This is a genomic window from Janthinobacterium sp. PLB04, assembly GCF_021165895.1.
Taxonomy (GTDB): Bacteria; Pseudomonadota; Gammaproteobacteria; order Burkholderiales; family Burkholderiaceae_D; genus Janthinobacterium; species Janthinobacterium lividum.
Genome location: NZ_CP088968.1, coordinates 3751574 through 3807174 on the forward strand (window position 1 = coordinate 3751574; position 55601 = coordinate 3807174).

Here is a 55601-nt window from a genome sequence, read left to right on the forward strand (position 1 = left end):
TCCAGCGTTCCCACATCAAGGCCTTCTGCCTCTCGGTGTAATAAATGCGTGGTTTCTGTTTCATCTTCAACACTCCTGTAACCTGGGCGTTTAGGTTAGAGTGTTGCGACCACCGATTGAATCCGCACCCCAAAGCGGACGGCTGAGTTCTACTTCAGCCGAAGCGCTGCACACTTTTCACGATGTGCTGACGAAAAAATTCGCTGCAATGTCAACGCTAAACGGCTCGTCGAATTCAACGACAATCTTTTTTTTGAATATGCCTTCCTTCTTCACCCGATAAGGCACATAGACGTAACGAGCATAACCGGAGCTTTCTAGCTGTACTCGAAGACCGTCTGGAGCAGTGGGAGAATATTGAGCAGGAATGTTTACGTTGGCTGCAAGCGCCACTCCTGCAAATTGCCCATTTAGCGCGCCCGCCACAAAGGCGTCGCTCAAGAGTTTATATATCTCTCTTGGATTTGGCCTCTCCTCGCCATTGTATCCACCGATTGCGGCGACAACGCCGTCGGGCGCTAGAGTAGCTCCGAAGGGATAAAAATCCCCGCCATTTTCAAGCATCGTTCGAGCAAAACCCATACAATAGGAGAACATTTCGTGAATTTGTTCAGGTGTTGCGCCCATCTTTATCCTTTAAAACAGAGTATCTCGTGATTTGGCACGAACGGCCGCTGTTGGCCGATTGCCGACTCTTTTAGTCGAAATTCCGATTAGCATTGGTATCGGTCTTTGATGTGCTCATTGTAGTAAATATCCTTGGAGTAGGCACGCATGAACGCAGCATGCACATTTGGAGGTACTCGGCAAAAATCATAACTATGCCCCTGCTGGAATTGGATACGCATGCGAGCTGTTTGCTCGTCGTAACCAATTGCAACAATGGCGCTGGAATTTACCCGGACCATTTGCATGGCAGCTCCCGAAAGTGTTAAGACTCAAAATGGTAAAGGCTGTTCGATTAGGAGCGGCGACTTCTGACCATTCGTAAACAATTCCGCAACTGTAGCGTATTTTGCAACATGATATCGAAAAAGAAGCCGCGATGCACCAGTCATGTCAGCAACTACCTCGTTAAATCTCCTCGGCTTACCAATCTGCCAGCGACTGCCAGCCTCAGGCATATTAGAATACCGTCCCATGACCTCCCCCGCCTCGACCTCCGCCCTCCCAGACAGCATCCTGCTCCCTTCCTTGGCCGTCTTGGGAGGGCAGATTTCCGTCAATCTGGGGGCGGCGATTGCGAAGAATCTGTTTCCTGTCATCGGGGTCGAGGGGATTACGGCGTACCGGGTCGGGTTTTCTGCGCTGATCCTGCTGGCCATCTTCCGGCCGTGGCGCTATCGGCTGACGCGCAAGGATGTGCTGAACTTGCTGGTCTATGGTTCCGTGCTGGGGTTGATGAACTTGCTGATTTACCGGGCGTTTGCGCTGATACCGATCGGTATCGCCGTCGCCATCGAGGTGACGGGGCCGCTGGCGGTGGCCATGCTGTCATCGCGCCGTCCGCGCGATTTGCTGGCGGTGGCGTGCGCCGTGTTTGGCTTGTATCTGCTGCTGCCCCTGCAAGGCAGTCCGGGCAGCCTGGATCCTGTCGGCGTGGCGTATGCGCTGGGAGCGGCGTTGTGCTGGGCGCTGTATATCATCTTCGGCAAGCGCGCCTCCACCTTGCAAGGCGGCCAGGCTGTGGCTTGGGGCATGACGGTGGCGGCCATGGTGACGGTGCCTATCGGCGTCGCATATTCGGGCACGGCCTTGCTGGCGCCATCGATTGCGCTGATGGGCCTGGCAATTGCCATGCTGTCCAGCGCCCTGCCGTATTCGCTGGAAATCTTTGCCCTTCGCCGTTTGCCGCAAGGCGTGTTCGGCATGTTCAGCAGCGCGGCACCCGCCGTCAGCGCGCTGGCCGCCATGGCCGTGCTGGGAGAACTGCTGAGCCTGACCCAGTGGCTGGCCATCGCCTGCATCGTGTTTGCGTCGGCCATGGCGGCGCTCGGCGCACAGGGTGGCAAGCGCTAGCGCCATTCAGGCCATCCGGCATTGATTCCTGCGCGCTTCCTGCAGCCATTCCTGCGCCGCTGACGGACAGATTTTGATGCCCGCCTGTAAAATACGTCATTGCTTGCCATATCGTCCACTTCCGCCTCACCGATGACCTATCCATTTCTTTTTCGCTGGTTCTCCTCTCTTGCCGCCGCAGCCATGCTGCTGGCGCCAGTCGTCACCGCACAGGCGGCCGCTCCTGCCGCACTCACGGGCAACGCCGAAGCGGGCAAGGCGGCCTTTCGCAAGTGCGCCTCTTGCCACCAGGTGGGACCATCGGCGCGCGGCGGCTTCGGCCCCAAGCTGACGGGCGTGATCGGCCGCAAGGCCGGCTCCACCACCGACTATAAATACTCGGCGGCCATGAAAAACACGAATATCGTCTGGACCGAGCAAAACCTGGCCGGCTTCCTGAAAGCACCGAGCGACTTCATTCCCGGCAATAACATGCGCTTCTGGGGTATCGGTAATGCGCAGCAAGTAGCCGACTTGCTGGCCTATCTGCGTACGCAGTAAGCGCATGCAATAAGCTAACGTCAGCGTCCAAGCTGGCCGAGTGCCAACCTGCACGCAGGCTGGAACATGGACGCGCACAAGGCGGCATCAAGCCCTTGCGCTTCTTGTGCGCCGCCTCATAGTCGCGCAGACGACTCTAGGGCTTGGCTGGCAGCTTGCGCACGCACAGATAGATGGAATACAGCGCCGCCAGCCCCACCAGCACGTACACGCCGCGCGACGCCGTCGACATGGCACCGAGGATGCGGGCCACGATATCGATATCGAACAAGCCCACCAGCGCCCAGTTCAAGCCGCCCACGATCAGCAGGATCATCGAGATCCAGTCCACCACGTTCAGGCGCTTGGCCGTCATTTCCTCATTTGCCGCACCGTCCGATCCTGCCTGGATATTCGCCATGTCAGCCTCCTGTGAATATAAGAAGAGAAAGACCCGCCGCCGGGTCCGTGCAAGGAACAGTGTAGGCGCGGCACCGCCATGCGCCAGTCGGACGATGCCGGGTATGGAGGTAGGATGCGTCTGCAATACGGCGGGTGATTTTATCTGGCAACATGCCATGCCACTGTTGCTAAACAGGCAGTGACTAATTCCAATATGGAAATATTTGTAGATTACCTAGTACCGCGCTGCTACACTCATTTCACCCCGGCAACTTCAGGGGGCAAGCGCCGCGTCATGCCGCAGGCATGGGAACTGACCACCATGGGACAACAGCTGAGGGGACATGAATATTTCAAACATACGTATCGGTGTGCGCCTGACCACAGGCTTTTTGCTCACTTCGCTGTTACTGGCCGCGGTGGTGGTCATCAGCACATGGCAGCTGTCGGCGGTAAGCGGGGAAATCGATAGCAGCGTGAACCAGCGCTATGCGCGCATCGCGCAATTGCAGGCCACGCGCAACAGCACGCAGGAACAGCCTGCCCTGCGCGAACTCGACCAGCAGATCGCCACGCAATCGGTGCAGATGCGCACGGCGGCCGAGGCGGCCATGGCCCGCGCGCACGATACCAGCGTGCTGATCATTGCGCTGGGCCTGGTCGGCGGCGTGTTGAGCCTGGCGACGGCCTGGTTCATCAGCAGCGGCATCGTGCGTCCCTTGCGACATGCCGTCAAAGTGGCGCGCAAGGTGGCTGGCGGCGACTTGAGCGAACATATCCGCGTCGATTCCCGCGATGAAGTGGGGCAACTGCTGCAGGCCCTGAAAGACATGAATGCCAGCTTGATCACGATCGTGGGCGAGGTGCGCGGCGGCACGCACGAGATCGCGGGCGCCTCGGGAGAGATTGCCGCCGGCAACCTGGACTTGTCGCAGCGTACCCAAGCGCAAGCCAGCTCGCTGGAGCGCACGGCCGCGTCGATGGAAGAACTGACGGGCACCGTCAAGCAAAATGTCGATAACGCACGGCAAGCCAATCAGCTGGCACAATCGGCCGCCGCCGTGGCAGGCAAAGGGGGGACGGTGGTGGCGCAAGTGGTCGATACCATGAGCTCGATCAACGCTTCCTCAAAAAAGATCGTTGACATCATCGGGGTCATCGACGCCATCGCCTTCCAGACGAATATCCTGGCCCTGAATGCCGCCGTGGAGGCGGCGCGGGCCGGAGAACAGGGGCGCGGTTTTGCCGTCGTGGCCGCTGAAGTGCGCACCCTGGCCCAGCGTTCTGCCGGCGCGGCAAAAGAAATCAAGCAACTGATCGGCGACTCCGTCGAGCGGGTCGACGCAGGCGCGCGCCTGGTCGACACGGCCGGCGCCACCATGCGCGAGATCGTAGCCAGCGTGCACCGCGTTACAGACATCATGGGCGAGATCAGCATGGCCAGCGGCGAGCAATTGTCCGGCATCGAACAAGTCAATGCCGCCATCGTGCAGATGGAACAGGTGACGCAGCAAAATGCGGCCCTGGTGGAGCAGGCATCGACGGCGGCGGCCAGCATGCAGCAGCGCGCCACGCTACTGTCAGGCACGGTGGGCATCTTCAAGCTGAGCCGTGACCAGGTGTCAGCCCAGGCCGCGCACGGCATCAGCCTGGTAGCCGGACAGGCTGCGCACGCCATTTCCGCGCCGGCAAACCTGTCTGCCACAAGCATTAGAGCGCGGCTGAAAGCCTGAGTTCCCCCGTCATCGCAGCGCCGCCATAGAATCGCTACAGCTGCTTGTACATGATGGTGGTGGGGTCCAGCCTGTCGCCGGCCGGCGCCAGCGCATAGCCGGGAATGCTGCCGGCCACCACATAGCCGAGCGACAAGTACAGCGGTTCCGCGTGGTCGCTGCTGCGCGTGTCCAGGGTCAGCAGGCTGCGCGGCAAGAGGCGCGCCTGTTCTTCCAGCGCCTGCATCAGCTGGCGCGCAAGGCCGCGCCGGCGGAAAGCGGGCGCGACCAGCAGCTTGCGCACTTCGGCCCGGTGTGCCTGGTTGGGATTGGTGTCCCAGTCCAGCTGCACGGCGCCCGCCACCTGCCCTTCCACCTCGGCCACCAGCAGCAGGCGCACGCCGCGCGTGACGGCCGGCAAGACGTTATCCGTCCAGAACGCCTGGCTGGCCGCCGTGTCGAAGGGCAAGATAAAACCGATGCTGGCGCCGTCGTGCACGCAGTTTTGCAGCAAGGCCCCCAGTTCCCGCAAGCGGTCACGTATATCGGTGGATGAAAAATGGCGTAGCGATACGGACATGGTGGCCTCAGACAAGAAAGAGAAAATAGCGGGCGCCGCTGTCCGGCAGCGTTGTGAACGCGCTGGGGCCATGCAGCTGGTAGCGCAGGCAGTCGCCGGCCAGTAAATCGTGGGAGCGGCCGTCGACGGTCACGTTCAGCTTGCCTTGCTGCAGCAACAGATGGTGTTCCATGCCAGGCCGGGGCGAGGCCGCGTAGGCGATCGTCACGCCAGCGCCCAGCTCGCATTCGAGCGCTTCGCCAGCCAGCGCGCGCGACGGGGGCGAAACGGAGCGGCGGATAAAGCCCGTGTCCGGGTCGCTCCACACGCTTTGCTCGGCCCGCCGCAGCATGGGGGGAAAGTCGTCTTCCACCATGCGCAGCAGGCGCGACATGGCCAAGCCATATGCGGCGCACAGCTTGCCCAGCACGCTCGTAGTCGGGCTGACCTCGCCATTTTCCAGGCGCGATAATGTCGCGCGGCTGACCTGGCTGGCACTGGCCAGCTGGTCCAGCGACCAACCCCGCTCCACGCGCAACTGCTTTAAACGGGCCGCCAGCCGCTGTTCCGTATCGTTCTCTATGAGTGCCGAATTTTTCATATATGGGAATTTATCCCTCATATGAAAAACAGTCAAGCTGTTTGAGCGCGCTAGCCCGCCATGCGTGTGGCGTGGCGGCACAATTCCAGGAAACCCGTCAAACGGGGCGAAAGGATCTTTTTGGACTGGCGAATCAGATAAAAGTTGCGCTCCAGCGGCGGCAGCATGGTTTCCAACTCCACCAGTTGCCCGCTGGCCAGCAAATCGGCCACGACGACGCGCGACAGGCAGGCGATGCCCAGTCCCGCCGCCGCCCCATATTTGATGGCTTCCGAGTTGCTGAACTCGCCCGCGGCACGCAGATAGTGCAGATACGGCACCAGCGCCTGCTCCACGGCTTCGCGCGTCCCCGAGCCTGCTTCGCGCAGCAGCCAGCCTGCCTGGTTCAGCTCCGTAAAACTGAGCAGATGGCGCAGCTGCGCCAGCGGATGCGTGGGCGCGGCCACGATCAGCATCTGGTCCGTCAGCCACGGTTCCACCAGCAAGCCCGCTTCGTGGCACGGCCCTTCGATCAGGCCGATATCGACACGGAACTCCGCCACGGCGGCGGCGATGTCGGCCGTATTGGCAATCGTCACTTGCGGAATGCTGCGCCCGTATTGCTGCGCCGCCAGCGCCAGTATCTGCGGCAGCAAATAGATGCCGATAGTGGTGCTGGCACCGATCTGCAGGCTGACGGGCACGGACGGGTCCGCACCCGCGAACTGGCGCTCGATGCTGGCGGCTCCGTCGCGCATCTGCCGCGCCTGCGGCAACAGCAGGCGGCCATTGTCGTTGAGCAGCAAACGCTTGCCCACACGGTCGAACAGTTGCGCCCCCAACAAGGCTTCCAGTTCATTCAGTGCCGCGCTGGTGGCCGATTGCGACAGCGCAATCAACTCACCGGCCGCACTGGTGCTGCCCGTATCCGCCACGGCGAGGAAAATCTGCAGTTGCCGCAAGGTCAACGCCATTTTATCTACCTATCCAATCGGTTAAAGATACAAAAACAATCCGTTTTACCATTTAATCAGCAAACTGTACAGTCATGCCATACGAACCAGGAACCACGGAGTACGGTATGTCATCCCTCTCAACAAGCAACACAACAAATTTCAGCGACCGCTATGGCCGCCTTCTCCCCGGCCTGCTGCTCAGCGGCGTGATCGCCTGGGGCGCCATTCAACTGGGCAAGCTGGAATGGATGCAAAGCCACGGCATGAGCGCCCTGACCCTGGCCATCATGCTGGGCATTGTGCTCGGCAATAGCGTGTATGGCCACCTGGCGCCCACGTGCGGCGCAGGCGTGGCGTTTTCCAAACAGACATTATTACGACTCGGCATCATCCTGTATGGCTTTCGTTTGACCTTCCAGGATATCGGGCAGGTGGGCCTGGCCGGCATCGCCATCGACGCGCTGGTGCTGGCGTCCACGTTTGGCCTGGCCATGTTTCTCGGCACCAAGGTATTCAAGCTGGAACGCAACAGCGCCATCCTGATCGGCGCGGGCAGCTCGATCTGCGGCGCGGCGGCCGTGATGGCGACCGAGCCCGTCGTCAAGGGACGCAGCGAAGATGTCACCGTGGCCGTCTCGACCGTCGTGGTCTTCGGCACCATCGCCATCTTTTTGTATCCATTGCTGTACCAGCTGAATCAAGGCTGGCATGTGCTGGCGGCAACACCATCCGCCTTTGGCGTGTACATCGGCTCGACCGTACATGAAGTGGCGCAGGTGGTAGCGGCCGGCAAGTCGATCGGGCAGGAAGCGGCGAATGCGGCCGTGATCGCCAAGATGGTGCGCGTGATGATGCTGGCCCCCTTCCTCGTCATCCTGTCGGCGGTGCTGGCGCGCGGCAAGGCCAAAGGTGGCAACAGCGGCCACGACAAGGCGGCCAAGCTGGCCATCCCCTGGTTCGCCTTCATCTTTATCGGCGTGGTGGCATTCAATTCGCTGGGCCTGCTGCCAGCGGGAACAGTCGCCACCATCACCGAGCTCGACACAGTCTTGCTGGCCATGGCCATGGCTGCCCTGGGCTTAACGACGCACATGTCGGCCATCCGCCGCGCCGGCATCAAGCCCCTGCTGCTGGCCGGCCTGCTGTTCTGCTGGCTCATCGCCGGTGGCGCCGCCATTAACCATGTTGTCGCCAGCCTGTTTGCTTAAGGCGCAGCTTGATACAAGCCGGGGCCGCTGACGCGGGAGTCGAAAACTTCGTACAATATACGTGTTTTGACTCTCAATCCGGCTTAGGCCCCACCCAGGAACACCCATGCATCTCTCGAACTGGCTGCTTTTCTGCAGCGTCGCCCTGCTCGTCACGTTTTCTCCCGGCCCGGCCGTCTTGCTGGCCATCTCGAACGCCATCGCCGTCGGCCCGCGCCGCGCAATGATCAGCAGCATGGGCAATGGTTTTGGCTTGTTCATCATTTCTGGCGTGGCCATGGCTGGCATGGGCGTCGTGCTGGCCACCTCGGCCACGGCCTTCATGCTGCTGAAACTGGCTGGCGCCCTGTATCTGGTGTACTTGGGCATCAAGCAATGGCGCAGCAAGACCAGCGTCGTGGCCGATGCGCCCGTGGTGACCGGCACGGCGAATCCTAACTCGTTCTGGAAACTCTTCCGCCAGGGCTTGACGGTCGCGCTGACCAATCCGAAAGCGATCCTGTTCTTCTCGGCACTGTTCCCGCAATTCATCACGCCGGGCGAACCGGTGGCCATCCAGTTCACCGTGCTGACGACTTCGTTTGTCGCCTGCGCCATGCTGGCCCACCTGTTCTACGCCAACCTGGCGCGCCTGCTGAAAACCCAGCTAGCCACACCGGGCCGCGCCAAGCTGTTCAACCGCATCACGGGCGGCGCTTTCGTCTTGCTGGGCCTGAGCCTGCTGCGCCTGCGCGCCAAGGCGGCGTAACTAGTTCTTTTCCGTCAAAAACGCCTCGATGCTGGCCGCCAGGGCCAGCGGTGTTTCATTCATCGGATAGTGTCCCGCATTGCCCAGCACCTCCAGCCGGGCTTGCGGGTACCACGCCAGATACGTGCGGCGCATCAGGGCCGCATCGAAACGGGGATCATGCTCCCCCACCAGCGCCAGCAACGGCAGCGCCACGCGCGCCGCCTTGATTTCTTCACTGAAATCCGTCTCGCTCCACGCGAGGAAATACGCGGCAAACGCGGCTGGATCCGAACTTTCCCACGAATACTGTGCCTTCCAGTCCAGCCAGGTGGCTGGCAAGCGCCCGCCCGTGCTGCGGTCGATGATGGCGCGCCGCGCCGCCACGCTATCGGCGGCCGCGAGAAACGTGGCGCGGGCGGCCGCATCGAAGGCCACGCCGCAGCAGGGCACGGGCGCCACGGCCACCAGTTTGCGCAGGCGCAAGGGGGCCAGCAAGGCCAGCCGTTCCAGCGCCATGCCCCCCATGGAGTGGCCTACCACGCTGAAAGTGGCAAAGCCGAGCGCATCGGCCAGCGCCAGCGCGTCGCGGGCGACCTCGTCCATCGAATACTCACCTTCTGCGCCACGCATGCCGCCATAGCCGCGATTGTCCATGAAGACATAGCTGAAAGCGCCGCCGTCGAGACCCGCTTCTATCGGGGAAAAAGCGTTGGCGTCGCCAAACCAGCCGTGCAGGACGATGACGGCGTGGGGACCATGGCCCACGCGATGACAGGTATTGTGCATGTTCACTCCGGAAAAAGAGTGTGATGGTAAGCGGCCGGCAAGCGGCCCGCTTTCGATGCCAGGTCAACTACTGTAGAGTATGGGCCATGGATGATTTTTATACGGAAGTACCGCGCCCATTGATCGCCACGGCACGCGACTATGTTTCTGGCGCAATGTTTCCCAGCCACAGCCATGCGCGTGGGCAATTTGCGTATGCGGCACGCGGTGTCATCAGCGTGCACACGCCGCAAGGCAACTGGCTGGTGCCGCCGCAACGCGCTTGCTGGGTACCTGCCCAGCTATCCCACGGCATGCGCATGCATGGCGCCGTGACCATGCACAACGTGTTTATCGACGCACCGGCCATTGCAGGGATGGGCTTGCCGTCACACTGCCAGGTACTGGACGCTTCGCCGCTGCTGCGCCAACTGCTGGCCGAGGCCGTGACGGTCAATGGCTTGTATGCGGAACAATCGCGGGCCGGACGACTGATGGCCTTGCTGCTCGATGAAATTGCCGCTGCCAGGCCACTGCCCCTGAGCGCGCCCCTGCCACAGGAACCCCGGCTGTCGCGGCTGTGCATGGACATGCTGCGGCAACCGAGCCTGGACAGTAGCCTGGATGCGATGGCGGCGCAAGCCGGCATGAGCCGGCGCACCTTTACGCGCCAGTTCCGGGCCCAGACGGGGCTGGCCTTTGCCCAGTGGCGCCAGCAAGCGTGCCTGCTGGCGGCCATCACGCGGCTGGCGGACGGGCAAGCCGTCACCCGCGTGGCGCTCGACCTCGGCTATGCCAGCCCCAGCGCCTTCACGGCCGCCTTCCGCCGCGTGCTGGGCCAGGCACCCAGCGATTATTTAGCCTAGGAAATGATGGCGGCGATGCGCTGCGCCAACGCCTGCGCCAGTTTCTGCACATGGTAGCCATCGACAAAACCATGGTGGGCTTGCGCGGAAAACGGCACCCGCATGCGGCCGTCCTCTTGCGCGGGGCCGAACTTGCCCCAGGTAAAGGTCGGTATGTCGGCGTTGCGGTGACGGTGGATCGGGTGTTCGATGGCCGCCAGCTCCAGCCACGGCAGGCAAGTGATGAAGATATTGTTGCGCTGCTCGCGCTCGCTTTCGCCCTCGCCCGTATTGATCAGCGCGGAACTGGCTTCGGCAATGCGCTTGGCTTCCAGGCTGCGCACGATGAACAGGTCGAGCTGGTCCGTCATCGCGAAGCGCGTGTAATTGAGGTTTTCATCGCCGTTGATGACGGTATAGGAAGCGGGGAAATCGTCGATCCGTATCACCTCTCCCTGGTAGATGCGGTACATGAAGTTGTCGATGTCCCTGACCGTATTGAGCAGGCAAAACAGGAAAAAGTGAAACACGGGAATTTTCCGTTCCCTGCACCAGGGTCGGAAATCCGGCACGTCGAGCTGGAAATTGATGTTGACGAGGGGATTGTCAAACGCCCGGAACAAGTCATAGCGGTCGCGCCGCTTTTCAAAATTTTTCATGCGGCGAGTGTAGACGATGGGAGTGCTAGCGGGCAAGTCATGCCATAGGCGCATGAAATGTTTTTTTAATATTCGTCATTCGACAGTAAATGTGTTTTCATTTTTTATCTGAATTCGGCCGCCGACCGGGATAAGCCGGTCGCAAGCCTCCCCGTATCAGGAGGCTTATTTCCGCCGGAATTACTGCGCTTGATTAATCTCGTCGTCTATCATATTGGCGAACAGGTCGAAACTCAGGATACCCGTGCCGATGCATGAAAATACTGTCGTACCCGCCGCATCCTTGATCGTCAATCTCTCGGTCCAGTCATTCTGATTCATGCACTTGAGGCTGGCGCCAGGCCAGGTGACGCCGTCCACATGCAAGCCCTGCGCCGACAAGGCCAGTTCCTGTGTCTTGACATTCAGGAAATTACCGAACAAGCGCTTCTTGTACACGTCGCCGCTGCTGATATAGCGGAAAGTCACGCGCTCGCCGTCCGCCAGCTTTTGCTGCAAGACGGGCATGCGGTATTCCAGGTAACGGGAGCGAAATTCGTCCATGAACTCGTCAAAGCGCTTGAGTTCTCCGGTAGCCCATATCCAGGGCTGGTCGGCGCCCGTGCGGTAGGCCAGGTTATTGATCATGCCGGTCATGGCGGTGGAACCGCCGGCAAACAGATACAGGTCTTCGATATCGGCAAAGGCGGCGTAGCTGCGAATGCCGTTCAATTCATGCACCACACCGTCATCATGCAATTCAAAACGGCTTTTCCGCCGCTTGAGCATTACCGCGCGCATGACCAGCACCAGCACGGCGAGCAGCAATAGAAAAGCCGCCGTGCCATACAGAATAGTCAAATTGCTGTGCGTGCCCAGCTTGGCGCCATTACGCAAGGTCATGGCCTGCGTATCGGTCAGTGTTTTCTGAGGTATGGTCGTGCTCAGGTACAACACAAAACCTGCCACTGCCGCCAGGATCGCCGTAAATACCGCAAACAGCATAGGCACCGTCTTGCCATGAAAATACACGGCGAGTGCTTTATTGGTTTGCGGGATACTAAAAATGCCCATGTAATCTTCCTGTTAAATGATAGGGAGGGTTTTACAACCCGGAGGTCGAAATTTATTCGGCCCGGATTGTCTCCTATCTATTACAGGAATGGCCACACGCACGCACTCTCAATACTGATTTCTTACAATAATGACCCTGATTACTGGCCGACCACAGTTATTATCTGCCATTGCAGAATTTCCCGGGCCACCTCGGCCACGCCTTCTTCCAGTTCTCCCATTGTCGGTGCATGGGCGAAGCGTTGCAATTCCCCGTCCAATTCGAATGCCAGCTCCCTTGAATGGCGCACGATGCCCTGCAATACATAATACTTCCATTGTTCGTCATTACCGGCCAGCACCGTTCTTATATAGGGTGCGAGGCGCACACCGATGCCGGCCAGGTACGGCAGGAGCACGCCGGCCACGGGCCAATTGACATCTTGCACCCATTCCAGTATCTGCGGCATGGCCGGACGCAGTTCCTCCCAGCTCAAGGCGATGAGGGCTTGCGCGTTTCGCGTATCGTGTTTATCGCGTGGCAACGGCAGAGGCGTGCGAGACGTCTTGCCGGTCCGCTTCATGAGGTGCCACCGTGCGCCAGGCCCCGCTGCACCTTCCACGCCAGCGGCAAGGTCAGCAGCAATACGGCTGCCAGCGCCAGCAAGGCCGTGTGCACGCTGGTATGGTCGCCCAGCGCGCCGAACAGCACGGGGGACAGTGCCCCGCCGCCGATGCTGCCCGTGTAGAACAGGGCGAACGCATGCTCTCGCTTGCCGGGCTCTGCCAGTTCCGGCACCACGCCGTACAGCACGGACGAGGTGCCATTGAGCGCCAGCCCCAGCAAAGGCAGCATGGCCATGATACCGGCCAGCGGCAGCCACAGGCCCGCCACGATCAGCAGCGAGGTCATCGATTCCGTCAGCCATACGGTCTTCATCATGCCGATGCGCGCGCCCAGGTAGCCGCACAGCAGCTTGCCGAAGGCGCCGCCCACGAACAGCAGCGATAAGGCCACGCCAATGCCGGCCGTGCCCGCGCCCTTGCTTTTCAGCAGGAATGGCAAAAAGGTCAGAAAACCCATGCGCACGGCGCTGTCCAGGGTGCCCGTGGCCAGCAAGGCACGAAAACTTCCCTTGGAGCCGCTGCCGGCGATGCTCTTGCCCGCCTTCTTCGCACCAGCCTGCAGCTCGCCCGGTTTCGGCAGCAGCCACCACAGCAAGCCGGCAGCAGCCAGGCCCAGCAAACCCAGCAAGGAGACGCTGGCTTGCCAGCTGCACACCAATAACAGCAAGCCCACCAGCGCGGGAATCAGGGTCTTGCCGATATCGCCGGCAAAGTTATAGTGCGACAGCGCTTCCTTCACGCCCCCGCCCGCCTCGTGCGTGTCGGTGACGATGGACGAGGCCAGCGGATGCTGGGTGCTGGCGCCCAGGCCGCCCAGCAGCAAGGCGATCAGCAAGACGGCCAGGCCGCCCGCCTGCCCCGCGATCAGGTAGGCGACGCCGGCCAGCGCCGTGCCGCCCACCAGCAGTCGTTCGCGCCCCCAGCGCCTGGCCATGCGGCTGGCCAGCAACTGGAAACCGGCCATCATGCCCGAGTAGGAACCGCGCAACAGGCCCACCATGGCGTAACTGATGGCAAACTGCGCCTGCCAGATGGGCAGCAGTACATAGATGACATCCGTCAAGCCGTCATGCACGGCATGCGCGCTGCAGGCGGCGAACAGCGAGCGGCGGCGGATCGATTTGTCGGAGGGGGACGAGGTGGCGGACAGCGTAGTGGCGGACGGTTCGGTCATGACTGTGCATGCAAGAAATCAGGAGGCGACCAGCTTACACCAATTGGCCACTTCGCATCTTGAGGCCCAGCAAGAATAAAACTTTGGCAAGATGCCTCGCCCGCAAACGGAGGGAAAGCGCAAGCCAGGCCCGGCGCCGTCGCGTTGACGGCGCCGGTTTGCTGTCTTATTTGGCCATCGCATCCTTGGCCATGCCATCCTTTTTCATTTCATCCTTCTTCATGCCGTCTTTTGCCATGGCATCTTTCGCCATGCCATCCTTGGCCATGTGGTCCTTCTTCATGTGTTTCTTGGCCATCGGCTTGTGCATGCCATCCTTGTCCATCGCATCCTTGTGCATGGCGTCCTTGTGCATGGCATCGGCCGAGGCGTCCTTGGCCATGGCATCTTTCTTCATGGCATCCTGGGCGAAAGCGGCGCCCGACATGAGGATGGCGGAAGCGAGGATGGCGGTGAAGGTGGTGATCGTGGTTTTCATGATATGTCCTTGTCTCTGGGTTAGTTGGGCAAGTGCCCTGTGGTAAAACTGTTGCTTTGCTACGGGTGCTGCTAAAAATGTTCAAGAGCCGCCGAACCAGTTGTAGCCCTGATTCTCCCAATACCCTCCCGGATACGTATTCGTGACGAAAATGGCCTGGATGTGCTTGGGATTCTTGTAGCCCAGCTTGGTCGGCATGCGCAGTTTCATCGGGTAGCCGTACTTGGGCGGCAACTCCTGGCCGTCGTAGGTCAGGGCCATGATGGTTTGCGGGTGCAGGGCCGTGTCCATGTCGATGCTGGTGAAATAATCGTCGGCGCACTTGAAGCCGATGTATTTCGCCGTCGTGTCGGCGCCGACCCGCTTCAGGAAGTGGGAAAACGGCACGCCGCCCCACTTGCCGATGGCGCTCCAGCCTTCCACGCAGATGTGGCGCGTGATCTGGTTTTCCTGCGGCAAGGAGCGCAATTGCGGCAAGCTCCACGGCTTCCTGTCGGCGATCAAGCCGCTCAATTCCAGGCGCCAGGCGTCGCCATCGACTTCTTCCACTTCATCTTCGCCGTAATACGCGTTGAAGGGAAACGGCCGCGTGATCATGGAGTCCGGGTAGGTCGGCGCCAGTTTGGTCGGGTCGAACAGCCAGCCCTGTACCCTGTCGTTGAAGCGCGACACGGCCGTCAGGGCTGTCTCGATGCCGGATGGGTCGCTGACATTGCAGCCGGTCAACAAGGACAGGCCGCCCAGGGTCAGGCTGCGTTGCAGGAACAAACGGCGCGACGGCTGCTTGATCTGGCGCAAGGCGTCGTCCAGCATGGCCTGGCCCTCTTCTTGCACGAGAATGGTTTTTTTCATGATCGTCTCCTTCAGCGGCCGCGCAGCATGGCGACCAGGGTGCGCGGCACCAGCGCCACCATCAGCAAATGCACGCCGACAAAGCCCGTCAGCAGCGCCATGGCGATGAAGTGGACCCTGCGCGCACTCTCGTAGCCGCCCATCAGTTCGCGCAGCAGGGGAAATTGCACGGACTTCCACAGCACCAGGCCGGACAGCACCAGCACGATGCAGTCGAGCATGACGAACAGGTAGGCGGCGCGCTGCACCATGTTGTAGTGGCGTGGGTCCGCATGGGCCAGCTTGCCTTTCAGGGCCGCCATGAAATCGGCCAGCAGCAAGCGCGGCGTCAGGGGAAAGAACTGGCGCCGCAGCCGTCCCGAAACGATGTTAATCGCCAGATACAGCAAGCCATTGGCCACCAGCAGCCACATGGCGGCGAAATGCCATTGCAGGGCGCCACCCAGCCAGCCGCCCAGGGTCAGCGCGCGCGGCAGCTCGAAGGGGAAAAATGGCGCCGCGTTATAGATGCGCCAGCCGCTGGTGGCCAGCACCACGACAGCCACGGCATTGAGCCAGTGCGTCAGGCGCAGCCAGGCGGGGTGGATCACGCTCGCTTGTCCGTTCATCACATCGCTCCCTTCGCGCAGGATGCCGTGCTGACGGCTTGCAGGATGGCGCTGCTGTCGGCCCGCTGCACGAAGGCGACCACTTGCAGCTGCTCCGGACGCCAGCTGGCGGGCAGGTTGACTGCGCGGCGCAGCTGGGCGCGGCCTTGCGCCAGAGACACCGGCCCCAGCCACAGGCGCACGGCTGCATCGTGATGCAGGGTGGCGCCGCGGTTTTCGCCGCGCAGCACTTTCGAGACGATGGCGCTTTCACTGATGGCCACGTACAGCTGGCCGCCCGTCTGTGCGTCCGGCGCGCTGGCATTGGCTTCAAGCAATAATTTTCCACCCGCCCCCGGCGTGGCGGACAGGCTGATATTGACGGGCGCGGCGGTCGCGTTGATGCGGCGGATGGCGGCCGGCAGCTGCGTATCCCAACTGCGCAATTCCGTGCCGCCCACGAAAAACTGCGGCGTGTAGGCCACGTGGCGCGGCTGGTGGCGCAGCAACTCGGCCTGGCGCGCATCGAATTGCGCCTGCGCCAGCGGGTCCGTCCAACCGATCTGGTCCCAGTAGGTGACGTGCAGGGCCAGCGGCACGATCAGGCTGGCCGAGCCCGCTTCCTTGCGCAAGGCGCTCAGGCGCTGGTCGGCGGGCGGGCAGCTGGAACAGCCTTCGCTGCTGTACAGCTCCACCAGCGCGGCCGTCTGCGGCCCGCTTTGCACGGCGCAGCGCTGGGCGGCGGCCAGCTGCGCCATGGCCGGGGATGCCACGACCGTGCCCAGCACGGGGAAAAGCAGTGTTGCAAGGCGGTGCTTGATGTCCATGGTCTTTCACCGGTATATTGAATTAAGAAGCGTGCTTGCCAGTCAATTCGCCGCCGCAGGCCGATTGGTTACAGCCGCCAGCAAAATAATCCGGGATTTATTTTTTTCAATGCCTGTCACCAAAGGCCTGCATGCAACGAATACCTGTAAGCGAACACCTGCATGGCACGGAATTGCGGCTGCATGGCTTGATGCTGCGCGGGCTCGATGGCGATGCGGCGGCCTATCGCAGTTTCTTGCAAGCCACCAGCGGCCATTTGCGCGCGTTCCTGCGGCGCCGCCTGCAGCGCTGGCCGGACGAGGTGGAAGACCTGGTGCAGGAGTGTCTGCTGGCTATCCACAACCAGCGTCTGACGTACGACACAAACGTGCCGCTGACGTCGTGGATCCATGCGATCGCGCGCTACAAATTGATCGACTGGCTGCGCCGGCATGCGCGGCGCGAGGCGCAGCACTTGCCGTATGACGAAGAAGATGGCACGCAGGAACTGTTTTCCAGCGCCGACGCCGAGGCGGCCGAAGCCAGCCGCGACCTGGGCAAGCTGCTGGCCAGCTTGCCGGCACAGCAGCGCGACGCCATCGTGCATACCAAGCTCGACGGCTGGTCCGTGCGCGACACGGCGGCGGCCATGCAGATTTCGGAAGCCAGCGTCAAAGTGGCCGTGCATCGCGGCTTGAAGGCACTGGCGGCCAATTTAAGAACAGGCAATGAAGGGATTGCATCATGAAAACCGATGACTTGATCGCCATGCTGGCCAGCGGCCCCGACGTGGCTGCCGCACCGCCACCGGGCGCCCGCTGGCGCGCCGCAGGCACCTTGGGCGCGGGCCTGCTGGCCAGCGTGGCGCTGATGGCCATGCTGCTGGGCGTGCGGCCCAACCTGGAACAACTGGCCCAGCTGCCCGATTTCTGGATCAAGGTCGGATTCGTCATCTGCCTCTGCCTGGCGGCCTGGCACGTCAGCCGCCGCCTGTGCCTGCCGGGCGCCGCCACCCGCACCCTGCCCTTGCTGCTCGCCATGCCCCTGCTGCTGATGTGGGCGCTGGGCGCCATCATCCTGCAGGAAGCCCCGCCCGAACAACGCGCCGAGCTGTTCTGGGGCGCCACCTGGCGCAGCTGCCCCTTGCTGATCGCGCTGCTCTCGCTGCCCATCCTGGCCGCCGTGCTGCGCCTGATGCGCCAGCTGGCGCCCACGCGCCTGCGCTTGGCGGGCGCCGCTGCCGGCTTTGCCGCCGGCGGCATGGCCGCGCTCGTGTATTGCCTGCACTGCCCGGAGCTGGCGGCCAGCTTCGTCGGCTTCTGGTATGTACTGGGCATGCTGGTGCCGACCGCCATCGGCGCGGCCATAGGGCCGAAAGTGCTGGCCTGGTAAGCCAATGACATCCTTTTCCCAGGAGTGAATCCGTTTTCTTCTTCCGCGCGTACAAGTGAGGCAGCCTGCAGTTTCTTGGACTTGTCTGTCAACGCTAACAAAAATCGGGAGAATCGAAATGTCTTTGTCACACTCGAAAACCGCACTGGGCGCCGCACTCCTGGGCAACCTGCTGGCCTTGGCGATCGCGCCAGCGGCCTATGCCTCCAGCCACCGCGAAGCGCCATTCATCACGCAAAACCCCAAAGTCGACGCCACCGACTTCTATATGTTCCGCAGCTATGAGGCGGGCCGCGGGGCCTACACCACGCTGGTGGCCGACTATATCCCCCTGCAAGACGCCTACGGCGGCCCGAACTATTTCGCCATGGACCCTGCCGCCCTGTACGAAATCCATATCGACAACAATGGCGACGGCAAGGAAGACCTCACCTTCCAGTTCCGCTTTACCAACACCATCAAGGATGGCCAGTTCACCGTGGGCGGCAAGAAAGTCTCGATTCCGCTCGTCATCAACGGCGGCGCCATCGATTCCGTCAACCCGGCCGGCCTGAACGTGCGCGAAACCTACAGCGTGACGCTGGTGCGGGGCGACCGCCGCACGGGCACGAGGAGCGCCGTCACCAACGCCAGCGGCGGCGGCACGACCTTCGACAAGCCCGTCGACAATATCGGCAACAAGGCTATCCCCAACTACGCCGCGTATGCCGCGCAACATGTGTACGCCGTCAACATTCCCGGCTGCGCCACGCCCGCGCGCCTGTTCGTCGGCCAGCGCAAGGACCCGTTCGTCGTGAATTTGGGCGAAACGTTCGACTTGATCAACATCAAGGCGCCCGCCACGGAGTTCGCCGCGAATGCGGAGTCGGCCGCCAAGGATGACCTGGCGCGCAAGAACGTCACGGCCATCGAGATGGAAGTACCGACCACCTGCCTGACGGCCGGCAGCGACCCCGTCATCGGCGGCTGGACCACGGCCAGCCTGCGCCAGGGACGTTTGCTGAACCCGGCGCCGGGCACGGCCACGACGGCGTCGAAGGAAGGCGGCGCGTGGGTGCAAGTGTCGCGCCTGGGCATGCCACTGGTGAATGAACTGGTCATCGGCCTGAAGGACAAGGACCGCTTCAACGCCAGCAAGCCGTCGGGCGATGCGCAGTTTGCCGACTACGTCACCAACCCCACGGCGCCGGCCCTGGTGGAAGTGCTGTTCGGCTCGGCAGGCGCCAAGGCACCCACCAACTTCCCCCGCAACGACCTGGTGGCCACCTTTTTAACGGGCATCAAGGGCGTGAACCAGCCCGTCACCGTGACGGCGTCGGAAATGCTGCGCCTGAACACCTCGATCGCGGCCACCAATGTCGGCGCGCAAAACCGCCTCGGCGTCATCGGCGGCGATAACGCGGGCTTTCCGAACGGCCGCCGCCCCGGCGACGACGTGGTCGACGTGGTGCTGCGCGTGGCCATGGGCAAGCTGTGCACCCTGAACATCGGCTGCGCTCCGGCCGATGCCCCGGCTGGCACCCTGCACTTCACGGATGGCGCCTTCCTCGACGAAACCGCGTTCACGGCAGGTTTCCCCTACCTGAAAAATCCCGTGGCCGGTTCGCCGCAGCTGTAACGAGGAGAATGCGATGAAAAAGCTCCATGCAATCAGCGCCTTGGCGCTCACGGCCATTCTGGCCGGCTGCGGTGGCGGCGGTAGCAGCCACGGCGGCGACAACGGTGACGGCGGCGTCAACCCTCCGCCCGTGGTCTTGCTCGACGCCTTCTATGTGGCCGTCAGCAACGTCATTCTGACCACCAGCGATGACAAGGACGGTGTCGCCATCGACGCCATCATGGCGACCTCTCCGGAAAATACGGAGCCGGTACCGCTGTAACGCGCAGCATGCAAGCGCGCGCGCCGGAGACCACGTTCTCCGGCGCCCCGCCCTTGCTGCCTCAGTCCACCATCGATGGCGTCCACGATGAAAACACCGATTGCCCTGCTGTGCGCCTGCCTGCCGATGCTGGCATGGGCCGCACCCTACACGCCGAAAGACGGCAGCGCCGTCATCGAGCAGCTGCCTCGCCGCGCCGATGCCGCGCAGCTGGCCTTGCGCGGCTTGCGCCAGCAACTGAATGACACGCCGCGAGACCTGGCCCTGGCCACCAGCCTGGCCCAGCGCTACATCGCCCTGGCGCGCAGCGAAACGGACCCGCGCTACCTGGGCTACGCGCAAGCGGCGCTGGCACCCTGGTGGCGGCAGGCGGCGCCGCCCGTCCCCGTGCGCCTGCTGCGCGCCACCATTTTGCAAAGCACCCACCAGTTCGGCCCGGCCCTGCAAGACCTCGACGCCGTCGTCGCGCAGCAGCCGCAAAACGCCCAGGCCTGGCTGACGCGCGCCACCGTCCTCACCGTGCAGGGCGACTACACCCAGGCGACAGCCAGCTGCGCCCGGCTGTCGGCATTGACGACACAGCTGGCCACCGTCACCTGCCTTGCCAATATCGCCAGCGTCACGGGCCGCGCCGCCAGCAGCGAGCGCCTGCTGGAACTGACCCTGCAACGCAGCGCCGGCGCGGCACCCGAGCTCGATAGCTGGGCCTTGACCCTGCTGGCGGAAATGGCCACGCGGCGCGGCGAGTCCACGCTGGCCGAAGCGCGCTACACCAGGGCGCTGGCGCAGCAGCCGCGCGACAGCTATCTGCTGGGCGCCTACGCGGATTTCCTGCTCGACCGCCAGCGCCCGCAGGAAGTCGCCCGGTTATTGAAGGAGCAGCAGCGCATCGACGCCCTGCTACTGCGTTACGCGCTGGCGCTGCAGTCGCTACCCGGCCAGCAGACGGCCTTCCAGGCGGCAAAGGCGGAACTGGCAGCCCGCTTCAACGCCGCCATGCAACGGGGCGACACCGTGCACCAGCGCGAACAGGCCCGCTTCGCCCTGTTTTTGCAACAGGATGTGCCGGCAGCCCTGCAACTGGCGCAGAAAAACTGGGCCATCCAGAAGGAAGTGCCGGACATGCGCATCCTGCTGGAAGCGGCCCTGGCCGCGCGCAACTACGCGGCGGCGCAACCGGTGCTGGCCTGGGTGGCGGCCAATGGCGTGGAAGACGTGGCCCTGCAGCGCCTCGTCAGGCAGCTGGGGCCGCAGGATGGGCAGAAGCTTAGCGCCGCAAAGAAAGTAGGTGCGCTGTGAAACGATATCTTTTCGTTTTGCTGCTGTGCGCCTGGCTCGCCCCCGCGCAGGCGCACAAGCCCAGCGACAGTTATTTGAGCCTGGCCGTGCACGGCCAGCAGATCGAAGGGCAATGGGATATCGCCCTGCGCGACCTCGATTTCGCCATCGGCCTCGACGGCAATGGCGACGGCGAGCTGACCTGGGACGAAATCCGCGCGCGCCACGACGCCATCGCCGCCTACGCCTTGCAGCGCCTGCAGCTGGCCAGCGACCAGGGCGTCTGCCCCTTGAAAGCCGTCGAACAGCTGATCGACAGCCACACGGACGGCGCCTACAGCGTGCTGCGCTTCCAGGCCAGCTGCCCCGGCACCGCGCCTGTCAATCTCGCCATCGGCTACACGCTGTTTGCCGACCTCGATCCGCAGCACAAGGGCCTGTTCAAGATCAATGCCGGCGGCGCCACGCAAACGGCCATCTTCGACCCGGACAACCCGCGCCAGAGCATTTCCCTGGCCGCGCCCGACCGCCTGGCGCAGTTCGGCGCGTATGTGAAACACGGCATCTGGCATATCTGGATCGGCTACGACCATATTCTGTTTTTGCTGTCCTTGCTGCTGCCGGCCGTGCTGCTAAAAAGTCCAAATGACACGGACCGTTTAAACCCAATGGCGGAGAGCCGGGGTCGGACCCTGAGGGTCCGACCCCAGACTTTGCATCTGGGTTTGAACGCAGCGTTTATTGACGTTTTTAAAGTCGTCTCGGCATTTACGCTGGCCCATTCCATCACCCTGAGCCTGGCCAGCCTGTCGCTCGTCTCGCTGCCGTCGCGCTGGGTGGAATCGGCGATTGCCGCTTCCGTGATCCTGGCCGCGCTGAACAACCTGCTGCCCCTGTTCCACGGCAAGCGCCCCGTGGCCGCCTTCGCCTTTGGCCTGATCCACGGTTTCGGCTTTGCCAGCGTGCTGCGCGACCTGGGCTTGCCGCAAGGCTCGCTGCTGGCCAGCCTGCTGGGTTTCAACGTGGGCGTGGAACTGGGCCAGCTGGCCATCGTCGCCGCCTTCCTGCCCATTGCCTGGCTGCTGCGCAAGACCTGGCTGTACCGGCAAGTGCTGACCGTCGGCTCGCTGGCCATCGCGCTGGTCGCTTGCGTGTGGCTGGTGGAGAGAATTGCCGATATCAAGCTGATCAGCGCATGAGCGGGGCGATTCATTAGCCTGACTAATAAGACCATGCCGATTCCAACGGCTTATCAACGAGTGGCTGACGCCGTAAAGTAGCTCCTGTCAATGATTGAAGGAGCTAGCCATGAACCGCGTCACCCTGAATAACGGCATCAGCATGCCCGTCGCCGGCTACGGCGTCTTCCAGATTCCCGACCCCGCGGAATGCGAACGCAGCGTGATCGACGCCATCGCCGCCGGCTACCGCCTGATCGACACAGCCGCGTCCTACATGAACGAGGCGGCCGTCGGCAAGGGCATCGCCCACAGCGGCGTGGCGCGCGAGGAACTGTTTGTCACCAGCAAGCTGTGGGTGCAGGACACGGGCTATGAACGTACGCGCGACGCCATCGAACAGTCGCTGCAACGCTTGCGGCTCGATTATCTCGATTTATTCCTGATCCACCAGCCGTTTGGCGACGTGCACGGTTCCTGGCGCGCCATGCAGGACGCTTATCGCGGCGGCAAGCTGCGCGCCATTGGCGTGAGCAACTTCCAGCCCGACCGTCTGATGGACATCATCGCCTTCAACGACATCGCGCCCGCCGTCAACCAGATCGAGATCAACCCTTTCCACCAGCAGGCGGACAGCGTGGCCTTCATGCTCGAGCACGGCGTGCAGCCGCAAGCGTGGGCGCCATTTGCCGAGGGCCGCAACCATCTGTTCAATAACGAGTTACTGCTGGACATCGCCAGCAAACATGGCAAGTCCGTGGGCCAGGTCGTTCTGCGCTGGCTCACGCACCGGGGCATCGCCGTGCTGGCCAAGACCGTGCGCCGCGAGCGCATGGCGGAAAACCTGGCCATCGACGATTTCGACCTCGATGAAGCGGACATGGCCGCCATCGCCACCCTGGAAACGGCTACCAGCAGCTTCTTTTCGCACCGCGACCCGGCCATTGTCCAGTGGATGGCCGAACGCACGCTTGATATTTAAGGGAAAGCACATATGCCAACAGAAGATACAAGCACGGGCCGCCGCGGCTTCCTGCTGGCGGCCGGCAGCCTGACCGTCACGCCATTGATCAGCTCGGCGCAAGGCCAGGCGGCGCAGGCGACAGTGGACGGGCGCCGCAAGCTGGGCACACTGGAAGTATCGAGCCTGGGCCTGGGTGTGCAAAACATGAGCCGCACCTACCAGACAACCGTGCCCAGCCGTCCAGAGATGCACAAAATTATCCGCACGGCATTCGAGCGCGGCGTCACCTTCTATGACGCGGCCGAGGCGTATGGTCCGCACGAGGTGGAACGCATCCTCGGCGAAGGCGTGGCACCGTTTCGCAACGACATCGTCATCGCCACCAAGTTCGGCTGGAATATCGACCAGCAGACGGGCGAGCGCCGGCCCGGCCTGAACAGCCGCCCCGCGCACATCAAGCTCGTGGTCGAAGGCATGCTCAAACGCCTGCGCACGGACCGCATCGACTTGCTGTACCAGCACCGGGTCGACCCGCAAGTGCCGATCGAGGACGTGGCCGGCGCCGTGCAGGACCTCATGAAAGAAGGCAAGGTGCTGCACTGGGGCTTGTCGGAAATGGGCTTGAACACCTTGCGCCGCGCCCATGCGGCCCTGCCCGTCAGTGCCGTGCAAAGCGAATACTCGATGCTGTGGCGGGGGCCGGAAGACGGCGTGCTGGCCCTGTGCCAGGAACTCGGCATCGGCTTCGTGCCGTGGAGCCCGCTGGGCGTGGGCTTCCTGGCGGGTGCCATCGACGCCAGGACGCGCTTTGCCGATGGCGACATCCGCAAGATCGAGTCGCGTTTTTCACCAGAAAACCTGCCGCACAACCTGGCGCTGGCGGCCCTGGTGAATAGCTGGGCCACGCGCAAGCAGGTGACACCGGCGCAGATCGCCCTGGCCTGGCTGATGGCGCAGCGGCCGTGGATCGTGCCGATTCCCGGCACCACACAGATGGCGCACCTGCTGGACAATATCGGTGCGGCGCACGTGCGGTTGACGTCGGGAGAAGTGGCCGAGCTGAACCAGGCTGTCGCGGCCATTGCTATCCGGGGCGCGCGCCTGCCCGACGCCGTGCAGGCCTATTCGGGCGTGGAAGCGCCCCTCAGGGAAAAGTGATGAAGGTCTGCGGCACGGCGTCAGTCAGCCACACGCCGTTGTCGGACACGTAAAACACGTGGCCCTGCGCCCGCATGGCGGCCGCATCCACCATCAGCACGACGGGCTTGCCATGGCGCCCGCCGACAGCCACGGCCGTTTCGCGCTTGCTGGACAGGTGCACATGGTTGCGCGATCCCGGCAGCAGGCCGCCGGCGCGGATCGCCTCGACAAAGCGGCTGGCCGTGCCGTGATACAGCATGGCGGGCGGCGTGGTGGGCGGCAAGGCGATATCGACGGCCGCCAGCGAGTGGCCCTGGTTGGCGCGGATGCGCAAGCCGTCGTCGCTGATGGCGTAGCGCGTCTTGCTGTCGTGCGCCACCACGTCATCCAATTGTTCACGGGAAATCCGGCGGCCATGTTGGGCCGCCAGCGCCAGCAGCTGGCCGATATCGGCCCAGCCGTGGGGATCGAGCGCGAGGCCGATTTTTTCAGGGGCGTGGCGCAGTATGAGGGAAAGGAATTTGCTGGTATTTACCAAATGATCTGTCATGCCCCAGTCTACCGTTATCAGAACGCATATGACAAGGTCAGGCGCGCGGAACGGGGTTCCACCGGATGAAAATGCCGGTCATTCACCCCGTCCGCCCCCTCGCCGGGCAGGCGCGACGCATAGTAGTAATCGATGTCGCTGGCGCGTTTGTTGAACAGGTTGAAGACGTCGAGCGACAGCCGCGTCTTGCGGTTGAGCTGGTATGCCACGCGCGCATACGCCAAGGTGGTCGAGGCGGAGCGCACGCTATTGTCCTCGATCAAGGGACGGGGGCCGAAATAGCGCAGCTGGAAGGCGCCCGACCACGGGCCCTGGTCCGTCACCGTCACGCCAAACGAGGCCACCTTGTCGATTGAGCCCGGAATGAAATTGCCGGCCGGATCATTTTCCGTATAGCGCGAGCGCGAGGCGGCCAGGTCCAGGTCGAACAGCAACCACGGCGCGGCAATATAATGGTTGTTCCACTCGATGCCGTGGCGGCGGCTGGCGCGGCTCGGCTCCGTTTCGCCCGCATCGCCCACGAACAGCAATTCCGACGCGATATCGAGACGCCACAGGGCCAGCGAGCTTTGCAGGCCCGGCAGCCATTCCGTGCGCGCGCCCAGTTCCATGCCTTTGCTCGGTACCAGAGGGGTGACGGGCATGGCGGCCTCGCCATCGGGCAGGCGCGTCTGCGTCGTGCCGCGTGCATCGTTGCTATGAAAACCTTTTCCATAGTTCACGAAGAATTCCGTCTTGCTCCATGGGCCAAGGATCAGGGACAGCTTGGGCGAGACCACGTGATCGTTCGCCGCGCCGCTGTTGCCGGCTATGCTGCTGTTGACATTGAAACGGTAGGCGTCGTAGCGCAAGCCCGCCACCGAACGCAGCCAGGGCAGCCACTGCACCGTGTTTTCGCCATACAGGCCGAGGCTGGCCTCGCGCACGCGGTCCTCGCGCACCGTACTCTGCCGTACCCGTTCCACCGTGTTGTACAAGCCCACGGGCGACAGCCGGTCGTAGCGCGCCTGCACGCCGACCTTGTTGCGCAGGGGAAGACCGAACAGCTCCGTGGTCCAGCTTTCGCCGGCATTCACGCCGGCCACCGTGCGCCGCTCGCTTTGCTGGAACTGGTCGCCGGCGGCCGGATTGGCGAGGAAGTAGGTGAAATCGCTGTTGAGTTCCAGCTGTGAACGGATCAGGTAAGCGTCCAGCTCGAACAAGCGGTTCTGCGTGCGCTGGCGCATGGCGTAGGACAGGCTGGTGCGCGAGGTGTCGCCGCCGTCGCTGGGCGCCAGCGAGCCGAAACGGCCGATCCGGCCCGATGCCACGGCGCGCAACGGCACCTGGTCGGTGGCGTTCCAGCCATTCTTGTACGCCATGGCCGTCACACTGAAACCGTTGTCCGGCGTGCCCTGGCTGTAGCGCAGCACGCCGCTATATTTGCGCACCCTTTCCGGCACATCCCAGGGGCCGTTGTTACGGTTGACTTCCAGGCCGTACAGCAAGGTGCCTTGTCCTGCTGCAAAGGAATCGGCCACGACGCCGCGCACATAGCCATGCTGGCCGACGGACACGCTGGCCTGGCCCTCCGGCAATTTGTTGGCCAGGCGGATGCGCGCGCTGCCTGCCGAGGAAAAATCACCTTCGCTGGCGAAATACGGCCCCTTCTTGTAGTCGATGCGCTGCACCAGCTCGGGAATGAGTAAATTGAGGTCGGAATAGCCTTGCCCATGGGCATGCGTGCGCATGTTGACGGGCATGCCATCGACGTGGGTGGCGAAATCCGTGCCGTGGTCGAGGTTAAAACCGCGCAGGAAATACTGGTTGGCCTTGCCGTCGCCGCTGTGCTGGGTAACGATCAATCCCGGCACGAATTCCAGCAGCTCCCCCGTGCGCAAGGCGGGCCGGTTGACGATCAGTTCGCTGGTGATGACGCCCTGGCTGGCCGCGTCCGACGTGCCGACGGCGTTGTCGTAGTGGCCCGTCACGCGTACGGTGCGCGCTTCATTGGCAACGGCATCGGGCACCGCGGCGGCAGGCGACGCCGCCCATGCGCTGGCCTGGATGGCCAGCCAGGCCAACGCCAAAGGGATTTTCCTGGATTGCATCTCTTCTCCCGTTCATCCTGAAAACAACTGCTGGTGGCTCGCCCCTGAAGATACGCAAAACACCGGCGTTCGGATTCAAACATTTGCGCAAAATCAAGCTGCAAAACACATGTTTTCAAACAATGAAATAAATCGCGGCGAGTTATCTTTAGAGAGAATGTCGCCATATAAAAAGTGCATACTACCTGTCAGAATCCGCGCACAAGACCGGCCCGCCAGCATCTCCTGCCATGCCTGCCGCTCTTTCGCCCGCGCCGCTCCGCCGCGCGCATCAGGGCTGTCGCTGTGATTTCGCCGTCTACGCGACGCCCTGCCATGTCGACCATGCAGGCTGGCGCAGCCGCGGCAAAGTCTTTGGTTTTTTCCATATTGTCAGACACCGGCACGCCTGCACGGCGCGGCCTGGCGACCACTTTGAACTGGAGAACTACATGACATTGTTCCTGCCCTCTTCCACTCTGCTGACACCGGGCGACAATCCGGATGGCCAGCGCTTCGTGCTGGCCTCGCAGCAATGGATCGACTTGCAGACGCGCATCCAGGCCGTGCTGGCCCTGCCGTCGGATATCGGCGAATACGAACAGCGCTACGGCGACGCTTCGTCCGGTTCGCAAATGAAGGAATGCTTCGACGCCATGCGCAAGCTGCGCCAGACGGCCGAGCGCTACGGCAGTCCCAGCAGCCTGCGGGCAAAGATCCTGCACGATCCGAATTTCCTGGCCAACGGCACGCGCCCGAAAAACGATGCCTTTTCCGCCACCGTCTGGACCGTGGAGCGGGCGCACCGCGATGCCTTTACGCTGTCGTCGACCTTGCGCAGCATCCCGGAAATGGCGCGCCACGAATCGGCGGCCGACGCCACGGCCGGCATCAGGAGCCTGTTCCTCGACAATGGCCAGATACTCGACAATATGCAGAACACCATCGCGAAAATCGGCGAGTTGATCGCGGAGTTCGAACACATCGAAACAGCGCTGGACGACGCCCAGTTACTGATGCGCACCTTCACCGAACGCTCATCCAAGACGCGCACTGAACTCGACAAGGAAATCGGCGCCCTGGGACAGAAAATCGGCGAACTGGAGCGCGCGCGCGACGCCGCCTATTCGAAATGGCTGGCATTGACTATTTCCGCCTGCATCGTGCCCGCCGTCATCGGCATCATCGGCATTGCCATCATGGTGATCCTGGCCGTGCCCACGGGCGGCGGCAGCTTTGCCATCGGTTCGGCCGTCACGGGCGGCGGCGTGGCCCTCTCCGCAGCGGCGCTGGGCGCGGCGGCCGGCGTGGCGCGCGGCAAATACGATGGTCTGGTACAGGAAGTGCACGAGCAGAGCGCCTTCCTCGCCAAGCGCGTGTGCTACCGCAGCGACCTGGGCGCCCTCGATGAACTGATGAAATTCTCGCTGCCGGCATCCAACGGCATCCTGGGCCAGTTGCGCAGCGTGCAAGCGGCCTGGAGCGCATCGGCGCGGGAACTGGGCGCGCGCGCCAGCGATTTGAGCGTGGACAACCTGCACACCGGACCATGGCTGCGCGAAGCCGAGATGGTCAAGGCTGCCGATGGCTGGCGCACGCTCGACAACGCCTTGAAGGCGTTTGTTACCGGGTCCTTTGTCGATGCCAACCTGATCGGCTTTGGCGCCAGCTTGCCGCCAGACCAGCCCGACTGGCAGCAGCAACTGACGGCCAGGCTCGCCGCCTGACGCCAGCGTTTTCAGTAGCTGTTTTCCGTACTTCCACGCAGTCTGACCTGATCACTGAAGGGAACTACCATGAGTGTTACCGCTATTAATACCGCCGCCACGCCATCGATCGACCCGCCGCCAGGCTTGACCACGCCGGCCAATCCCCAATCCGGACAAAAGAGCCAGTTTGCCCTGTTCAGCGATAGCTGGATCGAATTGCAAGCCTATGTGGGCTCGGCCACCGAATTGCCCATCACCAAAGGCGATTTCGAAAGCAAGTACGGCGCCGTCGATGGCTCGCAGACGGTACTCGATTGCATCGGTGCAATGAAAAGCGTGCAAAACGCCTCCACCGAATTCGGCAACCCGAAAAGCCTGCGCGCGGCCCTGATCAAGAATCCCGGCCTGCTGGCCACGCCGACGCCGCCGACAGAAATCTACACGCACACAGTATGGCTGGGCCAGCGCGTGCATGACACCTCGACCAAGCTGGTGAGCGGCTATCAAAGCGTGCTGGATGAACTGCCGGGCCTGCCTCCCAAGGAACAGGTGGAGAACCTGAAAGCCTATCTGTTCGACCAGACCATGGGGCCGATACCGCTGGCGCAAAAAATGTCGGCCGAAGTGGCGGTACTGATCAAGAAGCTGGGTCTGTTCGAACAGAAAATGAATGAATACAACAGCAAGCTGCAGGCATTTACCAGCAGTTCGTCGACGATGATCGCCAATGTCAACCGCACCATCGGCAGCCTGGAAACGAAGATCGTGGAGCTGGAGAAACTGCGCGATGCCGCCTACAAGGCCTGGCGCGACTTCACCATCGCCGCCGTCACGGCGTCCGTCGGCTGCGCGCTGATCGGCGGCCTGCTGGCGCCGTTCACGGGCGGCGTCTCGCTGCTGGTGGGCGGCGCAGCCGCCATCGCCGCCGGCGTCGGGCTGGGCATCAAGGCGGCGCAGAACCGCGCCGCCTACAACGAATATTGCACGCAGATCAGCAGCCAGACGCAGGAATTGCAAAAGAAACAGCGGCTGCGCAGCGACCTGGGCGACTTCAACACGCAGATGGCGCGCGTGGGACCGGCCATGTCCAAATTCCTCGGCAACCTGCAAACGGTGGAAGGCGTGTGGGTGCAGATGAATACGGACATGATCACGCTGGGCAACAGCATCACGGAATCGAACGTGGGCAGCATGCCTTTCCTCGTCAAGGCGAAAGCCAAGCTGGCCATCGATTCCTGGCAAGCCATCGATGACAGCGCCAAGCAGTTCACCGTGCAATCGCTGGTCGACTACGACAACCTCGCATTCGGCCAGCACCTGTCGGAAAACCAGCGCGCCGCTTGATGACAGTTGCCCCCCGGCTCAGGCACCGGGGGGCAAACATACCGATCGTTGGCTTCTAGAAAGGCAAACACCATGTCGAGACAATTCGGATATCCGCTGGCAGTGCAACAGGCGGCGCTGCGGCAAGCTGTTGATGAGGGCAATCCCCATCTGGCGTTTGAAGGCGGCAGCGCCTGGGATCACCTCACGTACTACCTGGTCCAGGCGGACAAGCTGCGGCCCGGCCCGGACCAGCCGCTGGCAGCGGCGGCGCAAGCCGTAGCGGACGAGGCTGCCCGCTTTGGCACGCCGCAAAGCTTGCGCGCCCTGCTGGCCACATCGCCTGACGCCCTGGCGCAGAATACGCCGCCGGCCATGCTGTACGCGTGCCTGGTGTGGTTTGTCTTGCGCCTGAAAAATTCCGCTTCCAGCATGCTATCGTATCAGCAATCACTGCTGGAAGCGGGTGTTGGCGCCAGCGACAGGCGCGAAGTACTGCATGCGCTGGGACCGATGGTGGAAGAAGCGCGCGCGTCCATTGCCCCCCTGCTGCAAGGCTTGAACAAATGGAAGGATGGCGTCTTGCCGGCGAATGCGGCGCTGGCCCGGCTGGCAACACAGACGGGCACCGATCTGCAGGCACAGCAAGAAGCGCTGGGGCGCTTGCTGGCATCCATCGCATCGATAGAGGAACAATTGGCGCACCTGGGCCTGTTCAGCGGGCACAAGAAAAAGGAACTGGAGGCGCAGTTGCACACCTTGCGCGAGCAGCTGACGCGCGACACGGCGCTGTCCGAGCAGCTGCGGCTGCAACTGGAAGGCGTCAACCTGCTGCTGGCCAACGGCGGCTGGCTGGAAGCGGCTATCGATGAGCTGATCCATTGGCTGGATGGCTTGCGCACCGCGTGGAGCGCTCTCGGCTCCGGTACGACCCAGCTGGCGGCAGACGCCAGCGACGCGGAACTGGGCAACGACAGCTGGCTGGCGCAAACACTGGCCACCGCCATGGCCTTTCCCCTGTGGCAGGCGCTCATCACCGCCGCGCAACGCTACGCCAGCAACGCGCTGGTCGACTTCCCCGCGCCGGCCGACGCGACGGGACGGCAGTCATGAAGCGCGCCGCCGCACGCCTGCTGCATCTGCTGGCCATGGCCACCCTGGCGCTGGGACTGCTGCATGCTCCCGCCATGGCGCAAAACAGCAATACCGCCGCGCTGGAAAACGCGCTGCGCCAGCTGGCGCAATTCCAGCGCGAAGTGGCGAATATGCGCAATGCCGTGCGCCAGCCTCTGGGGCCGTACCCGCTGTACACGCAGTGCAGCTGGTGCAGCGAGCATGCGTGGTGGGGCCTGGGCATGTGCACCAAGACGACCACGGAAACATGGTCGCAGAATGTCGATTTCACATGGACGCGCAACCAGCTTGATCAAGTGCTGGCCCGCGCCGAACGCGATGCGGGCAACCTGGGCGCGGCATATGCTCCCACCCAGGCGTGGATAGACAGCTTGCCGGCCTTTAGCCGCGCCTTTGACGCGAACGCCGACCGCGTGCTGGCGGTGCAGGAGCAGATTCGCCAGGGAATCGGACCCAACGACCAGCAGCGGCAAACGGCGACGCAGGCGCTGCAACAGCTGAGCAGCGACATGGAGCGCAGTTCGGCCCAGCTGAAGGCGGGCACGCAGGCGCTGGCGGTGTCGCTGCAGCAGCAAAGCGCCTATCGAGAACAGATCCGCCTGGCCATCGAGGGTGCCGACCGCTCGGCCCAGGAAGCGCTGCGACAGATTGAACAGGCGGCCCAGTCGCATCACTGCCAGGATGGCTTGCCGCAAAAGTTCAATGCCATCCGCGACGACTTCAAACGCTCGATCCAGAGCATCTCGGCAGCTTTCCAGCAGCTCGACAGCAGCAGCCGCGGCGCCGAGACCGGCCTGGCCGCACTGCTGGGCGCTGTCGTCACCTCGCAGACCGACATGCAATCCATCCTCGACCTGCTCAAGGCGGCGCAGAACGACAAGCTGGGCAGTTTCCTCGAGCGGCTGCACCTGAATGCGGCGAAACAGCAATGGCATGACCTGGCCAATGCCTATACGCGGGTGGCGCGCGAAGCGGCGCTGGCGCAAGGAGGTGGCTGACTAAGACTGACACTGCCAGGATGCCGCCGCTTTGCGCTGTCTCAATGCCACGGCCGCCCTGCTTCCTATGATGAGCATATGCAGCTTGTGCGATGCCGCATCCATTGGGGGGGGCCGTGGGAAAATCGGATACCAGCAGCGTTAGCGCCAATGCGCCGGCAGCGGTGCGCAAGAAAGATGCGCTGCCATTCATCCTGCTATACATCCTGCTGGCGGGCTTGCTGGCCGTGATAGGGGGGGCGGTACTGGCGCCCCACTACCATGCCGTGCCGGCGCTGCTGTGGAGCCTGGGCTTTTGCGTCAGCGGCATGCTGCTGGGATTCCTGTTCGGCATACCGCGCAGCCTGCCATCGGGCACCGTCAACGCGGCGACGCCCGAGGAGCGGGCCAATGGCAAGGGCCGCCCCACGGACGAACCGCCCGCCGCCGGAGCCGATGCGGCAGCGGGCAACGCCGGCAACACCCTGTTCCTGGGCACGCCCACGCCCATGGAAGTCAATTCGAACCTGGTGGAAGTGTCGGACTGGCTGACGAAAATCATCGTCGGCGTGGGCTTGATCGAGCTCAAAAGCCTGCCCGGCAGCGCGCGCAGCATGGCCGCCTTCATCGCGCCCAGCCTGGCCACCGACACGCCGACCGCCATGGCCGTGGTGGGCGGCATCATGCTGTTCTTTTCCGTGCATGGTTTTTTGATCGGCTACCTGCTCACGCGCATTTACCTGTCCATCATGATCAAGCGGGCCGACAGCCTCGTCAAGAACGACTCCGTGCGCCTGGAGAGCGGCAAGGAAATCGAAGTGACGGAACTGAGCCGCTTGCAGCAAAAATCGCTCGAAGACATGCAGGAAGTCGTGACGCAGCTGCTGCTGGCCCATCCGCCGGACGGGGGCGCGGCCGTCACGGCCCTGGCCGGCATGCCGGCGGAGAAAAAGCAGGCAGGCCTGCTGCTGTGGCTGGACGACCATCCGCGCAACAATACCTTGCTGGTGGAACAGCTGGAACGGGAAAACATCAAGGTAGACCAGGCGGTCTCGACGCAGCAGGCGCTGGCCATGCTGCAACAGAAGCACTATGCGCTGCTCATCACGGACATGGCACGGGTGGAGAACCGCCAGCGCATCAAGGATGCGGGCGTGCACACGGTGCGCGAAGTGCGGCAGGCCCAGCCCGCGTTGCCCATCATCGTGTATTGCAGCAAGGATACGGTCGCCAGCTACGGCACGGAAGCGGAAGCGGCCGGCGCCCGTTTCATCACCACGTCGGGCACCAGCCTGCTGGCGGCCGTCAACAAGCTATTGCATGAAGAACGCCAGGACGGCGATCAATCCATCCGGTAACGGTAGCTGCCCACGTAATGGAGCGAACTGCGCTGCGGGTGCGCCATCTGATTCGGCGCAAACACGCACACGCTCGTGTCGGCCAGCACGCCCTGCGCCTCCGCGTCCGCGCACGCCTGCGCCAGCCAGCTGTCGCCATACGACACGCCGTCCAGCAACTGCGCCAGCGGCCCTGGCGCCGCCAGCATCGCGCTTTCAACACAGGCCGGCTCATAGCCCGTGAGTCCCGTTTCCAGGAAGAACGGCGACGGCAATACATCGCCGTCTTCCGTGTATGTGGGCGCCAGGTAGGCCTGCAGCGCTTCCCAGCCGGGAAAGCGCCCATTGCAGGCAAACACGTGGACGGTCGGCATGGTGGAAGACAAGCTTACAGCTTCTCCATCTTTTGCCGCACGGCCGGTGCCGTCGCAGCCATCGGCGCCAGTTCCAGATAGGTTTTATAGGCCGCTTTCGCCTTGACGCCATCGCCGGCCTTGGCATACGCGTCGCCCAGGTTCAGATAGGCGATGGCGCGCGACGGATCCATCTTGACCGTGTTTTCAAACCAGCGGGCCGCTTCGCGGTATTTTTCCTGCTTGTAGAAGACAAAGCCCAGGTTGTTCGCCGCCAGCGCGAAGTCGGGCCGCAGTTTCAGCGCTTCCGTAAATTGCGCTTCCGCCGCCGCATATTGTTTCTCCTTGTACAGCTGCAAGCCACGGTCGTTGGCCCGCTGCGCCAGCTGGCGCGCCGACGTCGGCACGGCGCCTGGCGTGACGATCTTCTGTTCGCCGCCCTGCAAATCCTTCACCGTCACGCTGGCAGCCGCCGGCTTGGCGTCGAGCTTGCTGTTCAGGGCAATGGCTTCCGTCGACAGCTGCGTCGTGTTCGGGCTGAGGAACTCCGTCTCGCCCGGCAATTCAAACACGAAATCGCCCCCTTCCGAGCCCGGCAGGCTGCCAAACGCGGGCGTCTGGTTCGATACGCTGGACACGGCCGGCGCCACGTAGGCCGCCAGTTCCGTCGCCGTAATGAGACCGTCGCCGTTCAGGTCGCCCTTGCCCGCCAAGCCTTGCAGCAAGGTCCACGTGAACACGGAATGGCCGTTCGGTCCGCCATCGGCCACCAGCTGGTCGCCGCCGCCAGCCGTCAGCATTTGCCTGCCGATGCGCTTGGCATTGTCGCGCAGGAAGGAGCTGGAACCGGCGCCGCGTGTCAGGCCCAGGCCGCTGTAGCAGGCGTCCATGACAAAGAACGCATGCTTGGCGGTCAGGCTTTCCGCGATATTCTGGATTTCCGTCATCGGGATCGCATCCGTGGCGAACTGCGCCGGATCGGAATCGACGGGCACGATGTAGCCGAGGTCGCGCCCGGAACTGAGCTTGCGCGTGGCGCCGTGGCCGGCGAAAAACACGAAGATGCGGTCATTCTTTTGCACGCCGCCATGCGCCAGCTTGTCGTGGAAGGCGGCCAGGATATTGTTGCGCGTCGCTTCGCCATTCTTCAGGGTGACGACGCGCTCGGGCGCAAACGCAAACTTTTCAATCAGCGTTTCGCGGATGCCCTGCGCGTCGCGCACCGCATATTGCAGTTTCGGCCATTTCGCGTAGTCATCGATGCCGATCACCACGGCCCAGGAATTGGCATAACCGGTGGTCACGGGCACTTTTTCCGGCGCAGGCGCCGAACTTTTCGCCACCTGGAAGCTTGTGCCATCCCAGCCCGCGAATTGATAGCCTTCCGCGATCAGCTTGTCCAGCACGGCCGGCAAGGCTTTCACCGTGCGTTCGTGGATGTCGTGGAACAGAATGATGCCGCGCCCCGCCTTGTCGACGGAGGCCAGCACCCGGTTCGTGATCGAGCTGGGCACGGGGTCGGCCCAGTCCAGCGAATCGATATTCCACATCACGGATTTCAAGTGCGCATCGGCCAGCGCGGCCATGCCTTCGCTGTTGCGCGCGCCATACGGAAAGCGGAACAGCGCGGCCCGCTCCGGGCTGATGGCCTTCAACAGGGTGTCGGTACCGAGGATTTCACCCTTCAGCTTGTCGCCCGTCTGTTTCGACAACTGTGCGTGGCTGAAACTGTGGTTGCCCACGGCATAGCCTTCCTTCATCAGTTTGCGGCTCACTTCCGCGCCCGCGTTCAGCTTGGCGTGGCCTTCCGCGTCCAGGCTGCCCAGGTTGCGGCCCACGTTGAAGAACACGGCCGGCACGCCATACTGTTTCAGGATGGCGCTGATTTCTTCCGTGTAGCGGCGGTGCGGGCCGTCGTCAAAGGTCAGCACGATGGTTTTCTTCGGCAAGCCCAGGCCAAAGATTTCCGCCTCATCTTTTTTTGGCACCGGCTTGGCTTCGGGCACGGAACCAGCCGGCGGTGTTGCATATGGCACGACGATGCCATTTTCCTTGAGGATCTGTTCGCGGCTGTAGAGTTTTTTCAGCTGCGCCACGTAATCATCCCACCGTTCGCGCTTGAGTTCGATGGCGCGCTGGCCCAGGTTGCCGAAGATTTGCCGGATTTCCTTCTCGTAATTGCGCTCGATCTCGCCCAGCGCATCGAGGTCTTCGGAAATGCGCTTGTGCAGCTTGATCGCCGGCAAGGAGGAATCTTTGGCCACGTCGGCCAGCATGCTTTGCAGCAGTTCGCGGAAAGCCAGGCGGTCCGCGTCGTACAGGCCGGGATCGGATTCGATATACGTCAACAGGCTGTCGAGCGCCTCGAAGCGGCCCGGATTGGTGGGCGCAGTCAATTGATCCAGCACAAGATCGAGCTTGGCGATGCGCTCCTGGTTTTCATGGAACAGCGCCTGCCCCACCTTGCGGGCTTCATCGCGCGCGCCTTCCGGCAAGCTTTGCTCGTCGGCCAGCAGCACGATGATCTTGCGAAAATTGCCCAGCAAGTCGCGGAACTGGGCGGCCACGGCGGCCGTATCGACGGTGGATTGGGTCGCGGCGGCCGGGCTGCCCGAGGCGGGTGCGCCCGGCGTGGCGGTGGCGGCGGGACGGGTGTAGCTATAAATGCCGGCCCCAGCGGCGAGTGCCACGACAACGGTGGCGGCGATCTTGATCGGCTTGGAAGTCACAGGCTTGTCATTCCCTTCACATACTATGCATAGAATTCAGATGGCGCGGATGCGCCCGATGCATAATTGTAAAGCACGCTAGGCACAAGCTCAGCCCGCACGCTGAATTTGGGCAATAATATCGCTGAACACCTTCATAGATAGTGAAAACGGAAAAGACGATGCACAAGAAACTCTGCGCAGCCGCGCTGATGCTGGGCGTGGCCCTGATGCTGCTGCAACTGCGCGCGCATGCGGGCGATGGCACGGACAACGTTGTGGCCGGGCGCGTGTGCCTGCCGCACTGAGCCACGCCTTGCGCTGACGCTACACCTTGGCCGGTTCCCAGTAACTGGCCAGGCCCAGCTTTTTCAGGCCCGCCGCCACGAAGCGCGGTTCCAGCAATTCTTCCGCCGTCAACGGTAGGCGGATCAATTTTTGTTCCTGCGCAAACGCCAGCACCCGGCGGTAATGGCGGTACACGGCGTCGTCGTACAGCGGCGACCAGCGCTCCTTCCACTGCAAGCCTGGATCGTCATAGCTGCGCCGCACCACGCTGTCGGGCGTGCCGTTGCGCGTACCATCCTTGATGATCGCCTCGCGGTTGCCGTCCAAAGCCGCCCAGTGCTGGGCCCGCAGCCAGGCCGTGGCCACCAGCTCGGCGATATCGGGATGGGCTTGCGTAAAGTCGCGCCGCGCCCACAGTTCCGCCCGCATCTTGCGTTCCGGCAGTCCTTTGCTGGACCAGATGATGCGGCCGATGCCCTTGTCTTCCAGCGGATAGCCATTGATCATGAACAAGGCGTCGACGGCGCCCGTGGCCAGCGCGGCCGTGCCTGGTTTGAGGTCCATATTAATCAGGCGGAAATCCGTGGGCGACATGCGCTGGTCGGCGATCAGCTGGCGCAAGCCCAGTTCCCACGGCCGGCCCCGGTGCACGCTGATGCGCTTGCCTTTCAGCTCGGCCAATGACGTGGCGCGCGAACTGGTGGGCACCAGCAGGAACTGGTCCGTGCCCCGCCCCGCCGGCACGATCACCTGCGTGCGCACGCCGCCCGCGTTGAGGATGACGGACGGCAAGTCGCCATACGCGGCCATGTCGATGCGCTCGCTGGCGAACGCTTCATTCATGGTGGCGCCCGTGTCGCCCGTGACGGGCAGCCATTCCAGCCGCACGCCCCTCTGCTTGAGTTCGCGCGCCAGCCAGCCTTCCTGCTGCACCCGGTAAGCGATGCCGCCCAGTTCCGCCTTGCCGTTTTCCGCAAAACCCGTCGAGGCGATGCGCAGGGCCGCCGGCGGCGCCCCCGCCTTCGCCGCAGATACCGCCTGTCCCGCCAGGGGCAGCAAGGCCAGCCCACCCATCACCGTGCGTCGCCGCATCGCATTCTCCTCATCATCATGCATGGCCACTGTTGACGTATTTCCCGCTCAAGCCGCCCGGCGCGTCTGCGCCAGCGCCGCTTCGAAGGGACGGGGATCAATCCACGCGCGCACGTTGACCTTGCTGGGCAGGAAGTTCCAGCGGAACAGGAAATCGCTGAAATCCTGCAAGCCCGCGACCGACGTTTCCGCCAGGTCCGTGTCCAGGCGCAGATGCGCATCCTTGCCGTAGGCTACCTGCACCCAGTGCTCGCTGGCATTCGATTCACGCGCGAGGAAACGCCGCGTCTCGTCCGCATGGCCGCGCGCCCACGCTTCGGCCCGCAGCACCTGGTCGACCAGGGTCACGGCAGAGCTGAAATGATTGTCCAGCAGGTGCGCATCGACGCTCAGGGTGCGCGGCGTGCCATTGTTGGCGCGGATCAAGGGCTCCGGATGGATGCCCGTGTCGATCACCGTATGCAGGCCGAACTGCTGCGCCAGCTGGGCCGCCGAGGCGCCTTTCAGGAAGATGGCGTCCACTTCGCCCCGCAGCAGCCCCAGCAGTTCCGGGCTTTGGCCGCCGCGCCGCGCGCCGCTGAACAGGTTTGTGGCCGCGCCCTTCTCCGGCGCCGCCTCGCTCTGGCCCGTGCTGACCACATAATCGACCAGTTCCACGTCCGCCACGGCCAGCCCTTCCAGGCTCAGCGCGTTTTCCAGCCCGCGCAAGGCTTGCGCGCGCGCAAAGTCGATCTGCGCCTTGCTCCATAATGGCAAGCCGAAACGCCGCCCCTTCAAGTCGCGCACCGACTGGATGCCGCTGCCGGGCAAGGTCAGTATCAGCTGCGTCTCATCCGACCACGACAAGCCGATCACGCGCGTCTCGCGTCCCGCCGCGCGCGCCCACAGGGCCGGGATATTGCCGCCGTGACGCACGGAGTTCCGCAGGGTGTGGTCGAAATGCGATTCGCGCACGGCTTCCTGGTCCGACTCGCGCAAGGAGCGCAAGCTGGTGCCGTCGGCGCGCAAGGCATCTTCCAGCCAGCCTTGCTGCAAGGCTATTCCCAGGCCCGTGGGGACGGGGCAGCGCGTGTACCACAGGGTGTCGAGTGCGTTGTTATTGCTCATCTTGTATCTCCAGAGTGGGTGGACCGGTCAAAAAGGAAACTACAGCGCCATCCTGCGCGCCCATTCATTGCCATCCCATGAACTGCTGGGATCTACATCCTGCGCCACGGGCGCATGCGTGTCGTCCAGGTCGCTGAAATCCGCATGCAAGCCATCGCGGATGGCGACAAAACCGGGCGAACCGCGCTGGCGCGGGTGGGCCAGCGGCACGTCCTGCACGCGGCGCACCTTGCCCGGACGCGCATCGAGCACGACGATGCGGTCGGCCAGGTACACGGCTTCATCGATATCGTGCGTGACCATGACCATGGTGATGCCCTCGTCCTGCCACAGTCGGCGCAGTTCCTGCTGCAGGCGCAAGCGGGTCAGCGCGTCGAGTGCGCCCAGCGGCTCGTCCAGCAGCAGCACGTCGGGCCGCCCCACGAGGGCGCGGGCAATCGCGGCCCGCTGCGACATGCCGCCCGATAATTGATGCGGATACGCATCCGCATAGCCGTCGAGGCCCACGCGCGCAATTTCCGCCGCCACGCGCGATGCCCGCTCGGCCATTGGCACACGGGTATTGCTGAACGCCACGGCCACGTTCTGCTGCACCGTCAGCCAGGGAAACAGGCGGTGATCCTGGAACACGAGGCCCCGGTGCAAGTCCGTGCCACGGATGGGCACGCCATCGTGCAGCAGCAAGCCCGTGTAGTCCGTGTCCAGGCCCGCCAGCAGGCGCAGCAAGGTGGACTTGCCGCAGCCGGACGCACCGACGATGGCAACGAATTCGCCCGGGGCAATCGTCAGCGAAATATCGTCGAGCACCAGCAGCGGCGCGCCTTTCAGCGAAAACGACTTGCTCACGTGCTGCACTTGCAAGCCGCCGCTCAGGTGCTGCTGTTGCGGCGACAAGGCCGAAGGGGAAACGAAATCATTCATGGCGCACTCTCTGCGGTGGGGGCGAGGGAAGGAATGGCGGCGGGCGGCGCCCGGCGCAGCCAGCGGCTGCCGTGGAAAACCAGCCAGGCGGCTAGCCAAGGAGCCAGCCAGATCAGGAATACATTGCGCAAGCCCGTCAGGTCGGCCAGGCGGCCCGCCGCCAGCGCGCCAGCCGTGCCGCCCACCATGCCGAACAGGGTCAAATGGGCCGAGACCCTGGCCTTGTCGACGGGCGCGCGGGCGATATTGTCCGTATTGACGAGGTTATTCACGCCCAGGCCCAGGCCCAGCAGCACGGAGGCGGCCAGGTAGGCGATGCTGCTGGGCCACAAGCCGAGGATCAGCAAGGCGGCCATGATGGCCAGGTGGGCGCCACCATACAGCTGCTCGCGGTAGCGGCTGGCCAGCACGAAGCGCCCGAGGAACAGCAGCACCAGCACGCAGCTGAGTCCCTGCACGGCCATCAGCCAGACGGAATGATGCGCAGGCCAGTGCAGCACGCGGATGGCCAGCAGGATGGAAAACACGCCCACGCTGGACGCCGTGAAGCTGGCGAGGATCTCGAACAGATAGGTGCTGCGCACGATAGGCAGGCGCAGCAGTTCGCGCAAGCTGGCCGCGCCGGGCAACAAGGCTTGGCCTTCCAGCTTGCGCGGCGCCGTATTGCTGGGCAACACTTGCCAGCCCAGCACGGCCAGGATGGCGAACATCAGGGCCGAGATCAAGAAGCCCGCCTTCAGCCCCAGTTGCGCGATCAGGTAGTTGCCGCACAAGGGGCCGAGGAATTGCATGCCGAGAATTAATGTTCCCTTGTACCAGCCAGCCTTGCCCTGCCCCAGTTCCGGCAGGCGCACGAGAAACACAGTACTCATGGCCACGATGCGCAGCGAGATGCACAGGCCGACGAGAAACATCAGCAGGGCCACCCATTGCCAGCCGGGCAGCCACGGCAGCACGCAAAAGGCCAGCGCCAGGCTCAGGCTAACGCCCGCATACAGATGCTTCGGGTTGCCGCGTGAAAGAATGTAGCCGGCCGGTATGGTACCCAGCGCCATGGCCAGGGTTTCCGCGCTGCTGATCGCGGCCAGCTGGAAATTGCTCACGTGCAGGTGCAGTCCCAGCAAGGTGGCCAGCACCTTGTTCATGCCGATGGTCACGCCCGACAGCAGGGTCAAGCCGATAAAGCGCAGCAAGAAGGCGCGCAGCTCGCCTTCGCGGGCGCTGACGGCCGCGTCTGGCTGGAATGGCAACGATTCACTCACTGCTGCGCCCCTTCACCAGCAGGCGCGCGAGACGCGCAAACGCCACGTTCATCGCCTGCGCCAGCAGGGCGATCACGAGCACGGCCAGCAAGACGACATCCATGCGGCCCGACACTTCGCCATTGAGCAGCAATGAACCCATGCCGGGGCCGGCTGAAAACAGCAGCTCGCCGCCCAGGCACGCGAGCCAGGCAAACGCCAGCGCATGCGTGACACCGGTGACGATGGCCGGCATGGCGCCCGGCAGCAAGATCTGGCGCAAGGTCTGCCAGCGCGTCAGGGTCAGCACCTGCCCCACTTCGCGCAAGCGCCCCTCTACCTGGCGCATGCCCGCATACGTGTTGAGCACGGTCGGGTAAAAGGCGGCGATGGCGATCACCAGCAGCTTGGCGCCGTCTCCATTGCCCACCCACAGGCCCAGCAAGGGTATCAGGCCCAGCAGCGGCACTTGGCGGATGCTGTGAAACAGCGGCCCGATCAGCCGGTCCGCCAGCGGCGACTGCGCCATCAGCGCGCCCGTGACGATGCCGGCGCTGCCGCCCAGCAACAAGCCGGCCAGGGTGCGACCCAGGCTGGCGCGCAAGTGTACCCACAGCTCGCCCGTCAAGACCAGGTCGCGCAGACTGTGCGCCAGGTCGCCCAAGGACACAAAGATGTAGGCGGCCGCCGCGCCCTGGCCGGAAGCCCATTGCCAGGCGCCCAGCAAGGCCAGCGGCAGCAGCGCGCCTTTTATGAACAGTATCAAACGCTGCTTCATGCGACGCCTCCCTTGCCATCGCCGCTACGTTTCCAGCGCATCAGTCTCGATTCCAGCGCGTGGCATAGCCGGTCCAGGCCGAAGCCGATCACGCCCGTCAGCACCACGCCGACCATCACCACGTCGAGGCGGAACATTTGGCGGCCCATCTCCATCATCTGCCCCAGGCCGCTGTCGGCGGCCAGCAATTCCGCGCCCACCAGCACCATCCACGAACGCGACAGGGCGATGCGCATGCCCGTCAGCGCGGCCGGCACGATGGCCGGCAAGACGATCAGGCGGATACGCTGCCAGCGCGAGAAGCAATACACTTGCGCCACCTCAAAGTAACGCTGCGACAAGTTGCGGATGGCGTCATGCACGGCCAGCGCGACGATGAAGAAACTGGCCTTGGCCACGATAAACACTTTAAAACTCTCGCCTATGCCGAACAGCAAGATAAACAGGGGGATCAGGGCCACCGTCGGCAGCTGGCGCAAGACATTGAACGTGGGGTCGACGTAGCTGCGCAAGCCAGGCGACAGCCCCAGCACGACGCCAAAGGCCAGGCCGCAGCTGGCGCCCAGGCCGAAACCGGCCAGCAGGCGAAACAGGCTGATGCCCAGGTGCTGGCCCAGTTCGCCGCTCTCGGCCAGGTCGCGGGCCGTCAGCAGTACTTGCCATGGCGACATCAAGATGTGCGCAGGCATCCACTCGAACGTGGTGACGGCCGTCCACAGCAGCAGCAAGGCGAGCGGCGAGGCCCACACGGACCACGGCGAGCGCACGAAGCGTCGCAGCCAGGGGATGGAGGCCGCACGCGCTGGCGCAGGGGCGCGGGGCAAGGCGATCGCGAGGGAAGTCATGGCGCCCAGTACGTTTGCAGCTTCAGCTGCGCCAGTGCCTGGTTGACGAACTGGGGCGCGAACAGGCTGTCGACTTGCAGGGGCCGCGCGATCAGGCCCGCGCTCTTCGCATACGCCGCCTCGCCCACGTAATGCTGGCGCAGGCTGGCCGTAAACAGGGGCGACCAGCGCGCCTGCCATGGCGTATGGTCGCCCGCCAGTTCGCGCCGCACGACGCTTTCCACCTGGCCCGCCGCCGCCTCCGTGCGCACGTATTCGTCTTCGCCGCCGGCGCCGGCGGCCCGGTGGTGCTCGCGCACATACGCCGTCACCACCAGCTGGGCCAGTTGCGGCCAGCGTTGCAGGAAACCGCTGTCGGCCCACAGCTCGGCGCGCATCTTCCAATCCTGCGGCGGCGCCTTGCTCGACCAAATGATCTTGCCCACTTTTTTATCTTCCAGCAAGAAGGCATCGCTGAGGGTAAAGAAAGCGTCGGCGCCGCCCGTCGCCACGGCCGCCGCACCGGCCTGCGGATTCAGGTTGAGGATCTTGACGTCGCGCAAGGTCATGCCGTTCGCTTCCAGCAGGCGGGCAAACGGATATTCCCACGGCCGGCCACGGTGCAAGGCGATCTTCTTGCCCTTCAAGTCCTTGATCGACTTGGCCGTGGAGCCGTTCGGCACTACGAGGTAGGTGTTGTTGGCGCTGCCGCCGGGCAGGATCAGCCGCGTCTGCAAGCCCGAGGCATTGGCGATAATCGACGGCAAGTCGCCATACTGGGCCAGGTCGATCGAATGGTTGGCAAACGCCTCGTTGACTTGCGTGGCCACGGAATTGGTGGTGACGGGCACCCACTCCAGCTTCACGCCCAGCTTGCCCAGCTCGGCCGCCAGCCAGCCCGTCGATGCCACCTGGGCGGCCGAACCGGCAAACACGGTCTTGCCGGACGGCGCCGTGCGGGCCACGACGGCGATGCGCACGGCGGCCGGCAGTGCTTCGGCGGCGGCGGCCATCGCTGGCGCCAGCAGGCTGGCCGCCACGGCGGCGGCGAATGCTTTGCGCCAGATCAAACGTAAGAATTTCAATGACATTGCGGGCCTGTTCGTGAAAGGGTTACACCAGGTCGGTGGCGGGCAGCAGCGACAAGGCGCGCGCCGTGTCGATCAGCTTGCTCATCTTCCATTGCTGCAGCAGCACGCCGGGGCCGAAATCGCGCGAACCGCCGATGGCTTCGGCCGCGATCTGGATCTTCGCGCCCTCTTCCAGCAGCAGGATGAACTCGGCCAGCTTCAGCAAGCCCTGCTTGCCCCACACGGTGGCGCCGCCGTTCGCTTCCAGGATGGCCGTCGCGTGCGTGTTGCGGGCGATTTCGCCGAGGATGAAATCGACTTCGGGCTGGCGGCGGTCGATATAGATGGGAATTTCGCGCACCAGCTGGTAGCGCTGCACGGGCACGTAGCGGATCGGCAGGGTGCGGTGCGTCTGCGCCCACGCGCCCAGCGACGGCGAATGCACGTGCGAAATCGAGGTGACCTCGGGCCGCTCGCGGAACAGTTTTAAGTAGCGCGCGCCGCCGTTGTTCGCGTCGCCCACGAGCACCGTGCCATCGAGCGCCAGCACGGCCGCCTTCAGGGGCTGGCCACGGCGGAACGGGCCCGGATCGTTGACCACCACCACCTTGTCGCCGCCGGGCGTGCGCTCGACGAAGCCCACCGTGCCATTGGCCGTCAGGCTGCCCGTTTCGCGCAAGCCGTCGAAGGCGATCTGCGCATCGCGGCGCACCTGTTCCACGAAGGCCAGTTCGGCCGCCGTCAAATCCTGCGCCTGTACTTGTTGTGCTTCCGCTTGTGCCACGTCCGTCATGTCATGCTCCATTCTTTGGGGTTGGGATACGGGTCAGTCCTGCCTCTACTTTCGCAAGACGCGTGCCAGCGCCGCGGCCAGTCAAATGGTGGAAGGCTGCTGCCTGCGCAACAGCGGCTGCTGGCCTGGCAGCAGCCGCGTGCGCACGCGCTGTCGGCAAGCCAGCAAGCGGCGCGGGCACGTTTCCTGCACGGTTCAAGGCTCCACCCACCACCAAGGAATTCCATGACTACCGCACCATCCCCTGCTGTCGATACCGTCTGGTTCACCCGCTGCCCTGTGCCCACGGCCACGGGCCTGGCCTATAAACTGGGCTGGCTGGACGAGGAATTCGCCCGCGACGGCATCGCCCTGAAAACCCTGCAGGAAGTGGGCGGCGAACTGGCGCGCCACCATTACGACCACGGCCTGTCCACGCTCGTGCGCGAAGGCGGCAACCTGCTGGCCCTGCCGGCACGCGCGCAGGGGGCGCCCACGCGCCTGATCGGCCTGACGTGGATCGATGAATGGCAAGCCATCCTCGTGCGCCCCGGTTCCGGCATCACGAAGCCCGCGCAGTTGCAGGGCAAACGCCTGGCGCTGCCCGTGTTCCGCGCAGAGGACTTGCGCGAGAACCGGCGCGGGCGCAGCATCGCGCGCGGCATGAGCCTGGCCGGCTACAAGGGTGTGCTGGCGTCCGCCGGCCTCACGCTCGACGATGTGCAACTGGTGGAGGTGGGCGCCGACGCCCAGGCATCGGTCAATCTGGGTGCGGGACTGTGGCAAGGCATCGCGCCGCTGCTGCGCGGCGAGGTCGACGCCATCTACGTGAAAGGCGCGGCGGCGGCCGAAGCGGCCCGCGCGGCGGGACTGGAAGTGGGCATCGATATCGACGCCCTGCCCGACCGGCGCTTCCGCGTGAACAACGGCACGCCACGCCCGATCACCGTGCATGAAACGATGCTGGAACAGCATTTCGAACTGGTCGTGCGCTTCCTGACGCAAACCCTGCGCGCCGCGCACTGGGCTCGCAGTCACCAGGCCGACGTGCTGGCCATCCTGCAGGGCGAGACGCGGGCCGGCGCCGACGCCGTGGCCGAAGCCTACCGCGACGGCTTTCACCTGACCCTGGCGCCCGACCTGTCCGACGAGAAGGTGGCGCTGTTCCGCCAGCAGAAGGATTTCCAGCTGCAGCACGGTTTCCTCGACCGCGACGTGGATATCGAGCGCTGGATCGACCGCCGGCCGTTGGAAGAGGCGCAGCGGCGGCTGGACGCGCTGCTGCAAGTGGCGGCATAAAACGGATAGCACAAGGCCGGCGAATTTGCCGGCCTTTCTACATCAGACAATCACGCTCAGAACTGGACGGTATAAGACGCGCCCACCGTGCGGCCCTGGCCGATGGTGACGGTGTCGCCATTGACGGCGCCCGGCACGAAGCTGGTAAGCGTATGGTTGCGGTAGACCTTGTCGGCCAGGTTGTTCGCATACGCCGTGATGCGGTGTTTGCCGCCCGGGAGCACATACGACAGGCGCGCATTGGCCAGCGCGAAGCCGCCCTGGTTCAGCAAGCCGCGCGCGTCGCTTTGCGGGTCGACATAGTAGTACTGCTTGGACGTATAGCGCACGTCGCCGCTGAAGACCAGCTGCGCGCCATTGCCCAGCGGGTAGCGGTAATCGGCCGCCAGCAAGGCTGTCACGTGGGGCGAGCGCACGAATTCATTGCCGGAGCGGTCGCCGCCATTGTTCTGGATGGCGAAATCGTCGAATTCCGTGCGCAGCAGGCCGATATTGGCGTTGATGTGCAGGTTGTCCGTCGGCTGCGCCTCGATCTCGAATTCCGCGCCATTCACGTGGGCCTTGCGCACGTTCTGCAGGTAATTGACGCTTTGCGTAGGGTCGCCGTTGTACACGCCCGTGATATTGACCTGCACGTTCTTGTAATCATAGTGAAAAACGTTGGCGTTGAAATTCAGGCGTCCATCCAGCCATTCCGACTTGATGCCCGCCTCGAACGAGTTCAGGGTTTCCGGCTTCACCGTATTCAATGCTCGCACGTCCGTGGCGCTCGTGTTGTAGCCGCCGGACTTGATGCCGTGCGCGTATTTCAGGTAGCCGCGCAGGGTGCGGCTGAAGCGGTATTCAGGCGTCACGTCGTACGTCAGCGCATTCCACGTGGTCGACGGATTCGACGTGAAATTGTTGTTGGCGACCGAGGCGGTCGCGTAATTGCCGCCCTTGACCGTGTTCCACCAGTTGGCCGCATCGCCAAACGTCACCGTGTTCGATGCGGCCTGCACGCGCCGCAAATCGAGATCCTTGGTTTCCGTCGTCCAGCGCAAGCCAAACGTGGACAGGAACTGCTCGCTGAAGTTGACGGTCGTGCTGCCGAAGATGGCCGCGCTGCGCGCCTTGTGCTGATAGATGGTGCGGTTGTAGCCGACGGGCTGCGTGCTGCCCGCCAGCGCCGGCACGGTGCCGTTGGGCAGGCGCGCGCCGGCCGAATCGGAATCGATCTTTTCATTGAAGTAGAACAGCCCCGCGACCCAGCTCACGGCGCCGTTTTGCGGCGATGTGAGGCGCAGCTCCTGCGACACTTGCCGGCTGCTGGCCTTCGAACGGCTGCGGCCCACTTCCAGCGGCGTATTGTCGCTGTCGCCCGTCGCTTCGTTGCGGAAGTTTTCATAGCCCGTGATCGACGTCAGGGTCAGCTCGCCCAGCGCGTATTCCAGGTTCAGCTGCGCGCCGCCCTGCGTCACGTCGCTGTCCGCCGGCGCATTCGTGCTCACGTCATCGGGATTGGTGCTGGGGATGTAGCCGTTGCGGTAGACGCCATTCGCGCCATAGCTGGCCACTGTGGTGGTGGCGCCCTTGGTCGTGTAGTCGCGGTAATGCAGGTTCAGGTTCGCCGTCAGGTCGCGCCCGATCAGGGCCTTGAGCTGGCCGCGGATGGCGCTGTCCTTGAGCTTTCCATCGCGCTCGCCCGTAAACTGGTTGTGGAAGCGCCCCTTGTCCTGCTGCTCCGTGTGGAAGGACAGGCGCCCCGCCAGCACTTCGTCGACCAGCGCGCCGCCGATGGCCCCTTCGGCCAGCTTGGTGTCGTAGCTGCTGTAGTCCAGCTTGGCGTAACCGCTGGACTTGAACGAGGGCTTGCGCGAAATCACGTTGATGGCGCCGCCCGTCGTGTTCTTGCCCCACAGGGTGCCTTGCGGCCCGCGCAGCACTTCCACCCGGTCCAGGTCGAACAGGGGAAAGCCCGTGGCGCTGGAATTGCTGATGTAGACGTCGTCGAGGTAAAAGCCGACGGGGTTCGGAAAATCGATTTGCTGCTGGCCAGCACCGACGCCGCGTATCCACCAGCGCGGACGGCCATGCTGCTGCGTGCCGGCCGACGCGTTCGGCACGTAGTTGAGGATTTCGCTGGCCGAACGGCCGATGCCCGTATCGAGCAGCTCCTTGCCGCCCAATACAGTGATCGCGCTCGGCACCTTTTGCGCGGATTCCTCGCGCTTTTGCGCCGTCACCGTGACCGATTGCAGGGAAGCGCCCTCGCCCCCACCGTTCGCGTCGGCTGCGGCAATGACATCGGCGCCAGGCGTTTCCGCATGCGCCATGCCGTGGACGAGCATCAGCCCGCCGATGGCGAAGGCCGAGCGCAGCGCGCGGCGCACTGGCGTCAAATGAAGAGGAGATGGGGAGAAGGCGGCGGGGGCAGTCGAACGGCGCATGGGTGATTATCCTTGAGTAAAGTCAAAACGCGAGATGGTGATGACTGGTATTGCAAGGGGCATGCCCGCTGCCGCAGCGCAGCAAAATGGGAGTCAAGTGATTGATTTCAAAGGAAGACTATCGTGATGATAGTGCTGTTGATTTGGCAGCAGTGGCGCTGCCACGTGCTGCCTGCGCGACAGCAGGCGGTGGCGCTGCTGTCGCGGCAACAGGGGGAATGCCTCAGGCGGCGCGCAAGAGTGCCGCCGTATGCCCGCGCACGAGGGGCAGCACTTCTTCGCCCACGCGATAGGCTTCCTCCAGGTGCGGCGTGCTGGCCAGGATGAAGGCGTCGGCGCCCAGCTGCACCAGTTCGTCCAGGCGTTCGGCCACCTGCTGGTAGCTGCCGACAATGCCCTGCGTCTGCCCGCCGCGCAGCAGATTGAAGCCGGACCAGATGTTCGGCGCCGTGATCAGGTCCTTGTAGCTGTTCAGGGTCGTCGGGCGGTTGCCGCGCTGGCGCGCCGCGCCCACGGAATCGCCGCCATCGGCGCCGAGGAACTGGCGCAGGGTGGCGGGATCGACGGCGTCAAAGCCCTTGCGCACCTCGTCCCATGCCTCTTCTTCCGTGGCGCGGGCCACGATGTCGACGCGCACGGCGCACTTGATCTTGCGGCCCAACAGCGCCGTCTTTTCATGCACGCGGGCGAATTTCTCGCGCAGCTGCTCGAACGGCTCCAGCCACGTCAGGTAGTAGTCGGCGTGCTTGGACGCCGAGCCGAGGGCCGCATCGGACGAGCCGGAAAAATAGATCTCGGGGAAATCCTGCTCCGACAGCGGCGTGGCCAGTCCCGCATCTTCCACCTGGTAGAACTTGCCCTGGTAGGAAAACGGCCCGCCGCGCCACACGCCGCGCACCACGTCGAGAAATTCCGTCGTGCGCGTATAGCGGTCGTCGTGGCCGGCCGAATCGCCCCACCACAGCTGCGCCGGACCGCCGCCGCCCGTGATCACGTTGTACAGGGCGCGCCCGCCCGTGGCCCGCTGCAGGCTGGCCGTCATGCGCGCGGCCACCACGGGGTTCAAGAAGCCGGGCTGGAACGGGATCATGAAGCGGAAGGTGCTCGTTTCGCGCGCCAGCAGCGCAGAAATCGCCCACGGTTCGTCCGTCATGGGGAAGGACGGGATCAGGCCACCCTGGAAGCCCGATATTTCAGCGGCGCGGGCGATCTCGGCCAGGTAGTCAATATACGTAAAACCGTCGGCGCCGTCGCCACCGAGGCCGGACTGGCGCAGGTTGTCATTGCCGGGAAACCAGTCGCCGCGAAACGGCGTACGGGCGCGATGCGAACTCGGTTCGCCATGCGTGGGGATGCGCCAGAAAAAATCGATAGCCATGCAGGTACTCCTTCAGTAGGTTGGATACAGGAACTCAAGCCGCTTGCAGCTGTGCGCGCAACGCTGCCCGCACGCGGGGCAGCACGTGCTCACCGATGCGGTAGGCTTCCTCGAAATGGGGAATGGCCGCCAGCACGAAGCTGGACACGCCGGCCTGCGCATACGCCTCCAGCGCGGCGCTGACCTGTGCATAACTGCCGACCAGGGCGCCGTGGGCGCCCGTTTGCGCTTGCGCAAAGCCGGGCCAGAAGGCTGCGGCACTGCCGTCGAATGGCGCATCGTCGGGCAGCCCCGCACCGCTGCGGTAGCGGCGCGCGTCGCGCAAGGCTTCGTCGAAGGTTTCGCGCGCCAGCACGTCGATGCGCAAGCCCGCCGTCACGGCGCGGCCCAGCTGGCGCGCCTGCGCTTGCAGGCTGTCGATGGCAGGCTGCAAATCCGCCTGCGGCGCCGCATCGAACACGTGCACGTCGGCCTGGCGTGCCGACAGGGCCAGCGCTTCGGGCGACTCGCCGGTCAGATAGATGCCGTTGACGGGGTGGTTCGCCAGCGGCCCCTTGAAGCCGCCGTCCTGCACTTCGAAGAACTTGCCCTTGAAGCTGAACGGCGACGTATTCTGCACGCCGCGCGCCACCGTGATGAATTCATCGATGCGCGGCAGGATGTCGGCGTCCGGCGCCGCATCGCCCTGGCGCCGGCGCGCTGCCGCATCGCCGCCATGGCCGATCTGCCAGGCGAAGCGTCCGCCCGTGAAGCGCTGGAAGCTGACAGCGTTCTTTGCCGCATACACGGCCGAACCCCAGGCCGCGTCGAATTCGGCGATCAGTTTCAAATGGCGCGTGCTGCGGGCCAGGTAGCCCGCGACGATCCAGCTTTCATCGCCCTGCGTATCGTGGCGTATCTGGATGCCATCGAAGCCGGAAAGATCGGCCGCACGGGCGATCTGGTGCAGGTAATCGAAATAATTGAAGGGCGGACGCGCGCCGCGCGGGTCGCTCACGCCCGCCTGCAGGGGACTGGGCGCGCCAGCGGCCCGTTCGCCCCTGCGCGTGATGCCGGGTGCCGCGTAACGGCCATCGCCGCTGGTGGGCAATTGCCAGATGAATTCTATGGTCATGCATGGACTCCTGTCGTGGGTCGAAGAAAACACCGCTATGCGCTTTGGATACCTGCGCGCAGCGGCCTGCCCTTCCCTCCTCGCAGAAAACATGCCATGCCGCATACGCCGGCCAGCCCCATTCGCTGTTGATTTGGCAGCAACCGGCTGCAGCCAGGGCAGCAGCATGCTGCGCGCGCAGCAGCCATGAAAAAAGCCGGAGCCGCATCGCTGCGGCTCCGGCTCCAGGAAGGGCATCATGCGCCTAGTCGATGGCGCCCGCCTTTTTCAAAAAGGTGCGCAGGATATTGCGGCTCAGGTTCAGGTGCCTGGCCGTGCGCACCTGGTTGCGCTCATTGCGCTCCCACGCGGCGCGCACCAGTTCCTGCTGCATGGCTTCGAATTCCACTGCCTCGCCCGAGTCGAGCAAGGCTTGCCAGGCGCGGGCGAAGCGCTCGGCCGCCAATAAATCGTCCTGGCCGGACGCGCCGTGGGCCGCATAGGCGATATCGGCACCGCCGGCCCAGGCGTCTGGAACAGGTATAGCGACCGGTGCTGCAGCAGGCGCCCGGTGCCAGCCTGACAAACTCAAGTCCTCGGCGCGCACGACGCCGCTGCGGCACACGAGCAGCGCGCGGTGGATGACGTTTTCCAGTTCGCGGATATTGCCGGGCCATGGATAAGCGAGCAAGGCTTGCTGCGCGTCGGGGCCCAGCTCCACCTCGCCCAGGTGCAATCGCTGCGCATAGATGGCCATGAAATGGCGCGTCAGCGGCATGATGTCGCCCGGGCGCTCGCGCAAGGGGCGTAGCGGCAGGCCAATCACCTGCAAGCGGTAATACAGGTCTTCGCGGAAGCGCCCGGCCCGCACGGCTTCGGCCAGGTCCACGTTGGTGGCGGCGATCAGGCGCACGTCGATGGGAATGGCGCGCCGCGCGCCCAGGCGCACCACTTCCCGCTCCTGCAGCACGCGCAGCAGCTTGACCTGCATCGCCAGCGGCAAGTCGCCGATTTCATCGAGGAACAGGGTGCCGCCGCTGGCCGTCTCGAACCAGCCGGGCTTGCCCTGCTGGGCGCCAGTAAACGCGCCTTTTTCATAGCCAAACAGCTCGCTCTCGACGAGGGTTTCGGAAAACGCGCCGCAATTGATCGCCACAAAGGTCTGTTCGGCGCGCCCGCTCAAGCCATGCACGTGGCGTGCAATGAGTTCTTTTCCCGTCCCCGTCTCGCCCGTGATCAGCACCGTCGCCTCGCTGGGGGCGATGCGTTCGATCAGCTCGTGCAACTGGCGCGAGCGGGGGTCGGCAAAGACAAAGGCCGTGGCGCGCACCAGCAAGCTCATTTGCTGCGGGTCGCGGAAGGCGACCAGCGCCTCGCTGTCGCCGTCAGCGCCGGCGCCACGGGCAAGGTGGGCGCTGCGCGCGAAATCGCTGCTGAAGTTGTGGGCTAAGAGTTCCATGGGCCGACTATACCGCGCTCCATCTCCAGGCGGGAACGAATGGTGCCGCGCTTGCTTATCCGGATTTTGCATATGCAGGCACTGCTCCCATGCTGGCCCGGAGTTTGCTCAGGCTGGGGAGCAGGCAATGTCGCCTGCGCACCACGGAGCACTTCCCCATGCCAGCACGCCAGCTTGTCCTGAATGTTTTTTTACAACGCCACGGCCACCATCCGGCCGCCTGGCGCCATCCAGCCGCCAGCGCCAGCGGCCGGCCCGACCTGGCCTGGTGGCTGCGCGCCGCCAGGCTGGCCGAGGCGGCCAAGTTCGACAGCTTCTTCATCGCCGACTTCATCGGCCGCGCCGGCGACGTCACGCCCGAGACTGGCCGCGCCGCCATCGGCCTGCCCTTCGAGCCGTTTACCCTGCTGTCGGCCATTGCCGCCGTCACCAGCCATATCGGCCTGATCGCCACGGTCAACACCAATTACGAGCACCCGTACCACGTGGCGCGCAAATTCAGTTCGCTCGACCACCTGAGCGGCGGGCGCGCGGGCTGGAACGTCGTGTCATCGTTTGGCGAGCATACGGCGCGCAATTTCGGCATCGATGCACCGCGCAGCCATGCGGAGCGCTATGCGCGGGCCGACGAATTCGTCGCCCTGTCCAGGGCCCTGTGGGATAGCTGGGATGACGACGCCTTCGACCGGCCAGACCGCGCCGGCGGCCAGTTCTACCAGCCGGCAGCGGGCCATGCGCTGGACTTCAACGGCGAATATTTTGCCTCGCAAGGCTTGCTGGACTTGCCCCGTCCCGTGCAGGGCCACCCTGTGCTGGTCCAGGCGGGCAATTCCGAGACAGGGCGCGAATTTGCCGCGCGCCTGGCCGAAATGGTGTACTGCTCCGCCACGTCGCTGCCCGTGGCGCAGGCGTATTACGCGGACGTGAAGGGCCGCATGGCGACATACGGCCGCGCGCAAGACCAGTTGAAGGTCACGCCCGGGCTGTCCGTGGTGGTGGCCGAATCGGACCAGCAGGCGCAGGATCAATTTGGCGAACTACAGGACCTGGTCGACTTCAGCAACCTGGAGTTTGGCGGTTTTGACTTGTCCGGCTATCCGCTCGACGGCCCCCTGCCCGACCTGCCCTACCAGGCGGGCGAGAACGGCAAGGGGCGTTTCCAGCAGCAGCTGGAGCTGGCCCGCCGCGAGAACCTGACCCTGCGCCAGCTGGTGCTGCGCTTCAGGGTCGCGCGCGGTCACCTGCAAGCCATCGGCTCCGTCAAGACGGTGGCCGACTTGATGGAGCAGTGGTTCATGGAACGGGGCGCGGACGGTTTCAACGTCGTGCCGCCGCTGCTGCCGCAAGGCTTCGAGGATTTTACACGCCTGGTGGTGCCGGAACTGCAGCGGCGCGGCCTGTTCCGCACGGAATACGCGGCCAGCACCCTGCGCGGGCACTTGGGACTGGCGCGGCCCGCCAACCCGCATACGGTGGCACGGGCGCGGGCCGCCTGACTGCGCTGTGACTAAGCCTGATCCGGATCAAAATACTTGCGCAAGCCTTGCCAGCAAGCGTAATAGTCGTTTTGCAGCAGGCCGCCGTCCAGCGCGAACGGCGTGGGCTTGAGGATGGTGCGCGTCTCGAACATGAAGGCCATGGTGTCGGCCACCTTCACGGGCGCGGACGTGTCGCTGTGCGAGGCGCGTTCGAACGTCTGCGCATCGGGGCCGTGGCCGGACATGCAGTTGTGCAGGCTGGCGCCGCCCGGCACGAAACCGGCCGCCTTGGCGTCGTACACGCCGTGGATCAGCCCCATGAATTCGCTGGCCACGTTGCGGTGGAACCACGGCGGCCGGAAGGTGTGCTCGGCCGCCAGCCAGCGCGGCGGGAAGATGGCGAAGTCGATGGCACCGAATAACGGGTTTTCGCTGGGCGCCTGCAGCACGAGGAAGATCGACGGGTCCGGATGGTCGTAGCTGATCGAACCGATGGTGTTAAAGCGGCGCAGGTCATATTTGTACGGCGCGTAATTGCCATGCCAGGCCACCACGTCCAGCGGCGAATGGTCGAGGGTCGTGCGCCACAGGTGGCCGCCGAACTTGGCCAGCAATTCGCAGTCGCCGTCGATATCTTCATACGCCGCGTGCGGCGTGAGGAAATCGCGGCTGTTGGCCAGGCCGTTCGAGCCGATGGGGCCCATGTCGGGCAAACGGAATGCCGTGCCGAAGTTTTCGCACACATAACCGCGCGCCTTGCCGTCCGGCAGGGTCACGCGGAAGCGCACGCCGCGGGGAATCACGGCGATTTCCTGCGGCTCCAGCTCGATCAAGCCCAGCTCCGTGGCAATCGCCAGCCGGCCTTCCTGCGGCACGACCAGCAGTTCGCCATCGGCCGAATAAAAGAAGCGCTGCATGGACCGGTTGGCCGCGTACACGTGGATGGCGCAGCCGCTCATCGCTTCGGCGCTGCCGTTGCCGGCCATGGTCTGCCAGCCATCGATGAAGTCCACCGCCGTGCCGCTGTCTGGCAGCGGCAGCGGGTCCCAGCGCAGCTGGTTTGGCGGCGTAGGCGGCATGGCGAGGAAATCGCTGACGATGCGGGTATTTTCAGCCAGGGTGAATGGCGGATGCTGGCTGGCGGGACGGATGCGGTACAGCCAGGAACGGCGGTTCTGCGCGCGCGGCGCCGTGAAGGCCGTGCCCGAAAGTTGTTCCGCATATAGGCCCAGGGGCGCCTGCTGCGGCGAATTCTGCCCGTGCGGCAAGGCGCCAGGCACGGCTTCCGTGGCAAACTCGTTGCCGAAGCCGCTTTGGTAGCCGGCGCCTATCATGCGCGCTCCCCCAGTCCGTCAGCCGCGTCGCGCAGCAAGCCTTGCACCACGTCGGCCTTGCCGATGGCGCCCATGGCCAGCAAGGCGAAGCGGGCGAGGAACAAGGGCGAACGCTGTTCGCCCAGGCCACCCATGGTGTGGCACAACTCGGTGTAAAGATTATCCAGTTCGATGTCGGTCATGTTATCTCCTTGTTACTTTGATTGGGCGATGCCGGCCTTCGCCAGCGCAGCCGCCACCTGCCCCGCCTGCACCTGCCGCCAGCGTCCCAGCACGTGGCCATCCGGGCGCACGAGGTAAAAACTGCCAGGCTGCGCGTCAAACAGCGAGAATACCTGCGCCGTGTGGTCCCAGGCGCACCCTTGCTCCCCGCTGCGGGAAATCGCCACGATCGTCAGCGGCATGGTGTCGCCCAGCGCCGCCAGTGCGGATGGTACAGATCCGTCCTCGCTGAAGTACAGTCCCGTGAAATGGCCATCTTTGCGGTTGAGCAAATCGGTAATATACCCCGCTTGCTGCGCGCCGTCTTGCTGCA

The 55601-nt window shown here is 63.9% G+C and carries 57 protein-coding genes (1 of these 57 cut by a window edge); 23 read left to right on the forward strand and 34 right to left on the reverse strand.

All coding sequences use genetic code 11. The annotated features are described in order from the left end of the window. Positions 1–177: 177 nt before the first annotated feature. Positions 178–627, reverse strand: coding sequence for a hypothetical protein (locus LSO07_RS16650; protein WP_151095559.1), 450 nt, complete (start codon positions 625–627; stop codon positions 178–180). Positions 628–713: 86 nt separating this feature from the next. Beyond that, positions 714–914 carry a KTSC domain-containing protein gene (locus LSO07_RS16655; protein WP_151095563.1) on the reverse strand — a complete coding sequence of 67 codons (201 nt, stop codon included), beginning with the start codon at positions 912–914 and terminating at the stop codon, positions 714–716. A gap of 226 nt (positions 915–1140) precedes the next feature. Between LSO07_RS16655 and LSO07_RS16660 the strand changes: the two genes are divergently transcribed. After that, entirely contained in the window at positions 1141–2019 is an 879-nt protein-coding gene (locus LSO07_RS16660) for an EamA family transporter (protein ID WP_070260689.1), read from the forward strand. A gap of 183 nt (positions 2020–2202) precedes the next feature. Then, the gene (locus tag LSO07_RS16665) at positions 2203–2559 is read left to right on the forward strand and encodes a c-type cytochrome (RefSeq protein WP_092605029.1); all 357 of its coding nucleotides are present in this window, start codon (positions 2203–2205) and stop codon (positions 2557–2559) included. A 136-nt stretch (positions 2560–2695) separates the two neighbouring features. Here the strand turns inward: LSO07_RS16665 and LSO07_RS16670 are convergent, their stop codons facing one another. Continuing rightward, on the reverse strand, positions 2696–2959 hold the full coding sequence (locus LSO07_RS16670) for a DUF378 domain-containing protein (RefSeq protein ID WP_199534280.1): 264 nt from the start codon (positions 2957–2959) through the stop codon (positions 2696–2698). 325 nt (positions 2960–3284) lie between these two features. Here LSO07_RS16670 and LSO07_RS16675 point away from each other — a divergent pair, with 325 nt between their 5' ends. After that, on the forward strand, positions 3285–4673 hold the full coding sequence (locus LSO07_RS16675; protein ID WP_151095566.1) for a methyl-accepting chemotaxis protein: 1389 nt from the start codon (positions 3285–3287) through the stop codon (positions 4671–4673). A gap of 34 nt (positions 4674–4707) precedes the next feature. On the opposite strand, the gene LSO07_RS16680 is transcribed toward LSO07_RS16675, so the two are convergent. From LSO07_RS16680 to LSO07_RS16690, 3 genes are read right to left on the reverse strand one after another with little or no spacing between them, the layout of a single operon-like run. Further along, positions 4708–5232: a GNAT family N-acetyltransferase gene (locus LSO07_RS16680; RefSeq protein WP_151095569.1), complete on the reverse strand. Its 525-nt coding sequence runs from the start codon at positions 5230–5232 to the stop codon at positions 4708–4710. Between the two features lie 7 nt (positions 5233–5239). Then, on the reverse strand, positions 5240–5812 hold the full coding sequence (locus LSO07_RS16685) for a helix-turn-helix domain-containing protein (protein WP_151095572.1): 573 nt from the start codon (positions 5810–5812) through the stop codon (positions 5240–5242). A 50-nt stretch (positions 5813–5862) separates the two neighbouring features. Further along, a complete protein-coding gene (locus LSO07_RS16690) occupies positions 5863–6765 on the reverse strand; it encodes a LysR family transcriptional regulator (protein WP_151095575.1) in 903 nt (300 codons plus the stop codon). 107 nt (positions 6766–6872) lie between these two features. On the opposite strand from LSO07_RS16690, the gene LSO07_RS16695 reads away from it, so the two are divergent. Together LSO07_RS16695 and LSO07_RS16700 are read left to right on the forward strand one after the other, a co-directional pair. Further along, on the forward strand, positions 6873–7955 hold the full coding sequence (locus tag LSO07_RS16695; protein ID WP_151095578.1) for a YeiH family protein: 1083 nt from the start codon (positions 6873–6875) through the stop codon (positions 7953–7955). A 106-nt stretch (positions 7956–8061) separates the two neighbouring features. Continuing rightward, complete coding sequence (locus tag LSO07_RS16700) at positions 8062–8703, forward strand: LysE family translocator (RefSeq protein ID WP_034786115.1); 642 nt, start codon at positions 8062–8064, stop codon at positions 8701–8703. Here the strand turns inward: LSO07_RS16700 and LSO07_RS16705 are convergent, their stop codons facing one another. Further along, positions 8704–9471, reverse strand: coding sequence for an alpha/beta fold hydrolase (locus LSO07_RS16705; RefSeq protein WP_151095581.1), 768 nt, complete (start codon positions 9469–9471; stop codon positions 8704–8706). Positions 9472–9557: 86 nt separating this feature from the next. Between LSO07_RS16705 and LSO07_RS16710 the strand changes: the two genes are divergently transcribed. Continuing rightward, the gene (locus tag LSO07_RS16710; RefSeq protein ID WP_151095584.1) at positions 9558–10316 is read left to right on the forward strand and encodes an AraC family transcriptional regulator; all 759 of its coding nucleotides are present in this window, start codon (positions 9558–9560) and stop codon (positions 10314–10316) included. Here LSO07_RS16710 and LSO07_RS16715 read toward each other — a convergent pair. The 8 genes from LSO07_RS16715 to LSO07_RS16750 form a co-directional block, all read right to left on the reverse strand. Then, positions 10313–10954 (reverse strand): CatA-like O-acetyltransferase, encoded by a 642-nt coding sequence (locus LSO07_RS16715; RefSeq protein WP_151095587.1) that lies wholly within the window; start codon positions 10952–10954, stop codon positions 10313–10315. The genes LSO07_RS16710 and LSO07_RS16715 overlap by 4 nt on opposite strands. Positions 10955–11134: 180 nt before the next feature. Beyond that, entirely contained in the window at positions 11135–12007 is an 873-nt protein-coding gene (locus tag LSO07_RS16720) for a hypothetical protein (protein WP_225317327.1), read from the reverse strand. 140 nt (positions 12008–12147) lie between these two features. Next, positions 12148–12570: a DUF5071 domain-containing protein gene (locus tag LSO07_RS16725; RefSeq protein WP_151095590.1), complete on the reverse strand. Its 423-nt coding sequence runs from the start codon at positions 12568–12570 to the stop codon at positions 12148–12150. Beyond that, positions 12567–13787 carry an MFS transporter gene (locus tag LSO07_RS16730; RefSeq protein WP_151095592.1) on the reverse strand — a complete coding sequence of 407 codons (1221 nt, stop codon included), beginning with the start codon at positions 13785–13787 and terminating at the stop codon, positions 12567–12569. The genes LSO07_RS16725 and LSO07_RS16730 overlap by 4 nt, the downstream gene beginning before the upstream one ends. 166 nt (positions 13788–13953) lie before the next feature. Continuing rightward, positions 13954–14265: a pentapeptide MXKDX repeat protein gene (locus LSO07_RS16735; RefSeq protein ID WP_191909697.1), complete on the reverse strand. Its 312-nt coding sequence runs from the start codon at positions 14263–14265 to the stop codon at positions 13954–13956. Positions 14266–14346: 81 nt separating this feature from the next. After that, a complete protein-coding gene (locus tag LSO07_RS16740) occupies positions 14347–15117 on the reverse strand; it encodes a molybdopterin-dependent oxidoreductase (protein WP_151095595.1) in 771 nt (256 codons plus the stop codon). Between the two features lie 11 nt (positions 15118–15128). Next, positions 15129–15725, reverse strand: coding sequence for a cytochrome b/b6 domain-containing protein (locus LSO07_RS16745; RefSeq protein WP_092605041.1), 597 nt, complete (start codon positions 15723–15725; stop codon positions 15129–15131). Beyond that, on the reverse strand, positions 15725–16531 hold the full coding sequence (locus tag LSO07_RS16750) for a DUF1223 domain-containing protein (RefSeq protein WP_151095598.1): 807 nt from the start codon (positions 16529–16531) through the stop codon (positions 15725–15727). The genes LSO07_RS16745 and LSO07_RS16750 overlap by 1 nt, the downstream gene beginning before the upstream one ends. A 131-nt stretch (positions 16532–16662) precedes the next feature. Here LSO07_RS16750 and LSO07_RS16755 point away from each other — a divergent pair, with 131 nt between their 5' ends. The 8 genes from LSO07_RS16755 (at position 16663) to LSO07_RS16790 (ending at position 24361) form a co-directional block, all read left to right on the forward strand. Next, complete coding sequence (locus LSO07_RS16755; RefSeq protein WP_151095601.1) at positions 16663–17259, forward strand: sigma-70 family RNA polymerase sigma factor; 597 nt, start codon at positions 16663–16665, stop codon at positions 17257–17259. Then, positions 17256–17903 carry an NrsF family protein gene (locus LSO07_RS16760; protein WP_151095604.1) on the forward strand — a complete coding sequence of 216 codons (648 nt, stop codon included), beginning with the start codon at positions 17256–17258 and terminating at the stop codon, positions 17901–17903. Before LSO07_RS16755 ends, LSO07_RS16760 begins: the two co-directional genes overlap by 4 nt. Before the next feature lie 118 nt (positions 17904–18021). Then, positions 18022–19521: a DUF4331 domain-containing protein gene (locus LSO07_RS16765; protein ID WP_070279777.1), complete on the forward strand. Its 1500-nt coding sequence runs from the start codon at positions 18022–18024 to the stop codon at positions 19519–19521. Positions 19522–19534: 13 nt separating this feature from the next. Further along, positions 19535–19783, forward strand: coding sequence for a hypothetical protein (locus LSO07_RS16770; protein WP_099393795.1), 249 nt, complete (start codon positions 19535–19537; stop codon positions 19781–19783). Positions 19784–19870: 87 nt separating this feature from the next. Continuing rightward, the gene (locus LSO07_RS16775; protein ID WP_151095607.1) at positions 19871–21082 is read left to right on the forward strand and encodes a hypothetical protein; all 1212 of its coding nucleotides are present in this window, start codon (positions 19871–19873) and stop codon (positions 21080–21082) included. Then, positions 21079–22260 carry a HupE/UreJ family protein gene (locus LSO07_RS16780; RefSeq protein WP_151095610.1) on the forward strand — a complete coding sequence of 394 codons (1182 nt, stop codon included), beginning with the start codon at positions 21079–21081 and terminating at the stop codon, positions 22258–22260. The genes LSO07_RS16775 and LSO07_RS16780 overlap by 4 nt, the downstream gene beginning before the upstream one ends. Before the next feature lie 109 nt (positions 22261–22369). Then, positions 22370–23221 carry an aldo/keto reductase gene (locus LSO07_RS16785; protein WP_151095613.1) on the forward strand — a complete coding sequence of 284 codons (852 nt, stop codon included), beginning with the start codon at positions 22370–22372 and terminating at the stop codon, positions 23219–23221. Positions 23222–23233: 12 nt separating this feature from the next. After that, positions 23234–24361 carry an aldo/keto reductase gene (locus tag LSO07_RS16790; RefSeq protein ID WP_151095616.1) on the forward strand — a complete coding sequence of 376 codons (1128 nt, stop codon included), beginning with the start codon at positions 23234–23236 and terminating at the stop codon, positions 24359–24361. Here the strand turns inward: LSO07_RS16790 and LSO07_RS16795 are convergent. After that, on the reverse strand, positions 24348–24893 hold the full coding sequence (locus tag LSO07_RS16795) for an RNA 2'-phosphotransferase (RefSeq protein ID WP_099387900.1): 546 nt from the start codon (positions 24891–24893) through the stop codon (positions 24348–24350). The genes LSO07_RS16790 and LSO07_RS16795 overlap by 14 nt on opposite strands. A gap of 17 nt (positions 24894–24910) precedes the next feature. After that, positions 24911–26983 (reverse strand): TonB-dependent receptor, encoded by a 2073-nt coding sequence (locus tag LSO07_RS16800; RefSeq protein WP_151095620.1) that lies wholly within the window; start codon positions 26981–26983, stop codon positions 24911–24913. On the opposite strand from LSO07_RS16800, the gene LSO07_RS16805 reads away from it, so the two are divergent. The 6 genes from LSO07_RS16805 to LSO07_RS16830 all read left to right on the forward strand — a co-directional run bounded on the left by LSO07_RS16805 (position 26940) and on the right by LSO07_RS16830 (position 33463). After that, positions 26940–27272 carry a hypothetical protein gene (locus LSO07_RS16805; RefSeq protein WP_167468613.1) on the forward strand — a complete coding sequence of 111 codons (333 nt, stop codon included), beginning with the start codon at positions 26940–26942 and terminating at the stop codon, positions 27270–27272. The genes LSO07_RS16800 and LSO07_RS16805 overlap by 44 nt on opposite strands. Before the next feature lie 142 nt (positions 27273–27414). Then, the gene (locus tag LSO07_RS16810) at positions 27415–28689 is read left to right on the forward strand and encodes an alpha-xenorhabdolysin family binary toxin subunit A (RefSeq protein WP_151095623.1); all 1275 of its coding nucleotides are present in this window, start codon (positions 27415–27417) and stop codon (positions 28687–28689) included. A 69-nt stretch (positions 28690–28758) separates the two neighbouring features. Continuing rightward, a complete protein-coding gene (locus tag LSO07_RS16815) occupies positions 28759–30015 on the forward strand; it encodes an alpha-xenorhabdolysin family binary toxin subunit A (protein ID WP_151095627.1) in 1257 nt (418 codons plus the stop codon). A 72-nt stretch (positions 30016–30087) separates the two neighbouring features. Then, a complete protein-coding gene (locus LSO07_RS16820; RefSeq protein WP_151095629.1) occupies positions 30088–31107 on the forward strand; it encodes a hypothetical protein in 1020 nt (339 codons plus the stop codon). Continuing rightward, positions 31104–32126 (forward strand): hypothetical protein, encoded by a 1023-nt coding sequence (locus tag LSO07_RS16825; protein WP_151095632.1) that lies wholly within the window; start codon positions 31104–31106, stop codon positions 32124–32126. The genes LSO07_RS16820 and LSO07_RS16825 overlap by 4 nt, the downstream gene beginning before the upstream one ends. 116 nt (positions 32127–32242) lie before the next feature. Continuing rightward, positions 32243–33463 carry a response regulator gene (locus LSO07_RS16830; RefSeq protein ID WP_191909698.1) on the forward strand — a complete coding sequence of 407 codons (1221 nt, stop codon included), beginning with the start codon at positions 32243–32245 and terminating at the stop codon, positions 33461–33463. On the opposite strand, the gene LSO07_RS16835 is transcribed toward LSO07_RS16830, so the two are convergent. After that, complete coding sequence (locus LSO07_RS16835; protein WP_151095638.1) at positions 33448–33828, reverse strand: immunity 22 family protein; 381 nt, start codon at positions 33826–33828, stop codon at positions 33448–33450. The genes LSO07_RS16830 and LSO07_RS16835 overlap by 16 nt on opposite strands. A 2-nt stretch (positions 33829–33830) precedes the next feature. Continuing rightward, entirely contained in the window at positions 33831–36524 is a 2694-nt protein-coding gene (locus LSO07_RS16840) for a polysaccharide deacetylase family protein (RefSeq protein ID WP_151095641.1), read from the reverse strand. Positions 36525–36685: 161 nt separating this feature from the next. Between LSO07_RS16840 and LSO07_RS28375 the strand changes: the two genes are divergently transcribed. Further along, on the forward strand, positions 36686–36811 hold the full coding sequence (locus LSO07_RS28375) for a hypothetical protein (protein ID WP_256608825.1): 126 nt from the start codon (positions 36686–36688) through the stop codon (positions 36809–36811). Positions 36812–36830: 19 nt separating this feature from the next. Here LSO07_RS28375 and LSO07_RS16845 read toward each other — a convergent pair whose 3' ends face one another. The 8 genes from LSO07_RS16845 to LSO07_RS16880 are packed head-to-tail and all read right to left on the reverse strand — an operon-like array spanning position 36831 to position 44617. Beyond that, a complete protein-coding gene (locus LSO07_RS16845) occupies positions 36831–37883 on the reverse strand; it encodes an ABC transporter substrate-binding protein (RefSeq protein WP_191909699.1) in 1053 nt (350 codons plus the stop codon). Positions 37884–37931: 48 nt separating this feature from the next. Further along, complete coding sequence (locus tag LSO07_RS16850) at positions 37932–38990, reverse strand: ABC transporter substrate-binding protein (protein WP_151095648.1); 1059 nt, start codon at positions 38988–38990, stop codon at positions 37932–37934. Positions 38991–39029: 39 nt separating this feature from the next. Further along, a complete protein-coding gene (locus tag LSO07_RS16855) occupies positions 39030–39911 on the reverse strand; it encodes an ABC transporter ATP-binding protein (protein ID WP_052140120.1) in 882 nt (293 codons plus the stop codon). Then, positions 39908–41173 carry an MFS transporter gene (locus tag LSO07_RS16860; RefSeq protein ID WP_151095651.1) on the reverse strand — a complete coding sequence of 422 codons (1266 nt, stop codon included), beginning with the start codon at positions 41171–41173 and terminating at the stop codon, positions 39908–39910. Before LSO07_RS16860 ends, LSO07_RS16855 begins: the two co-directional genes overlap by 4 nt. Beyond that, positions 41166–41930 (reverse strand): ABC transporter permease, encoded by a 765-nt coding sequence (locus LSO07_RS16865; RefSeq protein ID WP_151095654.1) that lies wholly within the window; start codon positions 41928–41930, stop codon positions 41166–41168. Before LSO07_RS16865 ends, LSO07_RS16860 begins: the two co-directional genes overlap by 8 nt. Further along, positions 41927–42775 carry an ABC transporter permease gene (locus tag LSO07_RS16870; RefSeq protein ID WP_151095657.1) on the reverse strand — a complete coding sequence of 283 codons (849 nt, stop codon included), beginning with the start codon at positions 42773–42775 and terminating at the stop codon, positions 41927–41929. Before LSO07_RS16870 ends, LSO07_RS16865 begins: the two co-directional genes overlap by 4 nt. Further along, on the reverse strand, positions 42772–43845 hold the full coding sequence (locus tag LSO07_RS16875; RefSeq protein WP_151095661.1) for an ABC transporter substrate-binding protein: 1074 nt from the start codon (positions 43843–43845) through the stop codon (positions 42772–42774). The genes LSO07_RS16870 and LSO07_RS16875 overlap by 4 nt, the downstream gene beginning before the upstream one ends. 22 nt (positions 43846–43867) lie before the next feature. Beyond that, positions 43868–44617 (reverse strand): class II aldolase/adducin family protein, encoded by a 750-nt coding sequence (locus LSO07_RS16880; RefSeq protein ID WP_151095664.1) that lies wholly within the window; start codon positions 44615–44617, stop codon positions 43868–43870. 225 nt (positions 44618–44842) lie between these two features. On the opposite strand from LSO07_RS16880, the gene LSO07_RS16885 reads away from it, so the two are divergent. After that, positions 44843–45895, forward strand: a complete 1053-nt coding sequence (locus LSO07_RS16885) for an ABC transporter substrate-binding protein (protein WP_151095667.1) — start codon at positions 44843–44845, stop codon at positions 45893–45895. Between the two features lie 56 nt (positions 45896–45951). Here LSO07_RS16885 and LSO07_RS16890 read toward each other — a convergent pair whose 3' ends face one another. The 4 genes from LSO07_RS16890 to LSO07_RS16905 form a co-directional block, all read right to left on the reverse strand. After that, entirely contained in the window at positions 45952–48324 is a 2373-nt protein-coding gene (locus LSO07_RS16890; protein ID WP_151095670.1) for a TonB-dependent receptor, read from the reverse strand. 223 nt (positions 48325–48547) lie between these two features. After that, entirely contained in the window at positions 48548–49702 is a 1155-nt protein-coding gene (locus LSO07_RS16895; RefSeq protein WP_151095673.1) for an LLM class flavin-dependent oxidoreductase, read from the reverse strand. 34 nt (positions 49703–49736) lie between these two features. Continuing rightward, on the reverse strand, positions 49737–50816 hold the full coding sequence (locus tag LSO07_RS16900) for an LLM class flavin-dependent oxidoreductase (RefSeq protein ID WP_151095677.1): 1080 nt from the start codon (positions 50814–50816) through the stop codon (positions 49737–49739). 244 nt (positions 50817–51060) lie between these two features. Continuing rightward, complete coding sequence (locus LSO07_RS16905; RefSeq protein ID WP_151095680.1) at positions 51061–52254, reverse strand: sigma-54 interaction domain-containing protein; 1194 nt, start codon at positions 52252–52254, stop codon at positions 51061–51063. Positions 52255–52412: 158 nt separating this feature from the next. Here LSO07_RS16905 and LSO07_RS16910 point away from each other — a divergent pair, with 158 nt between their 5' ends. After that, a complete protein-coding gene (locus tag LSO07_RS16910; protein ID WP_151095683.1) occupies positions 52413–53750 on the forward strand; it encodes an LLM class flavin-dependent oxidoreductase in 1338 nt (445 codons plus the stop codon). Between the two features lie 11 nt (positions 53751–53761). Here LSO07_RS16910 and hmgA read toward each other — a convergent pair whose 3' ends face one another. The 3 genes in view from hmgA to LSO07_RS16925 are tightly spaced (at most 12 nt apart) and all read right to left on the reverse strand, a layout consistent with a single transcriptional unit that may run on beyond the window. After that, entirely contained in the window at positions 53762–55066 is a 1305-nt protein-coding gene (gene hmgA, locus LSO07_RS16915; RefSeq protein ID WP_151095686.1) for a homogentisate 1,2-dioxygenase, read from the reverse strand. Beyond that, a complete protein-coding gene (locus LSO07_RS16920; RefSeq protein WP_034785812.1) occupies positions 55063–55248 on the reverse strand; it encodes a DUF2783 domain-containing protein in 186 nt (61 codons plus the stop codon). The genes hmgA and LSO07_RS16920 overlap by 4 nt, the downstream gene beginning before the upstream one ends. A 12-nt stretch (positions 55249–55260) precedes the next feature. Continuing rightward, positions 55261–55601, reverse strand: partial view of an FAD-dependent oxidoreductase gene (locus LSO07_RS16925; protein ID WP_151095689.1) — the end only. It continues 1339 nt past the right edge of the window; the window shows 341 of its 1680 coding nt (coding positions 1340–1680); its start codon lies beyond the right edge, outside the window; it ends in the stop codon at positions 55261–55263.

Bases quoted from the DNA above. Each gene is read 5' to 3' on its own strand.
- LSO07_RS16690 (WP_151095575.1), bottom strand. From the start codon at position 6,765: ATGGCGTTGACCTTGCGGCAACTGCAGATTTTCCTCGCCGTGGCGGAT.
- LSO07_RS16920 (WP_034785812.1), bottom strand. From the start codon at position 55,248: ATGACCGACATCGAACTGGATAATCTTTACACCGAGTTGTGCCACACC.
- LSO07_RS16735 (WP_191909697.1), bottom strand. From the start codon at position 14,265: ATGAAAACCACGATCACCACCTTCACCGCCATCCTCGCTTCCGCCATC.
- LSO07_RS16745 (WP_092605041.1), bottom strand. From the start codon at position 15,725: ATGAACGGACAAGCGAGCGTGATCCACCCCGCCTGGCTGCGCCTGACG.
- LSO07_RS16905 (WP_151095680.1), bottom strand. From the start codon at position 52,254: ATGGAACTCTTAGCCCACAACTTCAGCAGCGATTTCGCGCGCAGCGCC.
- hmgA (WP_151095686.1), bottom strand. From the start codon at position 55,066: ATGATAGGCGCCGGCTACCAAAGCGGCTTCGGCAACGAGTTTGCCACG.
- LSO07_RS16730 (WP_151095592.1), bottom strand. From the start codon at position 13,787: ATGACCGAACCGTCCGCCACTACGCTGTCCGCCACCTCGTCCCCCTCC.
- LSO07_RS16820 (WP_151095629.1), top strand. From the start codon at position 30,088: ATGTCGAGACAATTCGGATATCCGCTGGCAGTGCAACAGGCGGCGCTG.
- LSO07_RS16900 (WP_151095677.1), bottom strand. From the start codon at position 50,816: ATGACCATAGAATTCATCTGGCAATTGCCCACCAGCGGCGATGGCCGT.
- LSO07_RS16825 (WP_151095632.1), top strand. From the start codon at position 31,104: ATGAAGCGCGCCGCCGCACGCCTGCTGCATCTGCTGGCCATGGCCACC.
- LSO07_RS16805 (WP_167468613.1), top strand. From the start codon at position 26,940: ATGGCCAGCCAGGCCAACGCCAAAGGGATTTTCCTGGATTGCATCTCT.
- LSO07_RS16810 (WP_151095623.1), top strand. From the start codon at position 27,415: ATGACATTGTTCCTGCCCTCTTCCACTCTGCTGACACCGGGCGACAAT.
- LSO07_RS16910 (WP_151095683.1), top strand. From the start codon at position 52,413: ATGCCAGCACGCCAGCTTGTCCTGAATGTTTTTTTACAACGCCACGGC.
- LSO07_RS16795 (WP_099387900.1), bottom strand. From the start codon at position 24,893: ATGACAGATCATTTGGTAAATACCAGCAAATTCCTTTCCCTCATACTG.
- LSO07_RS16815 (WP_151095627.1), top strand. From the start codon at position 28,759: ATGAGTGTTACCGCTATTAATACCGCCGCCACGCCATCGATCGACCCG.
- LSO07_RS16695 (WP_151095578.1), top strand. From the start codon at position 6,873: ATGTCATCCCTCTCAACAAGCAACACAACAAATTTCAGCGACCGCTAT.
- LSO07_RS16760 (WP_151095604.1), top strand. From the start codon at position 17,256: ATGAAAACCGATGACTTGATCGCCATGCTGGCCAGCGGCCCCGACGTG.
- LSO07_RS16725 (WP_151095590.1), bottom strand. From the start codon at position 12,570: ATGAAGCGGACCGGCAAGACGTCTCGCACGCCTCTGCCGTTGCCACGC.
- LSO07_RS16700 (WP_034786115.1), top strand. From the start codon at position 8,062: ATGCATCTCTCGAACTGGCTGCTTTTCTGCAGCGTCGCCCTGCTCGTC.
- LSO07_RS16675 (WP_151095566.1), top strand. From the start codon at position 3,285: ATGAATATTTCAAACATACGTATCGGTGTGCGCCTGACCACAGGCTTT.
- LSO07_RS16750 (WP_151095598.1), bottom strand. From the start codon at position 16,531: ATGGACATCAAGCACCGCCTTGCAACACTGCTTTTCCCCGTGCTGGGC.
- LSO07_RS16660 (WP_070260689.1), top strand. From the start codon at position 1,141: ATGACCTCCCCCGCCTCGACCTCCGCCCTCCCAGACAGCATCCTGCTC.
- LSO07_RS16870 (WP_151095657.1), bottom strand. From the start codon at position 42,775: ATGACTTCCCTCGCGATCGCCTTGCCCCGCGCCCCTGCGCCAGCGCGT.
- LSO07_RS16800 (WP_151095620.1), bottom strand. From the start codon at position 26,983: ATGCAATCCAGGAAAATCCCTTTGGCGTTGGCCTGGCTGGCCATCCAG.
- LSO07_RS16895 (WP_151095673.1), bottom strand. From the start codon at position 49,702: ATGGCTATCGATTTTTTCTGGCGCATCCCCACGCATGGCGAACCGAGT.
- LSO07_RS16775 (WP_151095607.1), top strand. From the start codon at position 19,871: ATGAAAACACCGATTGCCCTGCTGTGCGCCTGCCTGCCGATGCTGGCA.
- LSO07_RS16850 (WP_151095648.1), bottom strand. From the start codon at position 38,990: ATGAGCAATAACAACGCACTCGACACCCTGTGGTACACGCGCTGCCCC.
- LSO07_RS16885 (WP_151095667.1), top strand. From the start codon at position 44,843: ATGACTACCGCACCATCCCCTGCTGTCGATACCGTCTGGTTCACCCGC.
- LSO07_RS16720 (WP_225317327.1), bottom strand. From the start codon at position 12,007: ATGGGCATTTTTAGTATCCCGCAAACCAATAAAGCACTCGCCGTGTAT.
- LSO07_RS16855 (WP_052140120.1), bottom strand. From the start codon at position 39,911: ATGAATGATTTCGTTTCCCCTTCGGCCTTGTCGCCGCAACAGCAGCAC.
- LSO07_RS16665 (WP_092605029.1), top strand. From the start codon at position 2,203: ATGCTGCTGGCGCCAGTCGTCACCGCACAGGCGGCCGCTCCTGCCGCA.
- LSO07_RS16680 (WP_151095569.1), bottom strand. From the start codon at position 5,232: ATGTCCGTATCGCTACGCCATTTTTCATCCACCGATATACGTGACCGC.
- LSO07_RS16710 (WP_151095584.1), top strand. From the start codon at position 9,558: ATGGATGATTTTTATACGGAAGTACCGCGCCCATTGATCGCCACGGCA.
- LSO07_RS16880 (WP_151095664.1), bottom strand. From the start codon at position 44,617: ATGACGGACGTGGCACAAGCGGAAGCACAACAAGTACAGGCGCAGGAT.
- LSO07_RS16755 (WP_151095601.1), top strand. From the start codon at position 16,663: ATGCAACGAATACCTGTAAGCGAACACCTGCATGGCACGGAATTGCGG.
- LSO07_RS28375 (WP_256608825.1), top strand. From the start codon at position 36,686: ATGCACAAGAAACTCTGCGCAGCCGCGCTGATGCTGGGCGTGGCCCTG.
- LSO07_RS16705 (WP_151095581.1), bottom strand. From the start codon at position 9,471: ATGCACAATACCTGTCATCGCGTGGGCCATGGTCCCCACGCCGTCATC.
- LSO07_RS16685 (WP_151095572.1), bottom strand. From the start codon at position 5,812: ATGAAAAATTCGGCACTCATAGAGAACGATACGGAACAGCGGCTGGCG.
- LSO07_RS16875 (WP_151095661.1), bottom strand. From the start codon at position 43,845: ATGTCATTGAAATTCTTACGTTTGATCTGGCGCAAAGCATTCGCCGCC.
- LSO07_RS16765 (WP_070279777.1), top strand. From the start codon at position 18,022: ATGTCTTTGTCACACTCGAAAACCGCACTGGGCGCCGCACTCCTGGGC.
- LSO07_RS16740 (WP_151095595.1), bottom strand. From the start codon at position 15,117: ATGAAAAAAACCATTCTCGTGCAAGAAGAGGGCCAGGCCATGCTGGAC.
- LSO07_RS16865 (WP_151095654.1), bottom strand. From the start codon at position 41,930: ATGAAGCAGCGTTTGATACTGTTCATAAAAGGCGCGCTGCTGCCGCTG.
- LSO07_RS16770 (WP_099393795.1), top strand. From the start codon at position 19,535: ATGAAAAAGCTCCATGCAATCAGCGCCTTGGCGCTCACGGCCATTCTG.
- LSO07_RS16670 (WP_199534280.1), bottom strand. From the start codon at position 2,959: ATGGCGAATATCCAGGCAGGATCGGACGGTGCGGCAAATGAGGAAATG.
- LSO07_RS16655 (WP_151095563.1), bottom strand. From the start codon at position 914: ATGCAAATGGTCCGGGTAAATTCCAGCGCCATTGTTGCAATTGGTTAC.
- LSO07_RS16790 (WP_151095616.1), top strand. From the start codon at position 23,234: ATGCCAACAGAAGATACAAGCACGGGCCGCCGCGGCTTCCTGCTGGCG.
- LSO07_RS16845 (WP_191909699.1), bottom strand. From the start codon at position 37,883: ATGCGGCGACGCACGGTGATGGGTGGGCTGGCCTTGCTGCCCCTGGCG.
- LSO07_RS16650 (WP_151095559.1), bottom strand. From the start codon at position 627: ATGGGCGCAACACCTGAACAAATTCACGAAATGTTCTCCTATTGTATG.
- LSO07_RS16785 (WP_151095613.1), top strand. From the start codon at position 22,370: ATGAACCGCGTCACCCTGAATAACGGCATCAGCATGCCCGTCGCCGGC.
- LSO07_RS16890 (WP_151095670.1), bottom strand. From the start codon at position 48,324: ATGCGCCGTTCGACTGCCCCCGCCGCCTTCTCCCCATCTCCTCTTCAT.
- LSO07_RS16715 (WP_151095587.1), bottom strand. From the start codon at position 10,954: ATGAAAAATTTTGAAAAGCGGCGCGACCGCTATGACTTGTTCCGGGCG.